Below are 54,405 nucleotides of genomic sequence, written 5' to 3'. Positions count from 1 at the left end.
GCATGGCGAGAATGGCGAGCAGCGAGACGCCGGAGACGCCCGCCAGGTAGACGCCCACGGAGGCCACGCCGAACTTTTGCGCCAGGGCGGTGGCGATGAAGGGGGCGATGGCGGCGCCCAGGATGGACGCGGCGTTGTAGGAGATGCCGGAGCCCGTGTAGCGGACGTTGGTGGGGAAGAGCTCCGGTAGCACGGCGGACATGGGGCCGAAGATGAGGCCCATGAGGAACATGCCGATGGTGAGGAAGGCCAGCACGCTGCCGGGGGTGCCGTCCTGGAGGAACAGCGCGAAGGTGGCGCTGAAGGCGATGATGGCCACGGTGACCCACAGCAGGGTGGGCCTGCGTCCGACGCGGTCCGCCAGCCAGCCGGAGAGCGGGACGCCCGCGATGAAGGCGAAGATGGAGACGAGCTGGAGCTTGAGGAAGTCCGTGTAGGCGAAGTCCAGGCCGGTGGGGCTGATCCCGTAGGACAGGATCCACGTGGTGACCAGGTAGAAGAGGGTGTAGCAGCCCACCATCACGAAGGTGCCGATGAACAGGGGGCCGACGGCGGTGAGGAACACCTCGCGCAGGGGAGAGGTCACGCGCTGATCGCGGTCGATGGCCTGCTGGAACACCGGGGTCTCCTCCAGCCGCAGGCGCACGTAGAGCCCCACCGCGACCATCACGGCCGAGGCCAGGAAGGGGATGCGCCAGCCCCACACCATGAAGGGATTGGTGAGGTCTCCGTTGGTGTAGTCGAAGGCGGTGACCAGGATCAGGAAGAGCCCGTTGGCCAGGAGGAAGCCGAAGGGTGCGCCGAGCTGCGGCCACATCGCGGCCCAGGCCCGCTTGCCCTCCTCTGCGGTTTCCGTGGCCAGCAGCGCGGCCCCGGACCATTCCCCGCCCAGCCCCAGGCCCTGGCAGAAGCGCATGAGCGCCAGCAGGGCGGGGGCGAGGATGCCCACCTGCTGGTAGGTGGGCAGCATGCCGATGAGGAAGGTGGCGATGCCCATGGTGAGCAGGGCAAAGACCAGCGTGGCCTTGCGTCCCACGACGTCTCCGAAGTGTCCGAACACGATGGAACCCAGAGGGCGGGCCAGGAACGCGAGGCCGAAGGTGGCGAACGAGGCCAGCAGGCCGATCGTGGGGTCCTCGGACTTGGGGAAGAAGAGGTGGGGGAACACGGCGACGGCGGCGGTGGCGTAGACGTAGAAGTCGTAGAACTCGATGGTGGTGCCCACGGTGGAGGCCGTGACGATGCGCGCGCGATCGCGGGAGGTCAGCGAGATGGTGGCCGGTGTGGCCGGAGCGGAGGCGGTCATGGACAAAAACCTTTCGAATGATTGGTACATCATAAGGTAGTGTCCCGCTGCATGAGATGGCAAATCCTGTAAAGTGAGATGAAAATATTGCTTTCGCTTTCTCGGCGGCTGGCGTTGGATAGAGGGCTATGAACACACTTCCGCCCTGGGGGCCCGCGTGGGCCGGGGCTGCACTGGGAACGGGTGGCTTTGCCACGCTGAGCCGCCTGCATGGCTGGGACTGGCTGGCCAACGCGCTGCTGCTCCTCGCGGCGGCGCTGATCGTGCGGATCGCGGCGGGCTGGTGGCGCCACCGCGTGCCGCCGCTGGAGCGCGCGGCCGCCCCGGCCTGGGCGCTGCTGGGTATGGCGATCACCACGGTGGGCAGCGCGCAGACGGCCGCGACCCATCAGTGGTGGCTGCACGGGCTCCTCGTGGTCCTGGGCGCGGCGATCTGTCTGGGGGCCAACGCGGCCTATTGGCCCGTTTTGCGCGGCGAGCCCACCTTCCTCTCGCTGTTTCCCGTGATGTGCCCGGTGGTGCCCGCCGTGGGGCTCGCGCAGTGGGCCGAGGCCGGGATGCCGGGGGCGTCCGGGGCCAGGGTGCTGGGGTGGCTTCTGTGCGCGCTCGCGGTATGCGGGGCGGTTCCCGCCTTCGTTCTTGTATATCGGCGGATGCTGCCGTGGGGCCCGCCCGCGCCGCTAGCGGCCACCTGCTGGATCCCCCTGGGCATCGTGGGGCAGTCCGTGGTGGCGGTGGTGACGCTGGGCGGTCCGCGCGCCTACGGCTGGGCGGTGCTCGCCCTGGGCCTGCCGCTGGCCCTGTGGGCGGCGTGGCGGCACTGGGGCAGCCTGCCGGGCTGGGCGCCGTACAACCCGACGTGGTGGGCCTCGACCTTCCCGGTGGCCACCTGCGGCGCCGGGGCGTACGCGCTGAGCGGCGGCCAGGGTTGGTGGGCCGCGCTCAGCCTGGGGCTGTTGTTCCTCCTGGCGGCCCATTGGTGCGTGGCGGCGGCGAGGGCGGCCTCGTGGCGTTTTAAATCACTGTGACTATTTTATCTCTCCCCGGAGGCACACGGTGGTGGAGCCGCCGATCCATGTCTCGCCGCCCTCGTGACGGACGGTGATCTCGCCTTGACGGTGCAGCCGCGCCCCCTGGGAGACGGAGTACGCGCGGGGCGCGCGGCCCGTGGCGATCATCCACTGCGCCGTGGAGGCGTTGAGGCTGCCGCAGACCGGGTCCTCCGCGATCCCGGCGCCGGGGGCGAAGGCCCGAATCTCGAAGGCGTGGCGGTGGCCCTCCGGGTGCGGGCCGATCGCGCCGATCTTGGCCTCGGGGATGAGGCTCAGGTCCGGCTCGAGGTTAAGGACCGTCCGGGCGCTATCGAGCAGCACCACGGCCCAGCCGGGGCCGTTGTCCACCCACTGGTGGTCCACGATCCGCTGGGGCGGCACCCGGAAGGCCTCCGCGATGCGATCCAGGTACTCCGGGTCGAGCGGTCTGCCGCGGAGGGTGGGCGGCGCGGCGAAGAAGAGCAGATCCTCCGTGCGGCGCACCGGGACGAGCCCGCCGGAGCACTCCTGGACGAGGGTGGTTTTATCCGTGCCGTGCAGCTCCGCCCAGGCGCGGGCCGAGCCCAGCGTGGGGTGCCCGGCGAAGGGAAGCTCCCGGGTGGGTGTGAAGATGCGCAGGCGGTAATCGGCCCTCGGCGTGGTGGGCGGCAGCACGAAGGTGGTCTCGGAGAGGTTGGTCCAGCGCGCGATGGCCTGCATGTCGGAGTCGCGGAGCCCCTCGGCGTCGAGGATCACGGCCACGGGGTTGCCGCCGTAGGGGTGGCGGGAGAAGACGTCTACTTGCATGAAGGGGCGCATGGGGGCATGATACAGGATTCTAAAATGACATAATGTACATTATCGGACATTGTGCTGGGGCGGAGGTTTTATGCGGTTTATGCGGTGGATGCGCGTTTATGCGTGATTTACACCGGTGGCATGGAAACCCAGCCGGTGCCGCGCAATCCCTTTCATCCCACCTTTCTCCGGCGGTGATCGCCGGGCGCGAGAACGAGCGGCGCCAGTTCGAGCTGACTCTCGCGGAGGGGCCCGGCAATCCGTGGCGCACCGCGCTGATCTCGGGAAGCCGTGGGCCCGCGAATGCTCTTAGACCTCGTCGAGGTGACCATCCCGCGCGTGTACGACGCCCTGGATGACGCGCCCACGCCGCGCCGCCGCACGCTCACCGGGGTCTCGCTGAGCCATCTTGGTTCCGTCAGCATGGCGGCGGAACGTGCCCGGCCGTTGCCGGGGCGCAACCTCCTGAGCGAGCTGCAGGACCTGGCCGAGGTCACCGCGCCGCGCGCCTGAGGGCTCGGGACGGCGTGACGGTCAGGGACGTCGCGGCGGCGATGGGTTCCACCACCACGAGCGCCTCCCGCCTGCGCCACGAGCTGATTTATCGGGAGCTGATCGTGGCGCATTCGCGGGGAAAGGTGCAATTTGCCGTGCCGTATATGGCGGAGTATTTGAACGCGCTCATCAGGTAGTTTTCCCAGGTGAGGGCGGCGCGGGCCCGCTTTAAGGTATGGGGGTGCGCGCATGAGGGGTTGCTCCCCTGCGGGCATAATCGGGTACGGTGGTTGCTGTTGGACTTCAACGCACCCGAAAGGATGAAGAAATTATGAAGAAGACTCTTCGCGTTCTCCCCCTCCTGGCCGTGGCTCCCCTGGCCCTGGCCGCCTGCTCCTCCGACGAGGGCGATAGCACCGAGACGACCGTTGAGACCACCGTGGCCACCACCGCCCCGGCTTCCTCCGCCGCCGAGTCCATTTCCTCCGAGGCCGTCGAGGCCTCCGAGGAGGTTTCCGAGAAGGCCGACGAGGCCGTGGACACCATCAACGACAAGAAGGACGAGGTGTCCAACGACCTTGGCGAGGCCAAGGACGAGGCCGGCGACAAGCTTTCCGACGCGAAGGACGACGCCGCCAATAAGCTCTCCGACGCCAAGGAAGACGCCGCCGACAGCCTGTCCGACGCCGCGGGCAACGTCTCCGACAAGCTGGACGAGCACGCTCACTAATCGCGCTGGCGGTACGCCGCCACCAGTTGCCAAGCAGTAATCCCGCCCAGCGCCACGGCGATGAGGCCCACGAGCCACATCTGCTGGAAGAACACCCACAGGGTGAAGGCGACGATGACGATGAGGCGCAGCCACAGCGCCGGGATCATCCGGGCGGGATTCATGCGTTCTTCTCCAGGGCCAGGCGGACGTTGATCTGCCCGTGCTCGTCGATGGAGGCCGCCACGAAATCGGGGGTCTCTACCGCGTAGTCCGCGCGGTCTATCTCGATGTCGGTGGACACCACCACCGAGTCGCCGCTGCGCAGCACCTTCATCACGGGCTCCACGTCCCGCGTGTGCCCGTGGAGGGTGAGCCTGCCGGGTACGCGCACCTCCCCCATCGTGCCGTCGTCCGGCAGGCCGGTGAGGTCCACGGGCCCGGAGATCTCGAAGTCCGCGGTCGGGTGGGTCTCCGTCTCGAGAATCTTGGTGCGCACGTTGATGTCGCGCCGTTCGTTATCCGAGGCCACGGTGGTCATGTCCACCGTGATCAGGCCGCCGACGAGGGAGTTATCCTCGATGCTTAGCGACCCCTCCACGTGCGTGGTAGACCCGGAGGTGACGCGCTTGTCCCCCGGGAGGATCTCGTGGAAGGTGTACCCGGCCGAGGTGGTGTTCCCTGTCGCCCTGCCGGTGACCTCCCAGTGGCCGTTCATGTCCGTGGTGGCGTGCGTGGCCCCCTTGGCGTCGATCCCCTCGGTTTTCACCCCGGGGCCGTTCATGGCCCCCAGCACCGTGGGCAGGATGGATAGCACCGCGATGAGGATGATCGCGGTGACAAAGGCTGCGATAACGATCTTGCGATTACGCGGCATGGCTTACCTCAACTTCTCTATCGAACGCGCTAGTTCCACCAGCTCGGTGCACAGCTCCTGAAGCTCCTCTCCCCCCGCGCCCTCGCGCGCGGCGGTGGCGATGTCCTCTGCGGAGCAGCGTAGCTCGAAGAGGGAATCCTGAAGGCGCTCCGCGCGCTCCTGCGTCATGATCACGGCGTCCTGGGGAATCCTGGTGCCGGTGATGTTATGGCGCTGCTCGTACGCGCGCTGCTTGCAGGACGGGCAGCAGTATTTCTTGGGGCGCCCCCGCGTGGAGGGTTCCATCTCCTTGCCGCACCACGCGCAGCGCTGTTGCTTCTTATACGTCACATGACTCATCCTAGCCCCCGTGGGCGGGGTGGGAACAAACCGAGCGCATAGTCCGTTATACTCGCGTAGTTGATACTAATCGCGGGATGTAAAGGATGATGCTGCAATGGCAGATCGGGTGCTCCGAGGCAGTCGCATGGGTGCGGTCAGCTACGAGACGGACCGGGACCATGACCTGGCCCCGCGCCAGATGGTGAAGTACCGCACGGACTCCGGGGAGATCTACGAGGTCCCCTTCGCGGACGACGCCGAGATCCCCGGCGAGTGGATGTGCAAGAACGGTCAGCTCGGCATCCTCGTGGAGGGCGAGGGCGTGGACGCCAAGCCGGTGAAGCCCCCGCGCACCCACTGGGACATGCTCCGGGAGCGCCGCAGCATCGAGGAGCTGGACGAGCTGCTGGAGGAGCGCATCGAGGCGCTGCGCAAGCGGCGCCGCAACGCGGCCAAGCTGCTCAAGCAGCAGAAGGAAGAGGAGGCCAAGGCCGCCGGTAAGTAACCACCCCGGCGCGGCGTGGGCCCTTGCGCACCGCGCCTTAGGCATGAAGGAAGCCCGGAGGCCGCGCGGCCTCCGGGCTTTTTTCGGCACGGCTAGATCCGGTGCTTGCGGCGGAACTTACCCACCTCGTGGCCCACGAGCTTGCGCACCTCGGAGTAGACGTTGCCGATCTGCTCGCTCCGGTGCGCCGCCCCCCACCTTGTTACCTGCACCAGGCTGTCCTTGACAAAGCTGCCGTCCAGCTTGGACTCCCCGATCTCGCGCTCGGTGAAGGTGATGGGGACCTCGCGCACGTCGTGGCCCGCCTCCACGGCGCGCCAGGCGAGGTCCACCTGGAAGATGTAGCCCGCCTGGGCCAGCTCGTCGAGGTTCAGCTCCTCGAGGATCTCCCTGCGGTAGGCGCGGTAGCCCGCCGTCATGTCCGAGAGCCCGGCGCCCAGCGCCAGGGAGATGTAGAGGTTGCCGACCTTGGAGAGCAGCCAGCGCTTCATCGGCCAGTTAACCACGCGGCCGCCGGTGACGTAGCGGGAGCCGATCACGAGGTCGGCCCCGGCGTCGATCTCCTGGAGCAGCAGGCGGAGCTGCTCGGGGGCGTGGGAGCCGTCCGCGTCCATCTCGCACAGCACGGTGTACCCGGCCTCCAGGCCCCACTGAAAACCCGCCACGTAGGCGCCGCACAGGCCGCCCTTGCCCGCGCGGTGCAGGACGTGCACCTGATCGTCCTGCACCGTCAGGGCGTCGGCCCGCTCCCCCGTGCCGTCCGGGCTGTTATCGTCCACGATGAGAACGTCCACCTCCGGGGCGGCGGTGCGCACGCGACCGACGATGAGCGGGAGGTTCTCCAGCTCGTTATAGGTGGGGATGATCACGAGCGTTGCATCGCTAGGACGGGCCACTGAGTTACTCCTTACGGGATGCGGATGAGCGCCGGCGCCACAAGGCCACGAGCGTACCTAATGCCCCAATGATAGCGATGCCCGCTTGGACCCAGAAACCGAATCGCACGGCCGGGGTGAGGGAATCGCGCAGGGGAAGGGTGTCCGTGAGCGTGGCGGCCTCGAAGATGCCTGTGGAGGATCGTACCTCGCCGTCGGGCGCCACGAGGGCGGAAACGCCGGAGGTGGCCGCCACGATCACCGCCCGGTCCGTCTCGATGGCGCGCATCCTGCTCATGGCGAGCTGCTGGTAGGTCATGTCCGTGAAGCCGAACGTGGCGTTGTTCGTGGGCGTGGTCAGGATGCGGGCCCCGCCCCGCACGGCGGAGCGGTAGGCGTCGTCAAAAAGCACCTCGTAGCAGGTGGCCACCCCCACCGGAAGCCCCGCGGCGTGGACCACGCCCGTGCCGTGCCCGGGGCGGAAGTCCCCGGCCTGGTCCACGTAGGGGGAGACGTGCCGCAGCAGAGAGCGCAGCGGCATGGTCTCCCCGAAGGGCTGCAGGAAGCGCTTGTGGTGGTACTCCCCCGGCCCCGTGGCGGGGTCAAAGACCATCATGGTGTTGTGGGGGCCCTCCTCGTCGGAGGTCAGGGTGCCCACCAGGATGGGGGCCCGGGTGGCGTCCAGCGCCCGGCCCAGCAGGGCGTGCGCGCGGGCGTCCGTGAGCGGGTTGACGTCCGCGGAGTTCTCCGGCCACACCACCAGGTCCACCGGTGAGTCCAGCTTTTCCGTCTCCCGCACGTGGCGCTCCAGCACCGCGCGGCGCTGGGCGTTGAAGTCCAACCCCATGCGCGGCACGTTGCCCTGGACGGCGGCCACCCGCACCTCCCCGGTGTCCCGCGTGGGCCAGGGAACGAGGCTGAGGGCGAGCACCGCGAGCGCGCCCAGCACCGCGCCGCGCGAGCGCAGCCGAAACAGCGCGCAGCCCACCAGCGCGGCCGCGAAGCTCACGGCGGCGGGCCCGCCCAGGTAGGCCAGGTGCGCCAGGGGGCCGTCGATCTGCCCCCAGGCCAGCCGCCCCCAGGGAAAGCCCCCGAAGGGCCACGAGGAATACAGGTACTCCACCGCGCACCACCAGGCGGGAAAGAGCACCACGCTCCCCCGGCGCAGCGCGGCCCCGCCCGCCCCGAGCAGCAGCCCGAACAAAGCCAGTACGGCGCACAGCGCCAGGTAGGGGGCGGAGCCCACGAACTCCCCCACCCACGGCAGCAGCAACAGGTACAGCGAGAGGGCCTGCACGAGGCCCAGGAGTGCGCCCTCGCGTAGGGAGCGGGCCCGGCGCAGCGCGTGATACAGCAGGCCGAGGCCGACGATCCCCGCGGGCCACCAGCCCAGGGGCTCGTAGGAGGCAAAGACCAGGAGCCCGGAGAACGCCGCCGCGGCGAGGCGCCACGGCATCTTACTTGAAGTCCTCCGGCTTGATGTTCCTGCTCCACTGCTGGACCTCGTCCTCGTCGATCACCTCGGCAAAGGACCCGTAGCTCGTGCGCTGGCGGTAGGCGCTGGCGCGCTGGAAGCCGCGCATGCCTGCCTCCTCGATCCTGGTGCGCAACTTGCGGGCCAGGCTCCGGCGGACCAGCGCGCGCGTGGGCGGCAGGATCAGCAGCAGGCCCGCGATCGCGGTGGCGAAGCCGGGCAGGGCCACCAGCACCGCCCCGGCGGCGATGAGGCCGTAGTTGCCCATCGCCTCCCCGGGGCGAATGCGGCCCCCCGCAGCGGAGCGGGCGATGGCGCGCATCTCGAACGTGGCCAGGAAGAGCCCGCCGAAGAACACCAGGATCAGGGCGAGCAGGGCCCAGCCCACGCCCAGCAGGTGGGCCACAGCCCAGAAGGTCAGGGCCTCCACGAGGATATAGGGTAAAGCGAGAAAAAGTGGCACCCCACCAACCTACCTATATCGCGCCCAACACGTCCGCCACGGTGCCCGCCACCACGGCCGAGCCGCGCGCGGGGCGCGCGATCAGCGCCACGGGGATGCCCAGGGCCTCGGCGGCGGTCACCGTGGTGCCCAGGTCCGGGCGCCCGGTGTCGGTGAGCACGATCCCGTCGATCTGGTGATCCCGCATGAGCTTCTTCTCCCCCGCCAGGTCCCCCACCCCGGGGGCGATGACGCGGTGCCGGGCCGGGGCCTCGGCGCGCCGGGGGCGCTGGGCCTGGCGCAGCACGTAGAGGTTATCGGAGTCCGCCGCCAGCGGGGCAAGATCCACTCCCTCGGCGTCCACCAGGATGTGATGGCAGTTCCGCTGCGCCCAGGCGGCGGCCTCGGCCACGCTGGTGGCCTCCAGGGCGGGGCTCAGCGGCCAGCGCCGGGGCGAGTACGCCACGAGGGGAACCCCGGTGGCGTGTGCGGCCTCCTCGATGTCCGCGTGCGAGGGGTCGAAGGGGTGCGTGGCGTCCACCATCGCCTCGATGCGCTCGCGCACCACGAGGGCCGCCAGCTCCGCCGGGGAGGCGGGAAGGGCCGTGGTGACCTCCCAGCCCGCCGCGGTGAGCGCGGGGCCCACCTCTCCCCCTCCGATGACTAAAACGCGCATGCGCATGGAAACCTCCTTTACCGGGGCATCCTACGCCATACCGGGCGCGGCACCAGACGCATGGCATAGGCCAGCAGCCGGAGGCGGCCGGGAATCCACAGGGTGCGGCTGCCTCTGCCGCCTCTGCCACCTCTGCCGCGCAGCACCTCGGCGGCCACCGCCTCGGCCACCTGGTGCGGGAGCACGGACATCGGGGCGGGCCTCATCCCCTCGGTCATGCGCCCGATGACAAAGCCGGGACGCGCGGTGATCAGGCGCAGCGGGGTGCCGTGAAGGCGGTCGGCCAGTCCCTGGCAGAAGGCGTCCAGCCCCGCCTTGGTGGAGCCGTAGACGTAGTTGGCGCGGCGGGCGCGCCACCCGGCGATGGAGGAAAAGGCCACGATGACCCCGCCGGGCATCGCCTCCGAGAGCGCGGTCAGGGCCACCACCTGCGCGGTGTAGTCCACCGTGGCGATCTGGGCCGCGTGGTCGGGGTTGCGCTGCGCCTCCTGTTGATCGCCGAGGATGCCGAAGCACACCAGCGCTATCTCCGGGATCCGGGAATCCAGCAGGCGGCGCAGGCAGGAGCCGCCGAGGTCCGTGGCCTCGAAGGGATGGGCCTCCACGCTCAGCGCCCCGGCGTCCAGCAGGCGGGCGCGCAGCGGCTCGAGCGCCTCGGGGCGGCGGGCCGCCAGGACCACGTCCCGGCCCCGGCACAGCCGCAGCGCCAGCTCCCCGCCGATCTCGCTGGTGGCGCCCAGCACGAGCAGCGGCCCCATCAGCGCAACTGCCTCGGCTGGTTGTTCAGGCGCTCGCACCCCTCGGCGGTGACCACCACGATGTCCTCGATGCGGCCGCCGTGGCGGTCCTCGAAGTAGATGCCCGGTTCCACGGAAAAGGCCATACCCTCCTCCAGCACGAGGTCGTTGCCCTCCATGATGAAGGGCTCCTCGTGCAGGGACAGGCCGATGCCGTGGCCGGTGCGGTGGAAGAACTCCGGGCCGTAGCCCGCCTCGGAGATGATCTCCCGCGCGGCGGCGTCGATCTGCGCGGAGGTGGCCCCGGGGCGCACGGCCGCGCAGGCGGCCTCCTGAGCCAGCCGCAATACCCGGTACCACTCGGGTTCCCCGGCGGGGCCGCCCACCACGTAGGTGCGCGTGCAGTCCGAGTGGTACCCCACCCCGTACGTGCCGCCGATGTCCACCACCACGATCTCCCCCGCGCGCAGCCGCCGCTCGGAAAAGGAGTGATGGGGGTTGGCCCCGTGGGGCCCGGAGCCCACGATGATGAAGTCCACCTCCCGGTGCTCGCGCAGGATCAGCGCGCGCAGGTCCGCGGCGACCTCGGCCTCGGTGCGGCCCGCAGCGAGCAGGCCGGGCACCTGCTCGTGCACCGCGTCGATGGCCCGCGCCGCCGCGCGGAGCTGGGCGACCTCGTGGGCGTCCTTGAGCATGAACAGCTCGCGCAGCCGGGTGGTGGCCAGCGTGGTGGCGCGCGGGGCGCAGCGGGACTGCAACGCCAGGACGTGGGCGGTAGTCAGGGACGCCCCCAGCCCCACGGGCCCCTCGCCGGGCAGCTCCACGAGCAGGTACGGGTCCGCTCCGTCCGCCCAGGGGCGGATCTCCACGCCCAGCTCGCCCAGGAAATCCGGGTCGAAGTCCGCGACGTCGGACCGGGGAACCACCAGCGCGGGCGCGCCCTCGGCGGGAACGACCAGGCCGGTGAAGCGCTCGTGGGTCTCGGTCCACGAGCCCAGGAGGTAGGCCATCTCGGGGCCCGTGCCGATCACGAGCCCGCCGAGCCCCTTGCTCTGACACAGGGCGGCGGCGCGGGAGAGCCGCGCCGCGTACACGGAGGCAGGAAAGCGATGCATGGGGCCATCCTACAGCCCCACCGCCACCACCCCCCGGCGGATGGACTGGATGGCCCGGCGCGCCTGCGCCCGGGTGTGGTCCCGGTAGGCGGTGGCCGCCACCTGCTCCAGGAGGTCCACGACCTGCCTGCACCAGCGCACGAAGTCCCCCGGGGTCAGCTCCGCCCCGCACTGCGCGGCGGCGGCCAGGCAGTAGGCCAGGGGTGCCCCGGCCGTCCACTGATGCATGGCCAGGGCGAAGGCCCCCTCCGGCGCCGGGGAGACGGGGAGGCGGTGGCGCTGCTCGTCGTGGGCCAGCTCGGACCAGAGGCGCTCGGTGGCGCCCATCGCCGCGCCCATCGCCTCGGTGGCGGCCGTGGGCTCGCCCTGGGTGGCCTTGCGGTTGTCAAAGACGCACAGGGAGGCCACGCCCGCCAGCTCCGCGGGGTCCAGATCGTCCCAGATCCCGCGGCGCAGGCACTGCGCCACGAGCAGGTCCGCGGCGCAGTGGATGCGGGCCAGGCGCTGCCCTTCCTCGGTGAGAGCGTAGCCCGCGTAGTCGGTTTCGGGAGCGGCCGGTGTGGTGGAGCCCGTGGCCGCGGCGTCCGTGGAGATGTAGCCCTGCTCCGCGAGCAGGTCGAGGATGCGGCGGAACGTGTGGGCCAGGGTGTCGCTCGCGGAGACCTGGTGGCGGCGCTCCTGGTCCCGGAGGCGCAGGATCTTCTCCGCGTGCCTGCTCAGGTGCTCCCGGTCGGCAGGAGGCCAGTGGTGCACGCGGTGGGCGCGGACCTCCTCGCGCAGCCGGGCGACCTCCTTGGAGGGGCGCACGCGGGCCGTGGTCTTGAGCTTGGCCGGTCCCCGGAAGCGGTGGAGGCCGCGCGCGATGCCCCGCGCGTTGCGGCGGTGGTTGCCCGGCACGCGCATGTGGCCCAGGCGCACGGGGGCGTTGCCCAGGGAGCGGCCCTCGATGCGCCCCGTCCAGCCGTTGGCGGCCACGACGAGGGGGCGGGGGTCGTCCGAGCGCCGGGCGGGCTCGACCACCACGGCGATCAGCGGGCGCTTCTTCCCCGGCAGCGCCAGCACCTCGCCGCGCGTGGCGGAGGCGAGCAGGCGCGCGATCTCGGCGTCGCGCTGCTGCCGGGCGCGGGCCCGGTGCTGCTTCTCCTCCGAGGAGAGGCGCTGGCGCAGCCCGACGTAGTCGAGCAGGTCCTCGCGGTCACCGGGCGGGTTGAGGGCCCGGAAGGCGCGCTCCAGCTCGTGCTCCTGCTCGCGCAGCCGCGCCTGGACGCGGTCGAGCGCGAGGGCCTGGTCCACCACGGAGGCGTCGGCCTGGAACTGGGCGAAGGACATCTCCAGCAGGTCGATGGCGCGCCGGTAGCCGTTGCGGCCCAGGAGGTTAACCGACATGTTGTACCCGGGCTGGAAGGTGGAGACCAGCGGATAGGTGCGGGTGGAGGCCAGCCCGGCCACGGCCTCGGGGTCGATCCCCGGGGTCCACTGCACCACGGCGTGGCCCACCACGTCGATGCCCCGCCGCCCGGCGCGCCCGGTGAGCTGGGTGTATTGCCCGGGGGTGAGGTCCACGTGGGCCTCACCGTTGAACTTGACCAGGCGTTCGAGCAGCACGGTGCGGGCGGGCATGTTGATCCCGAGGGCGAGGGTCTCGGTGGCAAAAACCGCGCGCACGAGGCCCCGGGCGAAGAGGTCCTCCACGACGTGCCGGAAGGCGGGGAGCATCCCGGCGTGGTGGGCGGCGAAGCCGCGCGCGAGGGCGGCGCGCCACTGCGCAAAGCGCAGCACCTCCAGGTCCTCGGCGGGGATGTCCGCCACGGCCTGGGTGACGATCTCGCGGATGCGCGCGGCCTCCTCCTCGGTGGTGAGGCTGATGCGGGAGCGCAGGCACTGGAAGAGCGCGGCGTCGCAGCCCGCGCGGGAGAAGATGAAGAAGATGGCCGGGAGCATGTCGCGCCGCCGCAGCGCCTGGATGGCGTCGGGCCTTGAGGCCGGGCGGTGCCGGTCGCGGGCGGCCTCGCGCAGCAGCGCCGGGGAGACCTTCTGGCCCTCGGGGTCGAACAGCGGGCGCAGGGTGCTTCCCACCAGCATCCACTGGTGCAGCGGCACGGGCCGGTGCTCCGCGACGATCACCCGGGTGTCCCCGCGCACGGCGGAGAGCCATTGGCCGAACTCCTCGGAGTTGGAGACGGTGGCGGAGAGCCCGATGATCCGTACGGACTCGTCCAGGCCCAGGATGATCTCTTCCCAGACCGCGCCCCGGGAGGCGTCGGCCAGGAAGTGAATCTCGTCCATGACCACGTGGCTGAGGGCGGAGAGGGCCTCGGAGTCCGCGTAGACCATGTTGCGCAGCACCTCGGTGGTCATCACCACGATGGGGGCGTCGGGGCGGATGGTTTGGTCGCCGGTGAGCAGGCCGATGTTCTCCGCGCCGTAGCGGTCCGCGAGGTCGTGATACTTCTGGTTGCTCAGCGCCTTGATCGGGGTGGTGTAGAAGCACGTGGTGCCGCGGGCAAGGGCCAGGGAGACGGCGAACTCCCCCACGATGGTCTTGCCCGCGCCGGTGGGGGCGCACACCAGCACGCCGGAGTCGGCCTCCACCGCGCGGCAGGCCTCCTCCTGGAAGTTGTCGAGGGGAAAGGAAAACTGCGCGGCGAAGTCGTGGAGGTGCGTCATTTAGAGAATATCGTCATAGTCGGCGGTGCGGAGGGAGGCGGCCGGGGTGACCGGGGCGGGGGCGGCGATGGCGGTGGCGGACTCATCCTCGGCGTCGAGCCAGTCGGGGCGCTCGCGCTGGCGGCGCTTATCGCGCAGGCGGCAGAACTGCAGGGCCAGCTCCACCAGGGCGCTCAGCGAGGCGGTGAGCACCACCATGGACAGCGGGTCCTGGCCGGGGGTCATGAAGGCCGCGAAGACGGCCAGGCCCACGATGATGTAGCGGCGCTTGTCCTTGACATGGTCGTAGGAGAGGATGCCCGCGATGTTGAGCGCGGCGATGAGCAGCGGCACCTCGAAGCTCACGCCGAAGATGAGCAGGAGGCTGAGCATGAAGCTGAAGTACAACTGGCCGTTGAGCGCGACGTCTTGGACCTCCGCGCCCAGGGTGAGCAGGAACTCCAGGCCGTAGGCCAGCACGACGTACGCCAGGACCGCGCCGGAGGCAAACAGCAGCACGGCGATGGAGACGAAGGAGGCGGTCCAGCGGCGCTCGTTCTTGAGCAGGCCGGGGGTGATAAAGCCCCAGAGCTGCGCCAGCCACACCGGGGAGGCGAGCACCGACCCCACCAGGGCGCTCACCTTGAGCCTGAGCATGAACATCTCGAAGGGCGCGGTGGCCAGCAGGCGGCACTCCCCCGAGGCCCCCAGATCCACGCGCATGCTCGGGTCCACCGAGCAGTAGGGCACGAGGAGGATCTCGCCCAGGGAGGGGATGCCGAGGAAGGAGCGCTGATACCAGATAAAGCCCGCGATGGTCCCCACGACCAGGGCGATCAGCGAGACGATGACGCGCCGCCGAAGCTCCTGGATGTGCTCGACGATGGACATCGTGCCATCGGGATTCTTCTTACTCACGGCTTAGAGGGTATCGCGGTAATCCGTGGTGTTGTGGGTGAGGTTCTGCTGCGCCTGCGGCTGCTGCTGGGGAATCTGCTTGGGCTCCTCGTCGTCCTTGTGCATCTCCTTGACCTCGGACTTGAAGATGCGCATGGAGCGGCCCAGGGAGCGGGCGGCGTCGGGCAGCCGACGGGCGCCGAAGAGCAGCACGAGCAGCACCGCGATGATGAGAAGTTCGGGTACACCGAGATTAGGCATGACGGGGCCTTTCTATCGAACGTGGGTAACGCTGCCATCATAGGCCGCCAGGGCTTGAGAGGCCCGGGCAGACACCTGTGAGCTTACCCGGGCGGGGCTGGTAATTCGCAGGCGGTCGGCATTGCCCAGCGCAAAGCGCGTGAGCCATTCCTCGGAGCCGTAGGGCATGGTGCCGGGTATCCACCCGCCCTCGGGCTTACCCAGCGTCATGGGGTAGTAATCCGCCAGCCAGGCGGCGTCGCGGCGCACCCTCAGGGCGGCCTGGTGGGTCAGGCCGAAGGAATCCGGGACGTCGGCCGGGGCCTGAGCCGGGGCGTTAAGCACCTCGGCGGCGCGCATGCGATCCAGGCGGAAGGTGCGGTGCCCGTCCTCCCAGGCGCTGAGGTACTGGTGGCCGGAGTCGGTAAACACCCGCAGGGGCGAGACCTCGCGCAGGCGCTCGGTGTCGCTGCTGGCGGAGGCGTAGAAGAAGCGCAGCCGCCTGCCTGTGGCCAGGGCCTCGCGCACCCGCTCCCCCACCTCGGGGCTTCGCTGCTGCGGGGCGGAGTCGAAGATGGCGCTGGGGCCGGTGATCGCGCGGAGCTTGGCCGCCGCCGAGCGCACCGAGGCGGTATCGAGCAGGCCGGGCTGGTTCTCCAGGGACTCCAGCATCATGAGCAGCACGGAGGCCTCCGCCGCGCTGAGCCGCAGGGGGCGATCCAGGCCCTGGTTGTTGGTGATCCGCACGGAGGTGTAGCTGTGCACCATGTCCACCAGTCCGTCCGGCATCAGCCCCGGCAGCCCGCAGCAGAACAGGCGGTTGAGGTCCGCCATGATCTCCTGCGGGCTGCGCCCCAGGTCGCGGGCGGCCTCGAACACGGACCGGCCGGGGTGCCGCTCGAAGTACGGAATGAGGTTGAGCACCCGGGCCACCTCCTCCACCCGGCCAAGATTCTTCACAGCGCCCCCTTCAGCAGTGCAATAACGTCCGCGCGCAGCTCGTCGTCCTCCAGCAACACCGCGTCCGGCCCGCAGGCGGCCACGGCGCGCACCAGCCAGTCCCGATCCACCGCCGTGAGCCGCACCACGTCCCCCTCGACGTCCCCGGCCTCGCGCAGCTCCACGGCCCTGCCGGGGCGCAGCCGCACCTTGGCATCCACCAGGCGGCGGTGCCGCTCCAACGCCTCCACCACGATGGCCTGGAGGTCCCGGCCCTGCGCCTCGTGCTCGCGCGGCCCGGCGTCGGTGAACTCCGAGGTGCGCAGCAGCCGGAAGGAGCGCGGCTGGCCGCGCTGAAGGTCGTAGCCCACCAGGTAGAGGCGGTCGCGGTGGTTGACGATCCCCCAGGGGTCCATCGCGCGCCGGGAGCCCTCCCGGTAGGAAAACTCCAGCCGCCGCCCCCGGGTGATCGCGGAGACGAGCGTGGCCAGGGTGCGGGCGGAGAGCCGGTCCCAGTCCCCGCTGAGACCCAGGGGGCTGGCGGCCAGGTCCCGCTCGGCGCCGCCGGCCGCGATCTTGGTCCAGCCGGAGCGAGCGAAGGCCCCGAGCTGGCCGCTGCGGCCCATCTCGCCCGCCACCCCGAGCACGGCGGCCTCCTCGGGGGTGAACTCCACGGGCTCCAGCTCGTAGGCGTCGCTGCGGATGCGGTAGCCGGGGGTGCCGTCGCGGTCGCTGACCTCGATGGGCACCCCCGCCTGGGCCAGGGTGCGCACGTCGCGCTGGAACCGCTTGCGCGCGGTGTCCTCGCTGACCCCGGAGTACCCGGTCACCCGCTCGCGCAGCCACCGGCCGGTGAGGTAGGGGCGCCCGGTGCGAGCGGCGTCGAGCAGGGCGAAGGTGAGGTTGACCAGCCGCTCGACGTCCCTATCCATGGTGCTCCTCCATGTAGCCGATGAGGGCGTCCAGGCGCTCGTCCACGGCGGCAAAGGGATCGCCCAGCTCGATGAACTGCGGCTCCGGGCGGTTGACCTTCAGGCGCAGCCAGTCCGCCGTGACGGGCGCGCCCAGCTCGCGGGCCCGGGTGAGGAACCGCCCGCGCAGCCGGGCCCGGGTGGTGGCCGGGGGCTCCTGGACCGCCGCGCGCACCTCCTCCTCGGTGCTCCAGCGGCGGATCAGGCCCTTGGCCTCCATGACGCGGGCCAGGCCGCGCCCCGGGCGGATGTCGTGGTACGCCAGGTTGACCTGGGCCAGGCGCGGGTGATCCCAGCCGCAGCCCAGGCGCTCGCGGTAGCGCTCCAGGAGGGAGAGCTTGATGGCCCAGTCGATCTCCCGGTCGATGCCGGAGCGGTCCCCGGTGCGCAGGGCGTGCAGCGTGCGCCCCCACAGGTCCACGACCTCGCGCAGCCGAGGGTCCTCGGGGCGCTGGGCGAGCCACCCGGAGGCGGCCTCGCACAGCGCGGACTGCAGCTCCAGGGCGGTGATGGTGGTGCCGTCGCTCAAATCCAGGACGGCGCGGGGGTCCTTGTTCACGGCCCGGATCGCGGCGATGGGATCGGCCAGCTCCCAGTCCGGCAGCGGGTAGCCCTCCTCGAGCATCTCCAGGACCAGCAGCGCGGAGCCCACCTTGAGCGCCAGGGTGGGCTCCGCCATGACGGAGTCCCCCACGATCACGTGCAGGCGGCGGTAGCGCGAGGAGTCCGCGTGCGGCTCGTCCCGGGTGTTGATGATGGGGCGCGAGCGGGTGGTGGCCGAGGAGACACCCTCCCACACCTGGTCTGCGCGCTGGGAGAAGCGGAAGCCGCCGTCGAGGTGCCCGGCCCCGCAGACGATCTGGCGGGTGACCATGAAGGCGAGCAACTGGCGGCCCAGGGTCTTGAGCACGGTGGTCCTGCCGATGAGGTAGTTCTCGTGGCAGCCGTAGGAGTTGCCCACGGAATCGACGTTGTTCTTCAGCAGGTACAGGGGCGTGCCCAGGGCCTGCTCCGCCGCGCGCGCCAGCTCGTCTAGCACGGCGTCCCCGGCGCGCTCGTGCGCGATGAGCTGGGCGAGGCCGTCGCACTCCGCCGTGGCGATCTCCGGGTGCGCGCCCACGTCCAGGTACAGGCGCGAGGCATTGGGCAGGAACACGTTGGAGCTGGAGTATTCCTCCACCACCGGGCGAAACAGCGCGCGGGCCAGCTCCTCGGGGCCGGCCCCGCGCCGCCCGGTGCTCAGCCCGTACTCCGTCTCGATGCCAAAGATCCGGCGGAGCATGGCTGCTACTGTCCGCCCTTCTGAACGTAGGAGTTGACGAACTCCTCCGCGTTGTCCTCCAGCAGGCCGTCGATCTCGTCGAGGAGGTCGTCGGTGCCGTGGGTGTTCAGGTGCACCTGGCCCACCTCCAGGGGCTCCTCGCCCTCCTCGTGGGGGCGGCGCTGCGCGTGAATACGATCGGACACGAGACTGTTCTCCTTTACCTTCAGGTGGGGCCGTTTAGCCCTGGGATTCGTAGCGGTCGAGGCGGTAGCCGCGCTCCCCCAGCGCGAGCAGGGCCTCGGCGGCGCTGCCCGCGGTGCGCAGGATCTCCCCCGCCTCCTCCTCGGTGAGCGAGCCCACCTCTGGCATGGACAGGCGGGTGGAGCCCACGAGGAGGGACTGCCAGCTCGCGGCGGTGACCTCCTCGGGAAAGCGCGCGGAGATGCTGCCCCGGAACCACGCCCTGCTGGTGGCCGGGGCCGTGGTGGCGGCGCGCGCGATCTCCTCCTGCCCGACGAGCGTGCGCATCCGCCCCCGGCGCACCAGCGCCGCGTACAGGCTGCGCTGCGGATCGACGTCGCTGTATTGCAGGTCGATCAGCCGCAGCCGGGGGTCGCTGGCCGCAACACCGCGCTCCTGGTAGGAGCGGATCAGGGCGTACTTTGCCACCCAGTCCAGCAGGTGCGCGGCGCGCAGCGGGTCCTCGCCCAGCAGGGCCGCGGCCTCGTCCCAGGCGCGCAGCACCCGCCGGTCCGCCTCGGTGCGCGGGCGCACCCGGGCGCGGTAGTGCCCGAGGATCTCTAGGGCGGTGAGCTCGCGGCCGTCGCGCAGGGCCAGCCGCTCGGTGAGGGTGAGGTCCCGCGAGACCCGCGTGAGGTCGCCCACGGGGTCGGCCAGGCGCAGGTCGCTGAAGTCCACGCCCTCCTCGATGGCGTCCATGACCAGCGAGGTCATGCCCAGCTTGAGCAGCGTGGAGGTGTGCGAGCGGTTGGCGTCCCCGACGATGACGTGCAGGCGCCCGTAGCGCTCGGCGTCCGCGTGCGGCTCGTCGCGGGTGTTGATGATCCCGCGATTCAGGGTGGTCTCCAGGGACACCTCCTGGCGGAAGTAGTCGGCGCGCTGGGAGATCTGAAAGCGGTGCTCCTGGCCCTCCTCGCCCACGCCCATGCGCCCGGCGCCGATGAGCACCTGGCGGGTGACGAAGAACGCCATGAGCCCCTGGGTCAGGGCCTCGAAGTCCGTGGCGCGGGAGTACTGGTAGTTCTCGTGCGCGCCGTAGGAGGCCCCCTTGCCGTCCACGTTGTTCTTGTAGATCTTCAGCGGCGGGCAGGGCTCGTGGCCCTTGAGCACGGAGAGGCCCTGATCGGTGAGCCGCTGCACGTCCCCGATGGCCGTGTGGGCGATGACGTCCCCGGCGGCGTCGTAGAGCATGGCCTGCCAGGCGTCGGCGCACTCCGGCGAGGAGTACTCCGGGTGGGCGTGATCCACGTACCAGCGCGCCCCGTTGTGGAGCATCACGTTGGCCACGCCCACGGCGTCCGGGTCCACCACCGGCACGGTGTGGTAACGGCGCAGGTCGAAGCCGCGGGTGTCCCGCAGCGGGGATTCGTCGTGGTAGTCCCAGCGGAAGCGGGCCCCGGTGTGCACCGCCGCGTGGGCCACCACCGCGTGGGTGGAGGTGACGATGGGGCTCAGCCCGGGCTCGCTGGGCGTGGCGATCCCGTACTCCGTTTCAGTTCCCAGGAATCGCGTCATGGCTCTCACCATAGCGAAGCGCCCGCGCCTCAACCACGCGCGCGTCCTTGCGGCCCACGATGCGCGACCACTCCTCCGGGTTGGAGGTATTGGGCAGGTCCTCGCTCTCGCGCTGCTCGGCGGCCACCGCGGCGCGCATGTGCGCGGTGGAAATGCCCGCGTGCGACGCCCCCGCCAGGTGCTCCTTGATGGCCATCTTCTTGGCCCGGTCCACCACGTTGGCGATCATGGCCCCGGAGGCGAAGTCCCCGTAGTGCAGCACCGCCGTGGAGCCGTCGCTTAAGGTCAGCTCCACGTAGGGGCGGGGGGCGAACATCTCCTCCACGGCGGCCTCGATGAGCGCCTCGGGGGCGTGGGCCACCGGGATGTCCCCGCCGAGGTAGCGCCGGAAGATGTCGCGGGCGGCGGCGGGCCCGGGGCGCTCGATGCGGATCTTCACGTCCAGGCGGCCCGGGCGCAGGATCGCCGGGTCGATCAGCTCCTCCCTATTGGTGGCTCCGATGACGATCACGTTGCGCAGGCCCTCCACCCCGTCGAGCTCCGTGAGCAGCTGCGGCACGATGGTGGTCTCCACGTCCGAGCTGCGCCCCGAGCCCCGGGTGCGAAACAGCGACTCCATCTCGTCGAAGAACACGATGACCGGCCGCCCCTCGGAGGCCAGCTCGCGGGCGCGCTCGAACACGGTGCGGATGTGGCGCTCCGTCTCGCCCACGTACTTGTTGAGCAGCTCCGGGCCCTTGACGTTAAAGAAGTACGCCGCCGACCCCCCGCGCCGGGACAGGGAGTGCGCCACCGCCTTGGCGATGAGCGTCTTGCCGCAGCCGGGCGGCCCGTAGAGCAGCACGCCCTTGGGCGGGCGCAGGTCGTAGGCGGCGTACAGCTCCGGGTGGGCGAAGGGCAGCTCCACGGCGTCGTGGATCTGCTCGATCTGGGCATCCAGGCCGCCGATGTCCGCGTAGGTGACGTCCGGGACCTCCTCCAGGGAGAGCTGCGCCACCTCGGAGCGGGGGATGACCTCGAAGCCGTAGGCGGACTTCGGATCGCACAGCAGGGCGTCTCCTACCTTGGGCGGGTGCTCCAGCAGCGGCCCGGCGAGCCGGATCACCCGCTGGTCCCCGGCGGAATCCTCCACCACCGCCCGGTGGCGGCCCAGGAGCTGCTGCACGGTGGCCAGCTCGCCGGTGCTGCGAAAGCCCGTGGCCTCGAGCAACTGGTGGCCCTGCCCCAGGCGCACCTGCGCGCCGGGCATGAGGTCGGCCAGGCACACCATCGGGGACATGGGCACGCGCAGCCGCCGCCCCTGGCTGACGATCTCCGCCGAGGAGCCGTCGCTCGAGCGCTCCAGGAAGGTGCCGTAGGTGGACGGCGGGGCCGCCATGTCCTCGATCTGTTGGTAGAGGTTGGAGAGCTTGTCCCGGGAGGACTTGAGCATCTCCGCGAGCTTGGTGTTGCGCTCCCCCAGGTACCTGTTGGTGCGCTTGAGCTCCTCGACCTCGGTGGCGAGCTTGATCGTGCGGGCATCGGGACGGGGAGTGCTCATGTGTCTAGCCTAGCCTAAGACTATCGCCGGGCCTTGCGCTGCGGGCGCGGCGGGGTGACCCCGTCCGCCAGGCGCCGCGCGCTCACCAAAAACGCCGTGTGCGCGTTCATCCGGTGCTCCGGGCGGGTAGCCAGGCCCTCCACCCGCCAGTCGCGCACCAGGGACTCCCAGGCCCGAGGCTCGGCAAAGCACTTCAGGCCGCGGATGGTCTCCATCGTGTTCATCAGCTGCGGCACGGTAGCCACGTAGGTCATGAGCACCCCGCCGGGGATCAACAGGTCGCGCGCGGTGTCCATGAAGTGCCAGGGCTCCACCATGTCCAGGATGATGCGGTCCACCGGCCCGCCCAGGTCCTCGGCGGTGACCTCCCCGAAGTCTCCCAGCCGGGGGTGCCAGTTGGCCGGGCGCGCGCCAAAGTACTCGTCCACGTTGTTCTCCGCGTACTCCAGGTGATCCTTGCGGATCTCGTAGGAGAACACCTCGCCGCCCTCGCCCACGGCCCGCAGCAGCGCCATCGACAGCGCCCCGGAGCCCGCCCCGGCCTCGAGCACGCGCGCGCCGGGGAAGATGTCCCCCTCCACCAGGATCTGCGCGGCGTCCTTGGGGTAGATCACCGCCGCCCCGCGCGGCATGGACAGCACGTGATCCACCAGCAGGTGGCGGAACAGCAGGAACTCGCTGCCCTGCACGGAGCGCACCACGCTGCCCTCGTCCAACCCGATGATGTCGTCGTGGAAGATCTGCCCCTTGTGGGTGTGGAACACCCCGCCCTCGGCGAGCACGATGGTGAAGTGGCGCCGCTTGGCGTCCGTGAGCTGGACGCGATCGCCGGGCTGGAAGGGGCCGGAATAGGCCATGGGGGCGGTTCCTCCTCCGAAGTAGGGTGGCTTAGCTATCGATCAAGTATGCCTCAAGGGCCTCCTGGAACCACACCACGTCCCGGGCCGCGCAGACCTCGCGGGCGGAGTGCATGGACAGTAGGGGCACGCCCACGTCCACCGTCTCGATGCCCAGGCGCGTGGCCGCGATCGGGCCGATCGTGGAGCCGCAGGGCACCGCGTTGTTGCCGGCGAATACCTGGGAGGGCACCCCCGCCGCCTGGCAGCACCGCCGCCACATGGCCGTGGTGGCGGCGGTGGAGGCGTAGCGCTGATTGGCGTTGATCTTGGTCACCGGCCCGTGCCCCAGCAGCGGGTGGTGCTCGGAATCGTGCTTCTCCGGGTAGTTGGGGTGCACCGCGTGGGCGGCGTCGGCGGAGACCATGGTGGAGCGCGCGTACATGGGGCGCGCCGCAACCCCGAGGGAGCCCGCGATGCGGTCCAGCACCTCCCCGAGCAGCGGCCCGGCCGCCCCGCGCGTGCTGGCGCTGCCCACCTCCTCGTGGTCGAAGGCCGCCAGCACCCACACCTGGTCCCCCTCCTCCCCGGAGGCCACCGCCGCCTGGAGCGCGCGCAACCCGGCGTAGACCGAGGTGAGGTTGTCCAGCCTGCCCGCCGCCAGCAGGTCCCCGCTGACGCGGCCCGGCTGGGCGTCGGCAAGCACCAGCCAGTGGCCAAAGACGTCCTCGGGCGCCACCCCGGCGGCCTGCGCCACCGCCTCCATCGCCGTGGCCTCCTCCGAGGTGAGGATCGGCTGGACGTGGGTCTGCCGGTTGATCTCCGCGTCCCGGTCCAGGTGGATGGCCAGGCGGGGGATCCGCAGCACCGGCTCCGTGCGCACCAGGCGGCGCGAGCCGTCCGCCAGCACCACCTCCCCCGCCAGGCACAGCTCCCGGTCGAACCACGAGGACAGCAGCGGCCCGCCGTAGACCTCCACGCCCGCCTGCGGCCAGCCCGCGCCCCGGCGCTCCGGCTGCGGCTTGAGCACGAACCCCGGGGAATCGGTGTGCGCCCCGATGATCCGGAAGCCGGGGTTCCCAGCCTCCTCCGGGATCCACCAGGCGATCACCGCCCCGCCCCGGCGCAGCACGTAGCCCCCGGGGCCGAGGTCCCACGGCTGCGCGGCGTCCAGGGCGCTAAAGCCCAGGCGGCGCTCCACCTCGGCGGCCGCGTGCGGCGCGCTCGGGGAGGCGGCGAGGAAGTCCAGAAAGTCACGGCTGTCATTCATGCCCTCTAGTCAACCACGGTTAGGCCACGGTTAGGCTAGGAAGCCATGAGCTCTCCGGCGTTGTCCCCCTCCCGCGCGAACGACTACCAGCAGTGCCCGCTGCTCTACCGCTTCCGGGCCATCGACAAGCTCCCCGAGCCCTCCACCGAGGCGCAGGTCAAGGGCACCCTCGTCCACGCGGTGCTCGAGGAGATGCACTCCTGGCCCCGGCAGGACCGCGACTACCCCGCGGCGGTCAAGCGGCTCACCCCGCACTGGGAGCGCATGTGCGCCGAGGACCCCCAGCTCAGCGAGCTCGTCCCGGACAGCTACCCCTTCCTGGTGGAGTGCCGCGCCCTGCTCAAGGGGTACTTCATGATGGAAAACCCGCAGGGCTTCGACGCCCACGCCTGCGAGCAGTACGTGGGCACCACCCTGCCCAACGGGGTGCCCGTGCGCGGGTTCATCGACCGCATCGACGTCGCCCCCACCGGGCAGGTGCGGGTGGTGGACTACAAGACCGGCAAGAAGCCGCTGCCGCGCTACTCCCAGAGCGCGCAGTTCCAGATGCGCTTCTACGCCCTGCTGTACTGGCGGCTGCACGGTCGCATCCCCGACCAGCTCCGCCTGATGTACCTCAAGGTGCACGACGACATGCTGCTGGCCCCCACCAAGGAGGAGCTGGAGTACTTCGAGCGCGACCTCGCCCGCCTGTGGGAGGCCATCGTGCGCGACGGTAAGGCGGGCACCTTCGAGCCCAAGACCTCCAAGCTGTGCGGGTGGTGCTCCTTTCAGGAGCACTGCCCCGCCTTCGGCGGCACCCCGCCGGAATACCCCGGCTGGCCGGACTAGAACAGCCCCGTGATGGAGCCGTCCGGGGAGACGTCAATGGCGTTGGCCGTCGGCTTCTTGGGCAGGCCCGGCATGGTCATCACGTCCCCGGTCAGGGCCACCACGAAGCCCGCCCCCGTGCGGGCCACCAGCTCGCGCACGTGCAGCGTGTGGCCCTCCGGGGCACCCAGGGCGGAGGGGTCGTCGCTGAAGGAATACTGCGTCTTGGACAGGCACACGGGCAGCCGATCCCAGCCGTGGCGGCGCAGCCGCGCCAGGTCCTTCTTGGCCCTGGGCGAGAACTCCACGTCGCGCGCCCCGTAGATCTCCCGGGCGATGGTGCCGATGGACTCCTCCACCCCGTCCTCCGGGTCGTAGAGCGGGTGCGAGCCCGTGGACAGGTTCTCCATCACGGCCCGGGCCAGCTCGCCCGCGCCCTCCCCGCCCTTGGCCCACACCTCGACCTCGCTCAGGCGCACGCCGAAGTCCCGCGCCCACCCGGCCATCACCGCCCGCTCCTCCGCCGAATCCGAGCTGAACAGGTTCAGCGCCACCACCGGCTCCACCCCGAACTTGCGCACGTTGCGCACGTGCCGCTCCAGGTTCACCAGGCCCCGGCGCAGCGCCTCGGTGTCCTCGGCGTTGTAGTCCTCGGCCTTTCCGTTGAACTTCAGCGACCGGATGGTGGCCACGATCACCGTGCCCGCCACGTCCAGGCCGTAGCGGGCCTTGATGTCAAAGAACTTCTCCGCGCCCAGATCCGAGCCGAAGCCCGCCTCCGTGACCACCACGTCGCCGCACTGCAGCGCGGTGCGGGTGGCCAGCAGCGTGTTGCAGCCGTGGGCGATGTTGGCAAAGGGCCCGCCGTGCACGAAGGCGGGGGTGCCGCCCAGGGTCTGCACCAGGTTGGGCCGCAGCGCGTCCTTGAGCAGCACCGTCAGCGCCCCCTGCGCCTGCACGTCGGCGGCGGTCACCGGCTCGCCCGCCCGGGTGTAGCCCACGGTGATGCGGCCCAGGCGCTCCTTGAGGTCCTCCAGGTCCGAGGCCAGGCCCAGCACCGCCATGATCTCGCTGGCGGCGGTGATGGTAAAGCCCGTCTCCGCGGGCACGCCGTGGGCCCGCCCGCCCAGGCCCGTGATGACCCCGCGCAGGGAGCGATCGTTGACGTCCACGCAGCGCTGCCAGGTGACCTGGCGCGGGTCGATGTCCAGGGCGTTGCCCTGGTGGATGTGGTTATCGATCAGCGCGGCCAGCGTGTTGGTGGCCGCAGCGATGGCGTGAAAGTCCCCCGTGAAGTGCAGGTTGATCTCGTCCATCGGTACCACCTGGGAATAGCCGCCGCCCGCGGCCCCGCCCTTGATCCCCATGACCGGCCCCTGGGAGGGCTCGCGCAGCGCGGCGATGGCGTTGTGCCCGGCGGCGCGCAGGGCGTCCGCAAGCCCGATGAGCACGGTGGACTTGCCCTCCCCCGCCGGGGTGGGAGACATCCCGGTGACCAGGATCAGCCTGCCGGGATCGCGGGGAGCCAGGGCCGTGGGATCGACCTTGGCCTTGGTGGTGCCGTAGGCGGTCAGCGCGGCATCGGGGATGCCCGCGCGCCGGGCGATGTCGGTGATGGGTTCGAGGCGGTGCGCCTGGGCGATGTCAACGTCGGTGAGCATGACCCCAGCCTAGCGGGATCACAGGAGCACAGAGCCGAAAAGATAGCCCAGCCCGACCGAGATCACGGTGTAGACCACCCCCGGGATGAGGAAGGGGTGGTTGAACACGGCCTTGCCGATGCGCGTGGAGCCGGTATCGTCCATCTCCACCGCCGCCAGCAGCGTGGGGTAGGTGGGCAGCACGAACAGCGCCGAGACCGCCGGGAAGGCCGCCACGGCGGTCAGCGGGCTGATCCCCATCGCCAGCGCCGCGGGCATGAGCGCCTGCGTGGTGGCGGCCTGGGAGTACAGCAGGGCGGCGGCGAAGAACAGCACCACCGCCAGCAGCCACGGGCTGCCCTGCAGCACGGAGCCCGCGAGGGACTCGATGCCCTCCATGTTGTTCTTGATGATGGTGGTGCCCAGCCAGGCCACGCCCAGCACGCAGATGCAGGCGGACATGCCCGAGCGGAACACCTGCGTGTTGAGGATGTCCGCCGCCGGGATCCTGGTGACCATGACGATGACCGTGGCCGCGCTGAGCATGAGCGCCATGATGGCCTCGTTGCGCGGCAGCGTGGGATCGGAGATCAGCCCCACCTGCGCGGACGTGAGCGTGGCGTAGAGCACCACGAGCACGATCGCCGCGAGGAAGATCCCCACGGAGGCCTTGGCCGAGCGGGTGGGGGTGTAGGCGGCGATCTTGGGCTCCGCCACCAGGCCCTGCTCCATGCGCTCCCGGTACACCGGGTCCTCCTCCAGGTCCCTGCCCAGCCGGTTGCACAGCCAGGCGGTGGGGAAAATGGCCAGGAACGTGGCGGGGATGACCACCGCCAGCAGCGCGAGGTAGGAGACCCCCAGCGGCTCCAGGATGGAGGCGAGAAAGACCACCGCGGCGGAGATGGGCGAGGCCACGATGCCCATCTGGGCGGCAACCACCGCCACCGACAGCGGCCGCGAGGGGCGTACCCGGCCCTCCTTGGCCACCTCCACGATCACGGGAAGGGTGGAAAAGGAGGTGTGGCCGGTGCCCGCAAAGACCGTCATGAGGTAGGTGACCACCGGTGCCCACAGGGTGATCTGGCGGGGGTTGCGGCGCAGGAACCGCTCCGCCCAATACACCAGCAGGTCCATTCCCCCGGCGCGCTGCATGGCGGCGATGGCGGCGATCACCGCCATGATGATGCCGATGACGTCGAAGGGAATGTCCTCCCTGCTCACCGGCGCGCCGGTAAGCCCGAGGAGGAGCACGCCCAGGCCACCGGCGAAGCCGATGGCGATGGAACCGAGCCGCGCGCCCAGCACGATCGCCGCGAGGACGATGATTATGTGCAGAATAAGCATCGGAGAAAACCCCTTTTGATATGCGGTTTTATAGCACCGTAATTATCCTGCGCGCGGGGCCGGGCGAGCAACTTTCTGTGATATTAATCGTCCAAATAAATGGTTCCCCGGAACTCCGGGTGCATGAGGTTCTCCTTGGACAGCACGCGGTCCAGGGTCTCCTTGTCCATCAGGCCCTTATCCAGCACGAGGTCGCGCACCTTGGCCCCGGTGACGGCAGCCTCCTTGGCGATGAGATCGCCGTTGTGGTGGCCGATGAAGGGGTTGAGGTAGGTGACGATGCCGATGGAGTTCTCCACGTAGGCGCGGCAGACCTCCGCGTTGGCGGTGATGCCCGTGACGCACTTGGTGCGCAGGGTATCGGCCGCGTTGCGCAGGATGCGCAGGGACTCGAAGAGGGCCTCCCCGATCACCGGCTCCATCACGTTGAGCTGGAGCTGCCCGGCCTCGGCGGCCATCGCCACGGTGAGGTCGTTGCCAAAGACCTTGAAGCACACCTGGTTGACCACCTCCGGGATCACCGGGTTGACCTTGCCCGGCATGATGGAGGAGCCCGCCTGGCGCGGGGGCAGGTTGATCTCGTGCAGCCCGGCCGTGGGGCCGGAGGAGAGCAGGCGCAGGTCGTTGCAGATCTTGGAGAGCTTCATCGCGGCCCGCTTGATGGCGGAGTGCGCGAGCACGTAGGCGCCGGTATCGGAGGTGGCCTCGATGAGGTCCTTGGCGGACTTGATCTCCAGGCCGGTGGTCTCGCTCAGGGCGGCCACCACCTGGTGCCGGTAGCCGGCGGGGGTGTTGACCCCGGTGCCGATGGCGGTGGCGCCGAGGTTGACCTCGAGCAGGCGCTCCGCGGCGGCGCGCATGATGGCCTGCTCCTCGCTGAGGTTGGAGGCAAACGCCCGGAACTCGTCGCCCAGGGTCATGGGCACGGCGTCCTGGAGCTGCGTGCGCCCCATCTTGAGGATGTCCTCGAACTCGGCGCCCTTGGCCTGGAAGGCGGACTGGAGGGCGTCGTAGGCCTCGATGAGGCTCATCAGCTCGTTGTACACGCCCAGGCGGAAGCCGGTGGGGTAGGCGTCGTTGGTGGACTGGGACATGTTCACGTCGTCGTTGGGGTTGATGACGTCGTAGGAGCCCTTGGGCTCGCCCAGGTGCTCCAGAGCGAGGTTGGCGATGACCTCGTTGGTGTTCATGTTGAGGCTGGTCCCCGCGCCGCCCTGGAAGAGGTCGATGGGGAACTGATCCATGCACCGGCCCTTCTCAAGGATCTCGTCGCAGGCCCAGATGATCGCCTCGGCCTTCTTGCGCGGCAGGGTATGCAGACGGCGGTTTGCCATCGCGGTGGCCTTTTTCACCTGCACCATTCCACGGATGAAGGCGGGCACCTGGTTGATGGTGTTGCGAGAGATCTGGAAGTTCTCCACGGCGCGCAGGGTGTGAATGCCGTAGTAGGCGGAGGAAGGAACCTCCATGGTTCCCAGCAGGTCTTCCTCCGTCCGAGTACCCGGGGTGGGGGTGCTCGCTTCCTGATTCTTAGCCTTGGCAGTCTTCTTCGACGTGGCCATGTGGAAACGGCGTCCTTTCTCGATGGGTGAATTGACGCCTCCATAGTAGCGAGGATGTGGTTTTTGCCTAGATCCTCGCTATGCGCAGGTCCGTGGCCAGGATCGCCTCGGCCCCCATCTCCGCCAGGGCGTCCATCACGGAGTTGGCCTCCGACCGGGGGATCATGGCGCGCACCGCCACCCAGTCCTTCCTGGTCAGCGGGGAGACCGTGGGTCCGGAGAGTCCGGGCGTGATCGCGCTGGCCTCGTTAAGCCGCTCGCGCGCGACATTATAATCGAGCATCACGTAGTGGTGAGCGTGCACGATTCCCTCGAATCTGCGTAACATCACACGCTGTTCGGGGGTAATATCGGGGGTACGTCCGACCACCACGGCCTCCGATCGGCAGATCGGCTCCCCGAAGGGCTCGAGCCCCTGCTGGCGCAGCGTGGCCCCGGTGGAGACCACGTCCGCGATCACGTCCGCCACCCCGAGCTTGATGGAGATCTCCACGGCGCCGTCCAGGCGGATCACCGTGGCCTCAATCCCCCGCTCCCGGAGGTACGAGCGCACCAGGTTGGGGTACGCGGTGGCCACGCGCTTGCCCCCCAGGGCGTCCACCGTCCAGGTCTGCCCCGCCGGGGCGGCGAAGCGGAAAGTGGAGGAGCCGAAGCCCAGCGCCAGCACCTCCGTCACCTCGGCCTGGGAATCGGCGGCGAGGTCGCGCCCGGTGATCCCCAGATCCAGCTCCCCGGAGGCCACGTAGATGGCGATGTCCTTGGGGCGGAGGAAGAAGAACTCCACGTTGTTGGCGCGGTCGATGACGTTGAGCGCCTTGGAATCGCGGCGGGTGGCGTACCCGGCCTCCTTCAGGATGGTGGACGCCACCTCCGCCAGCGCTCCCTTGTTGGGCACGGCAATGCGCATCATGTTGTTCTCCTAGGAGTATTAGAGGTAGCGGTAGACGTCGTCGGGCTTCAGGCCCCGGGAGACCATGATGACCTGGGCCCAGTACACGAGCTGGGATATTTCCTCCGCCAGCTCCTCGGGGGACTGGTACTCGGCGGCCATCCAGACCTCGGCGGCCTCCTCCACCACCTTCTTTCCTATGCCGTGCACGCCCGAGGCCAGCGCGGCGGCGGTGGCGGACTCGGCGGGATCGGCCTGCGCCCGTTCCTGCAGTTCCTGATAGAGGGAGTCAAAGTTCTTCACCCGCACGATTATCTCATGGCCGGGCGCTGAGGGTGAACCATCTCTCAACATCGTCCGCCCCGACCCCCTCGAAGGAGCGGGATCCGGCCGCCGCCCGCATGGACAGCGCCCCCTCGACGAGGTCCGCCTCCTCCTCCGGCAGGCCCACCACGCGGCACCCGGCGGCCAGCGCCGCGGTCATGCCCGCGCGGGAGTCCTCAAAGACCAGGCATTCCCCGGGTACCGCGCCTACCCGCCGGGCGGCCTCCAGGTACATGTCCGGGGCGGGCTTGAACCGCGCGACCTCGTCGCCCGCCACGGAGTCGCAGAAGAAGCCCTCCCCCACGGCGGCGATGGCCCTATCGGCCAGGCTGCGCTCGGTGTTCGTGGTCACCAGCATGGGGATGCCCCGAGCGCGCAGGGCCTCCAGCAGGGGGCGCACGCCCGGGCGCGGGGCCAGCGACTCGGAAAAGAGCGCCCCCACGCGGGCAAACATGGCGTCGTGCAGCTCCCGGGCCCGCCGGGGATCGACGCGCACCCCGGCGTGCTCCGCGCACACCCGGAGGGTGTGGCCGAAGGAGCCGCCCACCGTGGCGGCGCGCAGCTCGGGCGTGAGGCGGCGGCCGAGCCGCTCGCTGAGCTCGTAGGTGGCGATCCCCCAGAGCGGCTCGGAGTCCACCAGGGTGCCGTCCATGTCCCAGAAGACGGCCCGGGGGCTACTCCATGACGGGGAGGTCATGCAGCCCCACCTCCCCCACCCCGGCGGCCCGAGCCATGCCGCGGAACAGGTCGTTGAGCTCCGCGTACTCCTCCGGCTCGAGCACCGCGCCGTGGTGCTTGTCGTTGAAGGCGTACAGCTCCTCGATGGTGGCGCGCAGGAACACCGGGAAGGCCTCGGGGGCCTCCCCCTCCACGCGGTCGAGCAGCGTGGCGAGGATGCCGCGCAGCTCGGTCAGGGCCGCGGGGTCGAAGGGCTGGTCCCACAGCTCCTTCTCCCCCTCCTGGAGGTAGGCCCCGGAGACGAAGGTGGTGAGGTCCTCGATGAACTGCTCGATGGCGGGCTGAAACTCGGCGCGCAGGCCGACGGAGGGGTTGGTCATGGATTCCATTGTGGAGGAACTCCCCTACAAACGCACGCCGAGCAGGGACTCCACCGCCACCGCCACCGCGCTGCCCTGCCCCTCCTCGGTGCAGGTCTGCGCCCAGTGGTCCAGGGCGGCCAGGGCGCCGGGGGTGTCGAGGTCGTCGGCCAGGCGCTCCCGCACCCGGGCCACCACCTCCTCCGCGTGGTCGATCCCGCCGCCCCGGCGCGCCGCTGCGCGCCAGTACGCCAGGCGCTGCTCGGCCTCTGCGAGCACCTCCCGGGACCAGTCGCGGTCGCTGCGGTAGTGCCCGGAGAACACCCCCAGCCGGATGGCGGCGGGCTCGTGGCCCGCGCGCACGAGGTCGGAGACGAACACGAGGTTGCCCAGGGACTTGGACATCTTCACGCCGTCGAGGGCCACCATGCCGGCGTGCACGTAGTGCCCGGCCATGCGCTCGCAGCCCAGCCCGGCCTCCGCGTGCGCGGCGGAGAACTCGTGGTGGGGGAAGATGAGGTCCGATCCGCCGCCCTGGATGGCAAAGCGCGGCCCCAGGCGGCGGGTGGCGATGGCGGAGCACTCGATGTGCCAGCCGGGGCGGCCCGGCCCGAAGGGCGAGTCCCAGGCGGGCTCGCCGGGGCGCTGCGCCCGCCAGATCAGGGCGTCGAGGCTGTGCACCTTGCCGGGGCGCTCCGGGTCGCCGCCGCGCTCGGCAAAGAACTTCTCCATCTGTGCCCAGGAGTAGCCGGACTCGTAGCCGAACTGCTCGGTGGCGTCCACCGAGGCGTAGACGTCCGGGTACTCGGCGTCGTCCACGGTGTAGGCCGCCCCGCTATCGAGCAGCCTGGAGACGAGGTCGATGACCTCCTCCACCGATTCCATCGCGCCCACGTAGTCCCGGGGCGGGATCACCTCGAGGGCCTCCATGTCGCCCCGGAACTTCTCGATCTGGGAGGTGCCCAGCTCCCGCCAGTCCACCCCGTCGCGCTCGGCGCGCTCGAAGAGCGGGTCGTCCACGTCGGTGATGTTCTGCACGTAGTGCACCGCGTGCCCGTTGTCCAGGAGCACGCGGTGGGCCAGGTCGAAGGCCAGGTAGGTGGCGGCGTGCCCCAGGTGGGTGGAGTCGTACGGCGTGATGCCGCACACGTACATCCCCACGGGGCCGTCGTCGGGGATGGCGACCTCGCGGACCTCCTGGTCGGCGGTGTCGTACAGGCGCAGCGGCACGGGCTGGCCGGGGGCCGTGGGGATCTGGGGAGAGGGCCAAGAACGCATGGCATACACCCTAACCCCTTTTGCCCCGCCGGAGGCGGCGGGCCTACAGCAGGCCCGCCGCCAGCAGGATCATCACCAGGATGCCCAGCGGGATGCGGTAGGCGGCAAACCAGGAGAAGGAGTGGTGGGCCACGAACTTGAGCAGCCAGGCGATGCAGGCGTAGCCCAGGACGAAGCAGATGAGGGTGCCCACCAGGAGCTGCCCGCCGGAGGCCGCCTGCCCCACGGTGGGGTCAAAGACGTCCTTGAGGGAGAACAGCCCGGAGGCCGTCACGGCGGGGATGGCCAGCAGGAAGGAAAAGCGCGTGGCCACCTCCCGCTTCAGCCCCAAAAAGAGGCCGCCGGAGATGGTGCCGCCGGAGCGGGAGACCCCGGGGATGAGCGCCAGGCACTGGCACAGGCCCATCACCACGGCGTCCTTCATAGTCAGCTCCTCGTAGGAGCGCTCCTTGCGGCCCCACCTCTCCGCCAGGATGAACACGAAGGAAAAGAGGATGAGCACCGTGGCGGTGATCCACAGGTTACGCAGCGTGTCCCGGATCGCGTCCTGGAACAGCACCCCGGCCACGCCGATGGGCACGGAGCCCGCGATGACCATCCACCCCATGCGGTACTCGAAGCCCCGGGCCGTGCGGTCCACCAGGCCCCGGCACCAGGAGCGCACGATGTTCCAGATGTCGCGGGCAAAGTACACCACCACCGCCAGCTCGGTGCCCAGCTGCACCACGGCGGTGAAGGAGGCCCCGGCGTCCGCCCCCCAGAACAGCTCGGAGACGATGCGCAGGTGGCCGGACGAGCTCACCGGGAGAAACTCGGTGAGGCCCTGGACGATGGAGAGCACGATGACCTGAAGCCAGGACATCTGCTGGGGATCTGCGGCGGCAAGCAAGGTCACGTCGTTCACCCGCACGACCCTACTACTAGGCTGGGGCCGGTGGATCTAAGAACACTGGGACAATCCGGATTGCGGGTCTCCGCGATAGGACTCAGCACCGCTCAGTGGGGGCAGCGCGTGGCGCTCGACGCCACCCCGGGCATCCTCAAGGCCTTCCTCGACGCCGGGGGCAACCTCGTGGACGTGGCCTCCCCGGGGGCGCTGCGGGAGATACGGGCAAGCGTGAGCCTGCGCGAGGTGGTCCTCTCCGCGGCCTCCGGGGTCAACCCCGCCCTCCCGGCCGGGCGCAGGGTCAACTGCTCCCGCCGCGCCCTGCTCAACGACCTCGACGCGCTCCTGGCGGAGCTGGGCGTGGAGCACCTCGACCTGTGGAGCGTGGCCTACTGGGACCCGCACACCCCCGTGGACGAGGTCTGCGGTGCGCTCGACCATGCGGTGACCACCGGGCGCGTGCGCTACGCCGGGGTGCGGGACTACTCCGGGTGGCAGCTCGCGGCCACGCACGCCCGGCGCGGCGTGGTGGCGGCCCAGGTCCCCTACTCGCTGCTGGTGCGGGAGGCGGAGCTGGAGGTGATGCCCGCCGCCGAGTACCTGGGCGTGGGCATCATCGCGGCCGACCCCTTGGCGCACGGGGTGCTCACCGGGCAGATGGCCCCGGACGACCCGCACGCCCCCCGGCTCGGCGGGCAGCGCGCCGGGAAGATCTCGGAGGCCTTGCGCACCGCCGCCGAGGGTTTGGGGATCTCCGCCGCCACGGCGGCGGTGGCCTGGGTGCGCCAGCGGCAGGCGGTGGCCTCCACGCTGGTGGAGGCGCGGGATCGGGAGGATATTCGGCGCTGCATGCAGGCGCGGCTGCCGGGGCCCATCCAGAAGGCGCTTGACGATATATCGCGCTGAGGTCGCTGCTAGAGTTTTGTCTTGTGAAGACGGCGAAGAAGGCACAGCACACTGCTTCCCTGGCGTCCGCCGCGCTCGCGCTGGCGTGCGCGGCGGCGCTGGCGGGCTGCCAGTCCCAGGGTCCCTCGGACCTGTCGGAGGAGATGGGCGACGCCACCGCGGCGGCCTCGGCGCCCAGCGTCGATCCCGCCGGGGAGGTCGTGCCGCTGCCGCCGGAGCTGGCCGAGGTCACGGCCCTCGAGCGCGTGGGGGACGTGCTGGCGGTGCGCTCCGGGGGCACCCTGGCCTTTGGCACGGTGGAGGACTTCCGCCGAGGCGCGATCGCCACGGCGGAGGCGTCCCCGGAGTGCGGGGAGCTGACGGCGGCGGGGTCCTCCTTCCTCCTGGCCTGCGATCGGGAGGTGCGGGTGTACCCGGCAGCCTCCCCGCGCGAGGCGCAGACGCGCCCGGTAGACGGCAGGGCCACCGCCGCCACCCTGCTCAGCGGCGGCGAGCTGGTCACCGTCAACGACGAGGACGCCGAGGTGGTGCTGCACCCCGCCGAGGGTGACCCCGTGCGCATCGGGGTGGCCTCCCCGAGCACCCAGGTGCTCTCCCTGCCCCTGGAGGGGCGGCCCGACGCCGTGGTGCGGACCTGGGCGCAGGACACCACGATCCAGGACGTCGATTGGACGAACGAGCGCGAGGGCGGGCGCCTGCGCGTGGGGCTGGGCGTGGGGCGCGTCGCCGCCGGGCCGGACGGGCTGGTGCTGGCCTCCGACACCACCGGGGATCAGCTCGCGGTGTACACCGCCGACGAGGTGGTGCGGCTGCACCAGACGGTGCCGGTCCCGGACTCGCCCTGGGCGGTGGCCTGGGACGAGGACCACCGGCTGGCCTGGGTGGCCTCCACGGCGCGCAACGCGCTCACCGGCTGGGACATATCCCAGGGCGTTCCGCAGCGCCGCCACGAGCTGGCCACCGTGGCCAACGCCACCTCCATGGTGGCCCTCGACGACGGCACCCTGGTGCTGGCCTCCGCCAGCGGCGAGGGGCTGCAAGTGATCCCCGACCCGACCTCTTCCACGTAAAGGATTCCGCATGGGCATACGCAATACCGCTTACCGTCTGGTTCTCAAGGGGCTTTTTGCCATGGATCCGGAGCGGGTTCACGGCATGGTCGGAGACGTGCTGGGCATGCTGCAGTTCGTGGGGCCGCTCAACCGCCTCATAGGCAGGGTGCTGCCGGTGCGCGACCCGATCCTCGAGCAGGAGGTCTTTGGCGTGACCTTCCCCCGCCCGCTGGGCCTGGCGGCGGGCTTTGACAAGTCCGCCAACTCCCCCGACCTGTGGACCCCCATCGGCTTCGGCTACGCGGAGATCGGCACGGTCACGGCCTCCCCGCAGCCGGGCAACCCCGCCCCCCGGCTCTTCCGGCTCAAGGCCGATCGCGGCATCCTCAACCGCATGGGCTTTAACAACCCGGGTGCCGCGCAGGTGGCCACCAACCTGTACCGCCGCCGCTACGAGGACATCGTGGGCGTCAACATCGGCAAGACCAAGGTGGTTCCCCTGGAACACGCGGTGGAGGACTACCGGCGCTCCGCCAACCTCCTGGAGCACCTGGCCAGCTACCTCGTGGTCAACGTCTCCTCCCCCAACACGCCGGGCCTGCGGGACCTGCAGGCGGTGGAGTCCCTGCGACCCATCTTGGAGGCGGTGCAGTCCACCACGGACGCCCCGGTGCTGGTGAAGATCGCCCCGGACCTTTCCAATGAGGACATCGACGCCGTGGCGGACCTGGCCCTGGAGCTGGGACTGGACGGCATCGTGGCCACCAACACCACGATCTCCCGCGCGGGCCTGGCCACCCCCAACGTGGAGGAGATGGGCCCCGGCGGGGTGTCCGGCCCCCCGGTGGCGGACCGCTCCCTGGAGGTCCTGGCCCGCCTGCGCGGCCGCGTGGGCGACCAGCTCGTGCTCATCTCCGTGGGCGGCATAGAAACGCCCCAGCAGGCCTGGGAGCGGATCGCCACGGGGGCCACCCTCCTGCAGGGCTACACGGGGCTCATCTACGGCGGGCCCGAGTGGATCAGGAGGATCCACCGGGGTCTGGCCGACCAGCTCAGGGCGCAGGGCTTTAACAATATCTCCGAGGCCGTGGGCTGCGGGCGCCCCTGGGTGGACCGCTAGTTCTCGTACCAGCCCCAGAGCACGGCGCGGCCCAGGGAGTGGAAGTACAGGTTAAAGCCCAGCACCGTGGGGCTGGCGTCGGGGGCGACGTCCAGCTCCTCCACGTCCACGGCGTGCACGGCGAAGAGGTAGCGATGCGGGCCGTGCCCCTCCGGGGGCTGCGGCCCGTAGTAGGCCCGCTGGCCGCTATCGCCCACGAGGGTGACGCCCTCGGGCGTGGCCCCGGACTCCAACCCGGTGGCGGTGGCCGGGATGTTGAACACCGCCCAGTGCCAGAAGCCGGCGGCCGTGGGGGCGTCCGGATCAAAGCAGGTGATAGCCAGGGACTTGGTGCCCTCGGGGAGGTCGGACCAGGTTAGCTGCGGGGAGACCGACCGCGGGGCGGCCAGGGCCTCGGGGAGACGCTCGCCGTCGCGGAAGTCCTCGGAGGAGAGGGGAAACTCCGGCAGGTCCCTCAGCGGGGCGTAGGGGTCGGGGCCGGGGAAGCGGGAATCGTGGGCGTAGGAATAGCTCATGGCTCCACTACTACACGAAGTTGCACCGATGTTATTTCCCTTTCCGGGAAAACGCCCTGTGAACTGCGGATTTGTCGGCAAAGTGGCGGTGGGTTAAGGTAAACGTCGTTCGCATGAACCACCTGCCCGGGTGGCGGAATGGCAGACGCGCTAGCTTGAGGTGCTAGTGTCCTATTAACGGACGTGGGGGTTCAAGTCCCCCTCCGGGCACACCGAGGAAGGACCCGCCACGAGGCGGGTCCTTTTCTTTCGTTTAGGATGTCCCTATGATTATTCGGCCCTATCAGCCCCGCGACAAAGAGCGCGCCGTGGAGATCCTGCTGGCGGCCTTCCGGGAGGACCCCGCCTTCGCCCGCATCGCCGCGCTTGCCCCCGGCGCGGACGCGGAGGCCGTGCTGCGCGACCTCTTCGACCTCCAGGTGGGCCGGGAGTACGCCCCGTTGGGCGCGATCGACGTCGCGGAGGACGAGGGCCGGATCTACGGCGTGGCGCTGTGGAACCCGCCGGGAGCCCGGCTCGGGCTGCGGCAGCGGGCGCAGGTGGCGCTCGGCTACGCGCGCATCTTCGGCCCCGGGGCGCTCACCCTGTACCGCCACGAGCGGGAGCTGGACGCCTACCATCCGGCGTTCCCCCACTGGTACCTGTACGCCCTCGCGGTCTCCCCCGACGCCCAGGGCCGGGGCGTGGGCACCCGCCTGCTGCGCTCGGGCATGGATCGCGCGGGCCGCCAGGCCATCTACCTGGAGGCCTCCACCCCGCGCTCGGCGCGGCTCTACGAGTCGCTGGGCTTTGCCGCCCTGGGCGAGCTGCCCCGCCACGGCGCGGGCCCCAGCGAGCTGGCCATGTGGCGCTCGGCGGCGCGCTGACGGGCCGCCCGTGCGGGACTTCCTGCTGCTCCTGGTGCGCGACGCCCGCGCCACCGTCTCCGGATGGTCCCGGGCGCGCCGTGCGGCGGCCTGCGCGGCGGCCCTGCTGTTCGTCCTCCTCACGTGGCGGCTCGAGGCCCCGGACCTGGCCACGCTGCGGCACTGGGCGGAGCACACCGCCGCCTGGTTCCCGCTGCTGTTCTGGGCGCTCTATGTGGGGATCACCCAGTTCCCCGTCCCCCGCACCCTGCTCACCCTATCCGCCGGGCTGCTCTTTGGCCCCTGGTGGGGCGCGGCGGTGGCCCTGAGCGCCACCACGGCCTCGGCGGTGCTCTCGCTGGCGATCGTACGCGGGGCGCTCGGGGAATGGATGGCCCCGCGCCTGCGCCACCCCGGCGTGGCCCGGATCTCCGCCCGGCTAGAGCAGCGCGGCTGGCTGGCGGTGGGCTCGCTACGGCTCATCGCGGGCATCCCCTTTAGCCTGCTCAACTACGCCGCCGCGCTCTCCCCCGTGCGGGTGCTCCCCTTCGCGGCGGCCACGGCCGCGGGCTCGGCCCCGGGAACCATCGCCGTGGTCGCTCTGGGGGACTCCCTCGCCTCCGGCCTCGACGCCCGGATGCTCGCCGCCATGCTCCTGCTCGCCGCGCTGGGCGTGGCGGGGCTGGCGCTGGATCGACGCCTCCCGGTCAAGCCCTTGCCCTAGACGGCTAAGGCGCTAGACTGAAGGAATGTTTGCCCTCCACGCCCGGTATCGCGGGCGCGCCACGCGGCGCGCCGACCTCGTGGCCCGCTCCGCGCGGGCGCTGAGCACCGTCGAGGGGGTGGGCGACTTCGAGCACCTGGGAGTGGAGGACATCCGCGCACGGGTGGACACGCCGGAGGCGCTGTGCAACGTGGTCATGGCGCTGCTCTCCGACGGGGACTGGGCCATCGGCGTCGGCATCGGGGACCGCGCCCTGGGGGAGGCCACGGGCAGCCTCAGCCGGGCGGCCCGGCCCGGCACGGTCAGCGTGGGAAAGCACCCGGAGGCCGGGGACTTAGCCGCCGTCTTTGCCCTGGTGGGGCAGGTGCTGGCCAAGCGCACGGTGGAGGGGCGCGAGGCCACGGCCCTGGTGCGCGGCGGCCTCACCCAGAACGAGGCGGCCGCGGAGCTGGGCATCTCCAAGCAGGCGATCTCCCAGCGCCTGCAGGCCGCCGGGTGGCAAGCGGAGAACGCCGGGTGGCAGCTTGCGGTCAACCTCCTGCGGCAGGCGGCCGCAGCAGAGGGCGGGGATTAGGAGGGCTAGGCCTCCTCCGCCTCGGCGGTCTTGTTTTCTTCCTGCTTCACCAGCTCCGCGAGCGAGGGATCCACGGGCTTGTTGGCTACCGCGTTGGCGGCGGCCACGGCGGCGGCGATCTCGGGGTCGGACTCCGTGGAGAACCAGCTCTCGGTGTTGTCCGGCTCCGCCATCTCCTTGGTCTCCGCGTCCACGGCCTGCGGCTCGTAGCGGAACACGCCCTCCTCGTCCTTCTTGGCCATGGCGCGGGCGAACTGCTCCAGGGAGTCCCCGAACTGGGAGGGCACCATCCACATCGTGGAGGCCTGGCCCTCGGCCATCTTGGGCAGCTTCTCCAGGTACTGGTAGGCCAGCACCTCGGGGGTGAGCTTGGCGGACTTGATGGCGGCGTTCACCTTCTGGATGGCGCGCGCCTCGCCCTGGGCCTCCAGGTAGCGGGCGGCGCGGCGGCCCTCGGCGCGCAGGATCTCCGCCTGGCGGTCGGCCTCCGCCGCCAGGATGGCGGCGTGCTTCTCGCCCTCCGCGGCCAGGATGCGCGCCTGCTTCTCGCCCTCGGCGGTCTTGATGTCGGACTCCCGCTGGCCCTCGGCGCTGAGGATGGTGGCGCGCTTCTCCCGATCCGCCTTCATCTGCATCTCCATGGACTGCTGGATGGAGGGCGGCGGGTCGATGGCCTTGAGCTCCACGCGGCTGATCCGCAGGCCCCACTTGGTGGTGGCGGCGTCCAGCTCGCCGCGCAGGCGGCGGTTAATCACCTCGCGGGAGGTCAGCGTCTCCTCCAGCGTCATGCCGCCCACGACGTCGCGCAGCGTGGCCACGGAGATCTGCTCCACGCCCACGATGTAGTTGTCCACCCCGTAGATGGCGCGGGCGGGGTCGTTGATCTGAAAGGTCACCACCGTGTCGATGGCCACCGTCAGGTTGTCCTGGGTGATGACCGCCTGGGGCGGGAAGGACACCACGCGCTCGCGGGTGTCCACCCGGGCGCGCACCCGGTCGAGGAAGGGTACGAGGAACGTGAGTCCTCCCTCCACGGTCCGGGTGTAGCGGCCCAGCCGCTCGATCACGGCGGCCTGCCCCTGGGGGATGAGGGCGATGGCCTTGATGACGAAGAGGGCCACGAAGGCGATGAGAACGATGAGGACGAGGAACCCTGGTTCCATTTAGTCTTCCTTCCAGACGATGGCGGTGGGACCGTCGATGCGCACCACGGTGACGTGCTCGCCCGCGCGGTACGAGGCGTGGGGATCGGCCGCGGCGGCGGACCAGATGCTGCCGTCCAGCCGAACCTGCCCGGTCTTCGCGGTCACGGGCTCGATGACCTCGGCCCCGTGTCCCACCAGGGCGGCGGGCGAGGTATCGAGCGCCAGGGGAACCTGCATCCTGCGGCGCAGGAAGGGCTTGACGAAGAAGAGCAGGGCGAGGGAGACCAGGGAAAAGACGAGCACCTGAGCCCACAGGGGCGCCCCGAGCAGGGCGGTGCCGCTGGCGGCGAGCGCGCCGCCGCCGAGCATGAGAAGGGTGAACTCCCCCACCGCCAGCTCCAGGCCCGCCAGGACAAGGGCCGCGATGAACCAAGCGATGATTTCCACGGGCCCCAGCCTACAGAAAAGGGCGCCGCTAGGTGAGGTCAGATTTACTTAACTCGGGATTGGTGACGAAGTCCACGAGGCGCTCCACCGCCCCGATGAGCGTGGAATCGACGTCCCGGAACGACCCCACGGCCCCGTACACCCGGCTCCACCCCTCCTTGGGGTCGGACCATCCCACCCGCCTGCACACGCCGGTCTTCCAGTCCTCCCCGTAGGGCACCGTGGGCCAGGCCCGCAGCCCCAGGCGCTGCGGCTTGACCGCCTCCCAGATGTCGATGTACGGGTGCCCGGTGACCAGCACGTGGGGGCCCACCTGCCTGGTCAGGCGCGTCTCCTTGGAGCCCTCCACCAGGTGATCGGCCAGGACCCCCACCCTCCGGCCCGGCCCGGGCCGGAACTCCTCGAGGCGCTCGGGCAGGTGGTCCAGCCCCTCGAGGTACTCCACCACCACCCCCTCCACGCGGAGGTCGTGGCCCCAGATCTTCTCCACGATCGCGGCGTCGTGCACGCCCTCCACCCAGATCCGCGAGGGGGCCGCGACCTTCGCCTCGAGGTTGCGCACGCGCCGCGAACCGGAGTTGGAGCGTTCGGGGGCGCGGGGTGGCACGTAGCGGGTGAGGCTGACCCGCTCGCCCTCGTAGAGAAAGGCCCCGGGGCGCATGTGGAACAGTCGCTGGGTGCCGCGCCGATCCTCCAGGCGCACGAAGTCGCCGTCGTAGGTCCGCTCCGTGCCCACGATGGCGCCCACGAAGTCCTGGGCGGGCACCTCCACCACCTCGCCGGGGCGGGCGGGCACCTCCGGGTAGGAGGGGCGCTGGCGCCGGGCGTGGCCGGACAGTATATCTCCGCCGTAGGGGTCCTTGATAGCCATGATGCCCTACACTACTGGGATCATGCCTATCCGCCCCAACGTGTACTCCCCGCTCCAGCACACCGCCCTGTGGCTGGCCGCCTGGCTCTACGGCAGGGCGTCCACGGACGCCCTGATCGACGCCCTCGTGGACCTGCGCCAGCCGCGCTCCGTGGACGTCCTGCAGCGCCTGCGGGCCACGGCCCGCCTGCGCGGCCCGGAGCCCGCCGTGCGCCTGGTGCTCGCGGGCCCGGCCCAGCCCAGCGGGCTGCCGCACCCGGCCGACGAGCACGGCGCCCTGGTGATCCCGGTGGGCGGGGCCTATCAGGTGCTCATCGGGGTGCAGGGCGAGGACCGATGGCGCTGCCACGAGATCGACGCTCCCCCGGCGGCGCTGCACCTCTCCCCCGGCGAGGCGGACCTCCGCCTGGCGGACGCCACCCGCAGGGCCGCCGCCCTGATCGAGGCCGCGGGACGCAGGGAGTCCGCCCTGCCGGACCCCAGGCTGACGGTGGGCACGCTCAGCGACTTCTACGAGACCCCCGGCCTGCCGGAGATCGCCCCCAGGGCGGCGAAGCTGATCGCCCGGGCGGACCGGGTGGCCGCCATCATCGAGACCCTCCTGGATCGGGTGGGCGACCACAGCCTCGACCCCGAGCTGATCGGCCTGTGGCGCTACATCCGGGAGGCCCGGATGGCGGCGGTGGATTACGCGGTGCGGGAGATGGGCCGCTTGGCCGGCTGACAGCACCCCGGGTGGCAGGGCTCGCCGTTGACGGTGCAGCCGTTGACCGTGACCCCGCCGAGGCCCTCCGGGGCGCGGCCGCGGCTCAGCTCCTCGACCAGGTCCACCACCATGGAGGTAAAAAGCTCCGTGGGGCCCGCGGTGCGGGTGCGCTCCATGCGCATGCCGCGCTCGTCCACGGCCTGGCGCAGCTCGGTGTCGAGGTCCCACACCACCTCCATGTGATCGGAGATGAAGCCGATGGGGCACACTACGATGTTGTTGATCCCGCGCTCCTCGTGGAGCTGGCAGGTGTGGTCCACCACGTCCGGCTCCAGCCAGGGGATCGCCGGGCTGCCGGACCGGGACTGCCACACCAGGTCGTAGTCCTCGATCCCGGCGGCCCGCGCCACCAGGCGCGAGGCCTCGGCCACCTGGCGCTCGTACAGGCCCGAGTCCTCGGGGCCGCCCGCGGCCTCGTTGGCGCTTAAGGGCACCGAGTGCGCGGTGAAGATGGTGCGCGCGGCATCCTCCGGGGCGAAGCGCGCGTGCGCCTCCCGTAGGGCCTCGGCCATGGCGGCGACGAACTTGGGGTGATCGTAGAACTGCCGCAGCTTGGTAAAGGTCACGGCGGGCAGGCCGCGCTCCTGAAGGTGCTTGCGGATGCGCTGGATGTCCTCGTGGTACTGGCGGCAGCCGGAGTACCCGCCCCACGCCGAGGTGCTCAGCACCAGCGCGTTGCGCACCCCGTCCGCCGCCATCTGCTCGGCGGTGGCCTCCCCGAAGGGGTGCCAGTTCCTGTTTCCGAAGTAAACGGGCAGGTCCAGCCCGCGCCGCCGCAGCTCCCCCTCCACGTTGGCGATGATCTCCTTGTTGAGGCGGTTGAGCGGGCTGATCCCGTCGAAGTGGAAGTAGTGCTCCCCCACCACCTTGAGGCGCTCGCGCGGGATGCCGCGTCCCCTGGTGACGTTTTCGAGGAACGGAACGACCTCCTCCGGTCCCTCCGGGCCGCCGAAGGAAAGAACGAGAAGGGCATCGTAGGGCTGCTCAGGGCTCATGCCGTCCAGCCTACGACGCGAAAGAGAAGGGGGCCAAAATCTACACCATGCGCACGGCGTAGGGGCTCATCCCGGCCCACCGCACCGGGGAGACCTGGACGTAGGACCCGGACTGCGGGGCCTCGAGCATCTGGCCGTCGCCCAGGTAGATCGCCACGTGGGTGTTGCCGGAGGGGCCGTAGAAGATGAGGTCGCCGCGCTGGATCTCGCTGGGATCGATGCGGGTGCCGCGCTGGTACTGGTAGCCGGTGTAGTGCGGCAGGGAGATTCCCGCCCCGGCGAAGGCGTAGAGCACCAGGCCGGAGCAGTCGAAGCCCACCTTGTTGTAGTCGCCGTAGGAGTCGGCCACGCCGCCGTCGCGGATGCCCTGGCTCGGGCCGCTGGCGGTGCCGCCGCCCCAGGCGTAGGGCTGGCCCACCTGCGACATCGCGCGGGCGATCACCGTCTCGATGATCTCCGAGCGCGAGCCCTGCGCCGCGCCGCTGGCGGAGCTGGACAGCTCCGAGGTGCCCAGGACCTCCTCCACGGGCTCCTCCGTCACCGCCTCCTCGGCGGGGGTGCTTTCCTCCGCGTCGGCCTCGCTCGTGGCCTCGGGGGTGGTCTCCTCCGCGTAGCCCGCGTCGCCCTCGATCTCGGCCTCCACCTCGGGGGTGGCCTCCCAGGAGGGTTCCTCGGCCGTGGCCGTGGGGGTGGTGGGGGCCTCGCTGCTCGGCTCCTGCGTGGGCGTCTCCGGCGCTTCCTCGGTGCTGGGCGCCGCCGGGGCGGTCTGCTCCGCGGCGTCGGCCTCGCCCGCCCCCGCCGTGGCCTCGGGGTTCTGGATCTCCGCGACCTCGGCGGGCTGGGCGTCCTCCTCGCTGGGATAGGGGTTGTTCAGCTCCGCGTGCACCGGCTGGCGGCTTTCCACCGCGGCCGCGGCCGCCGCGGCGGCCCGCTGCTGCGCGCCGTGCTCGGCGGCGATCTTCTCCGCCTTCTTGCGGGCCTCCTCCGCCTGGCGTGCCTGCTCCTGGGCCCGCCGCTCCTTCTCCTCGGCCTGGTACTTTTCGAACTCCTCGCGCTGCTGCAGCAGGCTGCTCGCGTTGCCCTTGGCGGCGTCGAGCCGCGCCTGGGCCCACCGCTGCTCCTGCAGGAGGCGATCGTGCTCCTGGGAGCTCTCGGCGAGGGCCCGGGAGTTCTCCTCGATGGCGGCCTGCGCGGACTGCTGGGCGGCCGTGGCCTCGCTCTCGCGCTGCTCGGCCACGTTGCGCGCCTGCCGCAGCTCGGATTCCTTGTTGGCCGTCACGGTGCGGGCGCGGTCGAGCGACTCGATGGCGGCGCGCTGCTTCTCCGCGTTGGTGCGCAGGTAGGTGCTGCGGTCCAGGGAATCCTCGGAGGTGGTCTCCCCGGAGACGGCCCCCAGGGGGCTGGACGCGCCGCGCCGGTAGGCGGTGCGCGAGATCTCGTTGAGGGTTTTCTGCGCCTTTTCCAGCTCCTGCTGGCTGCGGCCGAGCTCCGTCCTGGCGGTGGCCGCGGCCTGACGCGCGCGCTCCGCGGTCCCCTGGGCGTCGTGCAGGTCCACGAGGGACTTGTTCACGGCCTCGCGTAACTGGCCCATCGAGAGTTCCAGCTCGGAGAGGCGTTCCTGGGCGGAGGTGACCTGCCCGGCCAGCTCGGACACGGAGGCCGCCCCGGTCTCGAGCGCGGCCTGGGCGCGGGCGAGGTCGTCATCGCTGGGGTTGGTGGGCGCCGCGGCCACGGGGAGCGCGGTGCACAGCGAGCAGGCGCATACCACGGTGGCGATGCTGGCCCTGGCCATGCGCGTGAAGGACGTCGTGCTCGACGCGGTTGTTCCCACAAAGTCTCCCTTCGGGCCGGTGGTCAAGGAATCAACCTTTACCGGCTGCCGTGAAGCGTTTCGACACGGAGGCGACGCGCGGGCCGGGACATCCGAGGGGAGGAGTATTCGCGGCAGGCTTCCCCACGTGCCCGAATACCGCCTCACCGCTCAAGAATCAGGACTTGAAATCAGCCCCGTCCGACCCGCGAGTCAATAGTCAAACCATAGGCCACCCCCACCCCTCAAGTCTCTTCCGCTTCAACTTTCACAGGCCGAGGACTAGGTGTGCGGGGCTGGCCGTGCGCGCGCAGCCAGCGCGGATGCCGGGGTCGGGGATTTTTAGTGATTTGCAACACTATTTGGGCGAACTTGCGTGTCGCTGCCCGTGGTCAAGTTTTATCTCTTGACGGCGAGCCTGCCCGCGAGCGAGGCGAGGGTGCACAGCAGCACCACGCTCAGCCCCACCGGCGTCCAGGGGATCGGGGTGGCGTCGAGGTGCTCGGGGAACTCCCGGACGGCGGTCACGTAGTCCCGGGTGCCGAGGAAGGCGTCCTGGGCGCGCTCGAGGTCGTTGCGCGGGTAGCGGGAGCTGACCGCCGCCCCGGACTGCGGGGCGCGCACGAGCACGGTCTCGATGCCGGTGGCCTCGTGCAGCTCCTGGGCCACGTCGCGCAGATCGGCCGCGTGGGCGGGCATGAAGTGCAGGATGGCCACGCCGAAGGTGCCCTCGCCCGCGCGCTCGGCGTCGTCCACGGCCCGGGCCATCGCGTCGCGCCACTCGGGGCTGACGTGCCCCGTGGTGGCCACTCCCCGCTCCCCGAGCTGCTCCTCGAGGGCTGCGAGGTCGACGTCGGTCGGAACCATGCTGCCTCCTTAAAGCGCCGCCGGGCCCGTGCGGGCGCCGAATCGCCCCTCATTCTAGCGGGGGTGGCGCGGGGCGCGGCGTTCATCAACAGAACGGCCGTACTGTTATGATGCTGTGAAACGAGGACCGGCCGGGGCCGGATAGTAGACTCGTGGACGAGCCTCGTGACAACGCCGGACTCCGGCTCCGGCGACGAGCCTTATTCTCAACCCGTTAGGAAGTGGAGCTCACTGTGATGGAAAGCAAGAATTCCTTTGACGCCAAGCGGAAGCTCAAGGTTGGCGAGAAAGAATACGACTACTTTGCCCTCGATGCCGTAGCGGGCATGGAGAAGCTGCCCTATTCCCTCAAGGTGCTCGGCGAGAACCTGCTGCGCACCGAGGACGGCAAGAACGTCACCGAGGAGCACATTCGCGCCATCGCGAACTGGGACCCCAAGGCCGAGCCCTCCACCGAGATTCAGTTCACCCCCGCCCGCGTGCTCATGCAGGACTTCACGGGCGTGCCCTGCGTGGTGGACCTGGCGACGATGCGCGAGGCCGTCACCGCCCTGGGCGGCGACCCGGACCAGGTCAACCCGCTCAACCCGGCGGAGATGGTGATCGACCACTCCGTGATCGTGGAGGCCTTCGGCGGCCCGGAGGCACTGGCCAAGAACGTGGAGATCGAGTACCAGCGCAACGAGGAGCGCTACCAGTTCCTGCGCTGGGGCTCGGAGAACTTCTCCAACTTCCGCGTGGTGCCCCCGGGAACCGGCATCGTGCACCAGGTGAACATCGAGTACCTCTCCCGCGTGGTGTTTGACAACGAGGGCGTGGCCTACCCGGATACCTGCATCGGCACGGACTCCCACACCACCATGGAAAACGGCCTGGGCATCCTGGGCTGGGGCGTGGGCGGCATCGAGGCCGAGGCGGCCATGCTGGGCCAGCCGGTGTCCATGCTGATCCCCAAGGTGGTGGGCTTCAAGCTCACCGGCGAGATCCCGGTGGGCGTGACCGCCACCGACGTGGTGCTCACCATCACGGACATGCTGCGCAAGCACGGCGTGGTGCAGAAGTTCGTGGAGTTCTACGGCAACGGCGTGAAGTCCGTGCCGCTGGCCAACCGCGCCACCATCGGCAACATGTCCCCGGAGTTCGGCTCCACCTGCGCGATCTTCCCGATCGACGAGGAGACCGTCAACTACCTGCGCTTGACCGGCCGCCCCGAGGAGCAGGTCGAGCGCGTGGAGGCCTACGCCAAGGCGCAGGGCATGTGGCTGGAGCAGGACGCCCCCGAGGCCGAGTACTCCGAGTACCTCGAGCTGGACCTGTCCACCGTGGTGCCCTCCATCGCGGGCCCCAAGCGCCCCCAGGACCGCATCCTGCTGACGGACTCCAAGCAGACCTTCCGCGAGCAGCTCGGCTCCTTCACCAATGACCCCATCTGCGAGGACGACTCCCCCGCCGGCGCCCGCATGGAGGGCGAGGGCGAGGCGGAGGACGCCCCGGAGGCCCTGGTGGCCGGATACAACTCCTCCCCGCGCGGCCACGGCGAGTCCGCCGCGCTGGGCGCCAAGGGCCGCCAGTCCAAGCCCGTGGTGGTGCAGTCCCCCAACGGCGGGCACTACACCGTGGACCACGGCATGGTGGCCATCGCCTCCATCACCTCCTGCACCAACACCTCCAACCCCTCCGTGATGGTGGGCGCGGGCCTCATCGCCCGCAAGGCGGCGGCCAAGGGCCTGAAGTCCAAGCCGTGGGTCAAGACGATCTGCGCCCCGGGCTCCCAGGTGGTGGACGGCTACTTCAAGCGCGCCGACCTGTGGAAGGACCTGGAGGCCCTGGGCTTCTACCTCTCCGGCTTCGGCTGCACCTCCTGCATCGGCAACTCCGGCCCGCTGCCGGAGGAGGTCTCCGAGGCGATCAACGAGAACGACCTCACCGCCACCGCGGTGCTCTCCGGCAACCGCAACTTCGAGGGCCGCATCTCCCCCGACGTGAAGATGAACTACCTGGCCTCCCCGATCATGGTCATCGCCTACGCCATCGCGGGCACCATGGACTTCGACTTTGAGACCCAGCCGCTGGGCCAGGACCAGGACGGCAACGACGTCTACCTCAAGGACATCTGGCCCTCCACCGAGGAGATCGAGTCCACCATCGCGGAGTGCATCACCCGCGAGATGTACGTGGAGGACTACGCGGACGTGTTCAAGGGCGACGAGCAGTGGCAGAGCCTGGACGTGCCCACCGGCAAGACCTTCGAGTGGGACGAGGACTCCACCTACATCCGCAAGGCGCCCTACTTCGACGGCATGCCCACCGAGCCCGCCCCGGTGGAGGACATCCACGGCGCCCGCGTGCTGGCCAAGCTGGGCGACTCCGTGACCACGGACCACATCTCCCCCGCCTCCGCCATCAAGCCGGGCACCCCGGCGGCGCAGTACCTGGATTCCCGTGGCGTGGAGCGCCAGGACTACAACTCCCTGGGCTCGCGCCGCGGCAACCACGAGGTGATGATGCGCGGCACCTTCGCCAACATCCGCCTGCAGAACCAGCTCGTGGACGTGCAGGGCGGCTACACCCGCGACTTCACCCAGGACGGCGGCCCGCAGTCCTTCATCTTCGACGCCTGCCAGAACTACAAGGCCGCGGGCACCCCGCTGGTGGTCATCGCGGGCAAGGAGTACGGCACCGGGTCCTCCCGCGACTGGGCGGCCAAGGGCACGAACCTGCTGGGCGTGCGCGCGGTGATCACCGAGTCCTTCGAGCGCATCCACCGCTCCAACCTCATCGGCATGGGCGTGATCCCGCTGCAGTTCCCCGAGGGCTCCTCCCACGAGTCCCTGGGCCTGGACGGCACCGAGGTCTTTGACATCACGGGCATCACCGCCCTGAACGACGAGTCCGCGGGCATCCCGGAGACGGTGCACGTCACCGCCACCAAGAACAGCGGCGAGACGGTGGAGTTCGACGCCAAGGTGCGCATCGACACCCCCGGCGAGGCGGACTACTACCGCCACGGCGGCATCCTCCAGTACGTGCTGCGCTCCATGGCCAAGGCCCAGTAGCCGAGTAGCCGCGCATCGTGCCCGTCGTTAGCCAAGCGGAGCTGGAGCGCCGCCGCCACGAGATTCTCGAGGGGGCGCGCCGATGCTTCGGCGAGTTCGGCTACGAGGGCGCGACGGTGCGCCGCCTGGAGGCGGCCACCGGCAAGTCGCGGGGGGCGATCTTTCATCACTTCGGTGATAAGGAGTCGCTCTTCCTCGCCATCGCCCGCGAGGACGCCGAGCGGCAGGCGGACGTGGTGGCCGCCGAGGGGCTGGTGGAGGTGATGCGGGACATCCTGGATCACCCGGAGCGGCACGACTGGCTGGCCACCCGGCTGGAAATCGTGAGGATGCTGCGCACGGACGCCTCCTTCCGGTCCCGCTGGCGGGAACACCAGCGGGTGCTGGATCGCGCCGTGCGCTCGCGCCTGCAGCGCAACGCGCAGCAGGATCGCATGCGCACGGACGTCCCCGTGGAGGTGCTCATCATCTACCTGGAAACGGTGATGGAGGGCCTCATCTCGCGGCTGGCCCTGGGCCAGCCGGTGGAGGGGCTGGCCCGGATGCTCGACCTCGTTGAGGACTCCGTGCGCAAGACCAAATAGACCGCTTAGTTCATATTATCCCCGGGATGATATAGACTAAGCGGTATGTCTTTATTCCTGCTGCTTTCCCTGCGCCAGAACGAGGCCGTGGCGGCCCTGGAATACCGGGACTTCCTGCGCGCCACCGGGCTTCGGCCCGAGCGGCTGGAGCAGCGGGTTCTCGGCTCCCCGGCGGCGGGCGTGGGCCCGCTGGACCGCTACGCCGGGGTGTTTGTGGGCGGCAGCTCCCTGAACATGACCGACCCCGACCCCGGCGCCTGGCAGCGCCACGTGGTGCGCGAGCTGACCGTGCTCATCGACGGCCCCGCGCCGGTGTTCTTCACCTGCTTTGGCACCGGGCTCATCGCCCGCGCCGTGGGCGGAAGCCTCGGCCACGACCACGCCGAGCGGGCGGGCCGGACCCGGGTGGAGGTCACCCCGGAGGGGCGGCGCGACCCCATCTTCGGCGGCCTGCCCGCCGTATTCCCCGCGCTGACCGGCCACACCGAGTGCGTGCTCTCGCTGCCCGCCCGGGCGGCGGTGCTGGCCTCCGGGCCCTCCTGCCCCGTCCAGGCGCTGCGGGTGGGCGGGCACACGTGGGCCACCCAGTTTCACCCGGAGATGGACCCGCCCGCCATGGCGCGGCGCATGGACTTCTACCGCCACCACGGGTACTTCGACGAGGAGGAGTACGACTCCATCGTGGAATCCCTGCACGCGGTGGACACCGGCCACGCCCACCGGGTGCTGGGGCGCTTCGTGGACTACTGCCTGCGGCGCAGCGAGCATACCCCCGATTACACTGACAAGGTATGTATGCCATCATGACCGTCACCGGCGAGGACCACACCGGGATCATCGCTGCGGTGACCTCCGCCCTCGCCCGCCACGACATCAACATCCTGGACGTTTCCCAGACCCTCATGGACAAATGGTTCACCATGATCCTGCGGGTGGAGTTTGACGAATCCCGCCACGGTATCGCCGCGATCCAGCAGCGGATGGCGGAGGTGGAAAAGGCACAGGGCCTGACCATCCGGTTGCAGTCGGAGGCGCTGTTTAGCGCCGTAAACGAGGTGTAAGGCCGTGTTTAATCCCCGTTCGGTGCTTGACACCATCGAGATGATCGAGAAGTACCGCCTGGACATCCGCACCGTCACCATGGGCATCTCCCTGCTGGAGTGCCGCCGCTCCACGATGGCGGAGACCGCCCAGGCCGTCTACGAGCGCGTGACCCGCCAGGCGGCCCGCCTGGTGGAGGTGTGCGAGGGCATCGAGGCGGAGCTGGGCATCCCCATCGTGAACAAGCGCATCAGCGTCACCCCCGTGGCCCTGCTGTGCGGCGGCCTGGAGGGCAACCCGGCGGACCTGGCCCGGGCGCTCGACCGCGCCGCCACCGAGGTGGGCGTGAACTTCATCGGCGGCTACTCCGCCCTGGTGGAAAAGGGGGCCACGGCCGCGGACGCCCGCCTCATCGCCTCGCTGCCGGAGGCGCTCAGCCAGACCGAGGTGGTCTGCTCCTCGGTCAACGTGGCCTCCTCCCGGGCCGGGATCAACATGGACGCGGTGGCCGACCTCGGCGCGGCCATCAAGGACGCCGCCCGGGCCACGGCGGACCGGGCCGCGATCGCCTGCGCAAAGCTCGTGGTGTTTGCCAACGCCGTGGGCGATAACCCCTTCATGGCCGGGGCCTTCCACGGCGTGGAGGAGCCGGACTGCGTGGTCTCCGTGGGGGTCTCCGGCCCCGGCGTGGTGGGCCGCGCGCTGGGCCCCCTGGAGGGGGCCAGCCTGGACCAGGTGGCCGAGGAGATCAAGAAGGCGGCCTTCAAGATCACCCGCACCGGTCAGCTCGTGGGCGCGATGGCCGCGCAGCGCCTGGGGGCGCCCTTTGGCATCGTGGACCTCTCCCTCGCCCCCACCGCCGAGCTGGGCGACTCCGTGGCGCACATCCTGGAGAACATGGGCCTGGGCCAGGTGGGCACCCACGGCACCACTGCGGCCCTGGCGCTGCTCAACGACGCCGTGAAGAAAGGCGGCATGATGGCCTGCTCGCGGGTGGGCGGGCTCTCCGGGTCCTTCATCCCCGTGTCCGAGGACAAGGGCATGATCGACGCGGTGCGCTCGGGGGCGATCTCCATCGACAAGCTGGAGGCCATGACGGCCATCTGCTCCGTGGGGCTGGACATGATCGCGATCCCCGGGGACACCCCGGCGGAGACGATCTCCGCGATGATCGCGGACGAGGCCGCCATCGGGGTGATGAACCATAAGACCACCGCCGTGCGGGTGATTCCGGTGCCGGGGACCCGGCCCGGCGAGGAGGTGAACTTTGGCGGCCTGCTGGGCTACGCCCCCGTCATCGAGGTGAACGAGGTGCCCTCCGAGGGCTTCGTCCGGCGCGGGGGCTTCATCCCCGCGCCGGTGCACGGCTTCCGCAACTAGTCGGGCTGCGGGAGGCTGCGGGGCACGACCTTCCCGGCGTCGTTGCGCGGCAGCGAGTCCATCCAGCAGATGAAGTCCGGGATGTTGTGCTGGGCCAGGCTGGTGCGCACCAGGTCGCGCACCGCCTCCTCGGTCAGGGCCCTGCCCGCGGCGGTGTCCTCGCGCACGATGTAGGCGTCGAGGCGGGCGATGATGTCGTTGCGCACGCCGCGCACAAAGACGTCCGCGATGCCCTCTTGCCGCAGCAGGAAGTCCTCCACCTCGCGCGGGTACACGTTCTCCCCGCCCTTGATGACCATGTCGTCGCAGCGCCCGTGGACGTGGAGGAAGCCCTCGGCGTCGAAGTGCCCGTAGTCCCCGGTGCTGAGCATGTGGTCGCGCACGTCCACCGCGTCGCGGCGGGAGAGGTAGCCGATCATGGACTCGGAGTTGGAGCTGTAGATCACGCCCCGCTCCCCCGGCCCGGCCAGGGTGCCGTCCTCCTTGTACAGCGCGATGCGCACGCCGGGGGCCACGGTGCCCGCCCGGCTGGGATCGGCCGCCAGCTCCGGGCCGCTGGCGGAGGCCACGGGCCCGTGCTCGGTGGAGCCGTAGAAGTTGCACACCACCGGGCCGAAGCGGGCGTGCAGGGCCTGGATGAGTGTGGGCGGGATGGCGTTGCCCGAGGAGGCGATGAACTCCGGGGGCCGCAGCGAGCGCTGCTTGTCCTCCGGCAGGGCCGCCAGGGCCTTCTCGAAGTCGCGGAGGAACACCGCGGCGGAGAGGATGCCGGTCACGCCGTAGCGCAGGCAATCCTCCACGGCCTGGCGGGGGTCGAACACGCGCCGCATGATGGTGGTGGACTTGGTGGCAAAGGCCAGGTTGACGTTCAGCCAGCCCCAGGCGTGGTAGGTGGAGCAGGTCATCTGGATGATCCCCTCGCGCCGCCAGGGGATCTTGGGCAGCAGGCTGGCCGCCACCGCCGGAGACTTGGGCACCCCGCGCACCACGCCCTTGGGGGTTCCCGTGGTGCCGGAGGACATGATGACGGTGGGGCTCTGCCCGGGGCGGAACTTCAGGTCCGGCGCGGGCGCCTCCGCGATGGCCTCCGCGTAGCCGATCACCCCGAGGGCGCTGGCGTCGCCGTAGGCGGCGATCACGGGGATCTCGCCCACATCCAGGGCCGGGATGAACTCCGCGTCCGCGATCAGCGCGGCGGCGCCGTAGTCCGTGATGGTGCGGGAGATCTGCTGCGCGGAGGAGCCGGGGTTGATGATCATGGGCACCGCGCCCAGGTAGGTGCAGGCGGCCAGCGTCATGGGGGTCACGCGGCTGTTGCGGGCCACGATGGCCACCTGGGCTCCGCGCCGCACGCCCCTGAGCTGGAGGGCGGAGGCCAGGCGCAGCGCCTCGTGGTGCAGCTCGGCGTAGGAGATGGAGCCGATGTCGTCGATGATCGCGGTGCGCTGCGGGCAGTAGTGGGCCGCGGTGTCGAGGAAGGTGCCCACGGAAAAGCCCCAGCGGGCGTAGCAGCGCGCCCAGTTGGCGGCGTCGCCGGGGGTGCGCATGCTGAGCATGCCGGCGCGGAGGATGTGGGGCACCGCGTGGGCGAAGGACCTCGCCTGCTCGCGGGCGGGGACGGACAGCGCGACGGGCTGTTCCATGCTGAAAAGTGCGGACATGCGGTACCTCTTAGCTGGCTGCGACGATTTCCGAGATCCTGGCCACGCCCAGGTCCGTCATGTGGATGGGGACGTTGCGGGGCTGGCCGAGGTCGATGGCGGCGCCGTACCAGCGCTCGCCGTCGGGGGCGCACATCCCGTGCCCCAGGGAGGCCGCGCGCAGGTCCACGTACTGCACCCCGGCCTGGGCGGCGGCGTCGCGGTTCATCGCCTCCGCCATGTTCTCCAGGTCCGTGGTCAGCGGCACGCCCTCGAAGGAGTGGATGTTGTTGCCGAGCTGGAGCAGGCAGGTGCCCACGTTGTCCGAGATGGAGGGGTAGCCCAGGACGCGGATGGCGGCCTGGGGCGCGGCCTGGCGGATGCGGCCTATCTGCTCGGTCAGGGCCGCCACGTAGGCGCGGTGGATCTCCTCGGGGGCCTTGCGGTCGGCCATGTTGAGGTAGGTGTCGTTGAAGCCCACCTGGATGAGCACCTCGCGGGTGGCGCCGTCGAGCGCGCCCTGCGCGATGGCGTCGTCGATCTGCGCGGAGATGCGCTTGCCGCCGGTGGACACCGAG

58 protein-coding genes and 1 tRNA gene (2 of these 59 running past the window's edge) are annotated in these 54,405 nt (G+C 70.4%); 19 read left to right on the top strand and 40 right to left on the bottom strand.

Annotated elements, in window-relative coordinates; all coding sequences use genetic code 11:
• On the bottom strand, positions 1-1,306 hold the 5' portion of the coding sequence (locus tag B140_RS0108495; protein ID WP_018118936.1) for an MFS transporter. It extends 35 nt beyond the left edge of the window; 1,306 of the gene's 1,341 nt are visible here — the first part of the coding sequence; its start codon is at positions 1,304-1,306; its stop codon lies beyond the left edge, outside the window.
• A gap of 128 nt (positions 1,307-1,434) precedes the next feature.
• Here B140_RS0108495 and B140_RS12990 point away from each other — a divergent pair, with 128 nt between their 5' ends.
• Positions 1,435-2,334 carry an SLAC1 family transporter gene (locus B140_RS12990; protein WP_018118935.1) on the top strand — a complete coding sequence of 300 codons (900 nt, stop codon included), beginning with the start codon at positions 1,435-1,437 and terminating at the stop codon, positions 2,332-2,334.
• Here B140_RS12990 and B140_RS0108485 read toward each other — a convergent pair whose 3' ends face one another.
• Positions 2,335-3,156, bottom strand: coding sequence for a PhzF family phenazine biosynthesis protein (locus tag B140_RS0108485; protein WP_018118934.1), 822 nt, complete (start codon positions 3,154-3,156; stop codon positions 2,335-2,337). It abuts the gene before it with no gap.
• Positions 3,157-3,438: 282 nt separating this feature from the next.
• Between B140_RS0108485 and B140_RS12985 the strand changes: the two genes are divergently transcribed.
• From B140_RS12985 to B140_RS0108470, 3 genes are all read left to right on the top strand, one after another.
• A complete protein-coding gene (locus B140_RS12985) occupies positions 3,439-3,648 on the top strand; it encodes a hypothetical protein (protein ID WP_018118933.1) in 210 nt (69 codons plus the stop codon).
• A gap of 14 nt (positions 3,649-3,662) precedes the next feature.
• Positions 3,663-3,827 (top strand): hypothetical protein, encoded by a 165-nt coding sequence (locus B140_RS13795; RefSeq protein ID WP_018118932.1) that lies wholly within the window; start codon positions 3,663-3,665, stop codon positions 3,825-3,827.
• A gap of 134 nt (positions 3,828-3,961) precedes the next feature.
• Positions 3,962-4,360: a hypothetical protein gene (locus B140_RS0108470; RefSeq protein ID WP_018118931.1), complete on the top strand. Its 399-nt coding sequence runs from the start codon at positions 3,962-3,964 to the stop codon at positions 4,358-4,360.
• On the opposite strand, the gene B140_RS14130 is transcribed toward B140_RS0108470, so the two are convergent.
• The 3 genes from B140_RS14130 to B140_RS0108455 are packed head-to-tail and all read right to left on the bottom strand — an operon-like array spanning position 4,357 to position 5,555.
• The gene (locus tag B140_RS14130; protein ID WP_026166172.1) at positions 4,357-4,524 is read right to left on the bottom strand and encodes a hypothetical protein; all 168 of its coding nucleotides are present in this window, start codon (positions 4,522-4,524) and stop codon (positions 4,357-4,359) included. The genes B140_RS0108470 and B140_RS14130 overlap by 4 nt on opposite strands.
• Entirely contained in the window at positions 4,521-5,216 is a 696-nt protein-coding gene (locus B140_RS0108460; protein WP_018118929.1) for a YceI family protein, read from the bottom strand. The genes B140_RS14130 and B140_RS0108460 overlap by 4 nt, the downstream gene beginning before the upstream one ends.
• A gap of 3 nt (positions 5,217-5,219) precedes the next feature.
• The gene (locus B140_RS0108455; RefSeq protein WP_026166171.1) at positions 5,220-5,555 is read right to left on the bottom strand and encodes a hypothetical protein; all 336 of its coding nucleotides are present in this window, start codon (positions 5,553-5,555) and stop codon (positions 5,220-5,222) included.
• A 97-nt stretch (positions 5,556-5,652) separates the two neighbouring features.
• Between B140_RS0108455 and B140_RS0108450 the strand changes: the two genes are divergently transcribed.
• Positions 5,653-6,042 carry an RNA polymerase-binding protein RbpA gene (locus B140_RS0108450; protein WP_026166170.1) on the top strand — a complete coding sequence of 130 codons (390 nt, stop codon included), beginning with the start codon at positions 5,653-5,655 and terminating at the stop codon, positions 6,040-6,042.
• 92 nt (positions 6,043-6,134) lie between these two features.
• Here B140_RS0108450 and B140_RS0108445 read toward each other — a convergent pair whose 3' ends face one another.
• Genes B140_RS0108445 through B140_RS0108365 form a run of 17 tightly spaced genes read right to left on the bottom strand, consistent with a single transcriptional unit; the run spans position 6,135 to position 23,719 of the window.
• On the bottom strand, positions 6,135-6,938 hold the full coding sequence (locus B140_RS0108445; RefSeq protein ID WP_026166169.1) for a polyprenol monophosphomannose synthase: 804 nt from the start codon (positions 6,936-6,938) through the stop codon (positions 6,135-6,137).
• A gap of 4 nt (positions 6,939-6,942) precedes the next feature.
• Positions 6,943-8,373 carry an apolipoprotein N-acyltransferase gene (gene lnt, locus B140_RS0108440; RefSeq protein WP_018118925.1) on the bottom strand — a complete coding sequence of 477 codons (1,431 nt, stop codon included), beginning with the start codon at positions 8,371-8,373 and terminating at the stop codon, positions 6,943-6,945.
• 1 nt (position 8,374) lies between these two features.
• Positions 8,375-8,854, bottom strand: coding sequence for an FxsA family protein (locus B140_RS0108435; RefSeq protein ID WP_026166168.1), 480 nt, complete (start codon positions 8,852-8,854; stop codon positions 8,375-8,377).
• A 13-nt stretch (positions 8,855-8,867) separates the two neighbouring features.
• Complete coding sequence (locus B140_RS0108430; RefSeq protein WP_018118923.1) at positions 8,868-9,515, bottom strand: precorrin-6A/cobalt-precorrin-6A reductase; 648 nt, start codon at positions 9,513-9,515, stop codon at positions 8,868-8,870.
• Between the two features lie 11 nt (positions 9,516-9,526).
• The gene (locus tag B140_RS0108425) at positions 9,527-10,267 is read right to left on the bottom strand and encodes an SDR family NAD(P)-dependent oxidoreductase (RefSeq protein ID WP_018118922.1); all 741 of its coding nucleotides are present in this window, start codon (positions 10,265-10,267) and stop codon (positions 9,527-9,529) included.
• Complete coding sequence (locus B140_RS0108420) at positions 10,267-11,361, bottom strand: M24 family metallopeptidase (RefSeq protein WP_018118921.1); 1,095 nt, start codon at positions 11,359-11,361, stop codon at positions 10,267-10,269. Before B140_RS0108420 ends, B140_RS0108425 begins: the two co-directional genes overlap by 1 nt.
• Positions 11,362-11,370: 9 nt before the next feature.
• Positions 11,371-14,028 carry a DEAD/DEAH box helicase gene (locus tag B140_RS0108415; protein ID WP_018118920.1) on the bottom strand — a complete coding sequence of 886 codons (2,658 nt, stop codon included), beginning with the start codon at positions 14,026-14,028 and terminating at the stop codon, positions 11,371-11,373.
• Positions 14,029-14,898, bottom strand: coding sequence for a twin-arginine translocase subunit TatC (gene tatC, locus B140_RS12300; RefSeq protein ID WP_018118919.1), 870 nt, complete (start codon positions 14,896-14,898; stop codon positions 14,029-14,031).
• A gap of 30 nt (positions 14,899-14,928) precedes the next feature.
• Positions 14,929-15,165 (bottom strand): Sec-independent protein translocase subunit TatA, encoded by a 237-nt coding sequence (gene tatA, locus B140_RS0108405; RefSeq protein WP_018118918.1) that lies wholly within the window; start codon positions 15,163-15,165, stop codon positions 14,929-14,931.
• A 12-nt stretch (positions 15,166-15,177) separates the two neighbouring features.
• Positions 15,178-16,104, bottom strand: coding sequence for a helix-turn-helix transcriptional regulator (locus tag B140_RS0108400; protein ID WP_026166167.1), 927 nt, complete (start codon positions 16,102-16,104; stop codon positions 15,178-15,180).
• A complete protein-coding gene (locus B140_RS0108395; protein ID WP_018118916.1) occupies positions 16,101-17,015 on the bottom strand; it encodes a helix-turn-helix transcriptional regulator in 915 nt (304 codons plus the stop codon). Before B140_RS0108395 ends, B140_RS0108400 begins: the two co-directional genes overlap by 4 nt.
• Entirely contained in the window at positions 17,008-18,336 is a 1,329-nt protein-coding gene (gene pafA, locus B140_RS0108390; RefSeq protein ID WP_018118915.1) for a Pup--protein ligase, read from the bottom strand. The genes B140_RS0108395 and pafA overlap by 8 nt, the downstream gene beginning before the upstream one ends.
• A gap of 5 nt (positions 18,337-18,341) precedes the next feature.
• Complete coding sequence (locus tag B140_RS0108385) at positions 18,342-18,521, bottom strand: ubiquitin-like protein Pup (RefSeq protein ID WP_018118914.1); 180 nt, start codon at positions 18,519-18,521, stop codon at positions 18,342-18,344.
• 34 nt (positions 18,522-18,555) lie between these two features.
• A complete protein-coding gene (gene dop, locus B140_RS0108380) occupies positions 18,556-20,073 on the bottom strand; it encodes a depupylase/deamidase Dop (protein WP_018118913.1) in 1,518 nt (505 codons plus the stop codon).
• Complete coding sequence (gene arc / locus B140_RS0108375; RefSeq protein WP_018118912.1) at positions 20,051-21,613, bottom strand: proteasome ATPase; 1,563 nt, start codon at positions 21,611-21,613, stop codon at positions 20,051-20,053. Before arc ends, dop begins: the two co-directional genes overlap by 23 nt.
• Positions 21,614-21,633: 20 nt before the next feature.
• Complete coding sequence (locus tag B140_RS0108370; RefSeq protein ID WP_018118911.1) at positions 21,634-22,470, bottom strand: tRNA (adenine-N1)-methyltransferase; 837 nt, start codon at positions 22,468-22,470, stop codon at positions 21,634-21,636.
• Between the two features lie 31 nt (positions 22,471-22,501).
• Positions 22,502-23,719: a M18 family aminopeptidase gene (locus B140_RS0108365; protein ID WP_018118910.1), complete on the bottom strand. Its 1,218-nt coding sequence runs from the start codon at positions 23,717-23,719 to the stop codon at positions 22,502-22,504.
• Positions 23,720-23,764: 45 nt separating this feature from the next.
• On the opposite strand from B140_RS0108365, the gene B140_RS0108360 reads away from it, so the two are divergent.
• Positions 23,765-24,550, top strand: a complete 786-nt coding sequence (locus B140_RS0108360) for a RecB family exonuclease (protein WP_026166165.1) — start codon at positions 23,765-23,767, stop codon at positions 24,548-24,550.
• Here B140_RS0108360 and B140_RS0108355 read toward each other — a convergent pair.
• The 9 genes from B140_RS0108355 to B140_RS0108315 form a co-directional block, all read right to left on the bottom strand.
• Positions 24,547-26,190 carry a formate--tetrahydrofolate ligase gene (locus B140_RS0108355; protein WP_018118908.1) on the bottom strand — a complete coding sequence of 548 codons (1,644 nt, stop codon included), beginning with the start codon at positions 26,188-26,190 and terminating at the stop codon, positions 24,547-24,549. The two genes, B140_RS0108360 and B140_RS0108355, sit on opposite strands and share 4 nt — an antisense overlap.
• Before the next feature lie 18 nt (positions 26,191-26,208).
• Positions 26,209-27,513, bottom strand: coding sequence for an anaerobic C4-dicarboxylate transporter (locus B140_RS0108350; RefSeq protein WP_018118907.1), 1,305 nt, complete (start codon positions 27,511-27,513; stop codon positions 26,209-26,211).
• A gap of 83 nt (positions 27,514-27,596) precedes the next feature.
• Positions 27,597-29,075 (bottom strand): aspartate ammonia-lyase, encoded by a 1,479-nt coding sequence (gene aspA, locus B140_RS0108345; RefSeq protein ID WP_026166164.1) that lies wholly within the window; start codon positions 29,073-29,075, stop codon positions 27,597-27,599.
• Positions 29,076-29,142: 67 nt separating this feature from the next.
• Positions 29,143-29,985 (bottom strand): ATP phosphoribosyltransferase, encoded by an 843-nt coding sequence (gene hisG / locus B140_RS0108340; protein WP_018118905.1) that lies wholly within the window; start codon positions 29,983-29,985, stop codon positions 29,143-29,145.
• An 18-nt stretch (positions 29,986-30,003) separates the two neighbouring features.
• Entirely contained in the window at positions 30,004-30,267 is a 264-nt protein-coding gene (locus B140_RS0108335; RefSeq protein ID WP_018118904.1) for a phosphoribosyl-ATP diphosphatase, read from the bottom strand.
• A 13-nt stretch (positions 30,268-30,280) separates the two neighbouring features.
• Complete coding sequence (locus B140_RS0108330; protein WP_040426311.1) at positions 30,281-30,985, bottom strand: HAD family hydrolase; 705 nt, start codon at positions 30,983-30,985, stop codon at positions 30,281-30,283.
• Entirely contained in the window at positions 30,963-31,346 is a 384-nt protein-coding gene (locus B140_RS0108325; protein WP_018118902.1) for a hypothetical protein, read from the bottom strand. Before B140_RS0108325 ends, B140_RS0108330 begins: the two co-directional genes overlap by 23 nt.
• A gap of 24 nt (positions 31,347-31,370) precedes the next feature.
• Positions 31,371-32,603, bottom strand: a complete 1,233-nt coding sequence (mshC, locus tag B140_RS0108320) for a cysteine--1-D-myo-inosityl 2-amino-2-deoxy-alpha-D-glucopyranoside ligase (RefSeq protein ID WP_018118901.1) — start codon at positions 32,601-32,603, stop codon at positions 31,371-31,373.
• 43 nt (positions 32,604-32,646) lie between these two features.
• A complete protein-coding gene (locus tag B140_RS0108315) occupies positions 32,647-33,465 on the bottom strand; it encodes an undecaprenyl-diphosphate phosphatase (RefSeq protein WP_040426348.1) in 819 nt (272 codons plus the stop codon).
• A gap of 63 nt (positions 33,466-33,528) precedes the next feature.
• Between B140_RS0108315 and B140_RS0108310 the strand changes: the two genes are divergently transcribed.
• From B140_RS0108310 to B140_RS0108300, 3 genes are read left to right on the top strand one after another with little or no spacing between them, the layout of a single operon-like run.
• Positions 33,529-34,395 carry an aldo/keto reductase gene (locus B140_RS0108310; RefSeq protein WP_026166161.1) on the top strand — a complete coding sequence of 289 codons (867 nt, stop codon included), beginning with the start codon at positions 33,529-33,531 and terminating at the stop codon, positions 34,393-34,395.
• A gap of 23 nt (positions 34,396-34,418) precedes the next feature.
• Complete coding sequence (locus tag B140_RS0108305; protein WP_018118898.1) at positions 34,419-35,465, top strand: hypothetical protein; 1,047 nt, start codon at positions 34,419-34,421, stop codon at positions 35,463-35,465.
• 10 nt (positions 35,466-35,475) lie between these two features.
• Positions 35,476-36,567: a quinone-dependent dihydroorotate dehydrogenase gene (locus B140_RS0108300; RefSeq protein WP_018118897.1), complete on the top strand. Its 1,092-nt coding sequence runs from the start codon at positions 35,476-35,478 to the stop codon at positions 36,565-36,567.
• On the opposite strand, the gene B140_RS0108295 is transcribed toward B140_RS0108300, so the two are convergent.
• On the bottom strand, positions 36,564-37,082 hold the full coding sequence (locus tag B140_RS0108295) for a YbhB/YbcL family Raf kinase inhibitor-like protein (RefSeq protein ID WP_018118896.1): 519 nt from the start codon (positions 37,080-37,082) through the stop codon (positions 36,564-36,566). The genes B140_RS0108300 and B140_RS0108295 overlap by 4 nt on opposite strands.
• Before the next feature lie 124 nt (positions 37,083-37,206).
• Here B140_RS0108295 and B140_RS0108290 point away from each other — a divergent pair.
• The 4 genes from B140_RS0108290 (at position 37,207) to B140_RS0108275 (ending at position 39,225) form a co-directional block, all read left to right on the top strand.
• Positions 37,207-37,292 (top strand) — tRNA-Leu (locus B140_RS0108290).
• 56 nt (positions 37,293-37,348) lie between these two features.
• Complete coding sequence (locus tag B140_RS0108285) at positions 37,349-37,948, top strand: GNAT family N-acetyltransferase (protein WP_018118895.1); 600 nt, start codon at positions 37,349-37,351, stop codon at positions 37,946-37,948.
• 10 nt (positions 37,949-37,958) lie between these two features.
• Complete coding sequence (locus tag B140_RS0108280) at positions 37,959-38,651, top strand: TVP38/TMEM64 family protein (RefSeq protein ID WP_018118894.1); 693 nt, start codon at positions 37,959-37,961, stop codon at positions 38,649-38,651.
• A gap of 25 nt (positions 38,652-38,676) precedes the next feature.
• Positions 38,677-39,225 (top strand): MarR family transcriptional regulator, encoded by a 549-nt coding sequence (locus B140_RS0108275; RefSeq protein ID WP_018118893.1) that lies wholly within the window; start codon positions 38,677-38,679, stop codon positions 39,223-39,225.
• 5 nt (positions 39,226-39,230) lie between these two features.
• On the opposite strand, the gene B140_RS0108270 is transcribed toward B140_RS0108275, so the two are convergent.
• The 3 genes from B140_RS0108270 to B140_RS0108260 are packed head-to-tail and all read right to left on the bottom strand — an operon-like array spanning position 39,231 to position 41,688.
• Entirely contained in the window at positions 39,231-40,388 is a 1,158-nt protein-coding gene (locus B140_RS0108270) for an SPFH domain-containing protein (RefSeq protein WP_018118892.1), read from the bottom strand.
• Positions 40,389-40,817 carry an NfeD family protein gene (locus B140_RS0108265; protein ID WP_018118891.1) on the bottom strand — a complete coding sequence of 143 codons (429 nt, stop codon included), beginning with the start codon at positions 40,815-40,817 and terminating at the stop codon, positions 40,389-40,391.
• Between the two features lie 28 nt (positions 40,818-40,845).
• Positions 40,846-41,688, bottom strand: a complete 843-nt coding sequence (locus tag B140_RS0108260; protein WP_018118890.1) for a DUF3097 domain-containing protein — start codon at positions 41,686-41,688, stop codon at positions 40,846-40,848.
• A 22-nt stretch (positions 41,689-41,710) separates the two neighbouring features.
• Here B140_RS0108260 and B140_RS0108255 point away from each other — a divergent pair, with 22 nt between their 5' ends.
• A complete protein-coding gene (locus B140_RS0108255; RefSeq protein WP_018118889.1) occupies positions 41,711-42,412 on the top strand; it encodes a hypothetical protein in 702 nt (233 codons plus the stop codon).
• Here B140_RS0108255 and B140_RS0108250 read toward each other — a convergent pair.
• The 3 genes from B140_RS0108250 to B140_RS0108240 all read right to left on the bottom strand — a co-directional run bounded on the left by B140_RS0108250 (position 42,376) and on the right by B140_RS0108240 (position 46,126).
• Complete coding sequence (locus B140_RS0108250; RefSeq protein ID WP_018118888.1) at positions 42,376-43,449, bottom strand: ferrochelatase; 1,074 nt, start codon at positions 43,447-43,449, stop codon at positions 42,376-42,378. The two genes, B140_RS0108255 and B140_RS0108250, sit on opposite strands and share 37 nt — an antisense overlap.
• Before the next feature lie 40 nt (positions 43,450-43,489).
• Positions 43,490-45,241, bottom strand: a complete 1,752-nt coding sequence (locus tag B140_RS0108245) for a DIP1281 family NlpC/P60 protein (protein WP_018118887.1) — start codon at positions 45,239-45,241, stop codon at positions 43,490-43,492.
• Positions 45,242-45,658: 417 nt separating this feature from the next.
• Complete coding sequence (locus B140_RS0108240; RefSeq protein ID WP_018118886.1) at positions 45,659-46,126, bottom strand: Rv1476 family membrane protein; 468 nt, start codon at positions 46,124-46,126, stop codon at positions 45,659-45,661.
• 236 nt (positions 46,127-46,362) lie between these two features.
• Here B140_RS0108240 and can point away from each other — a divergent pair, with 236 nt between their 5' ends.
• From can to B140_RS0108215, 5 genes are read left to right on the top strand one after another with little or no spacing between them, the layout of a single operon-like run.
• Positions 46,363-49,182 carry an aconitate hydratase gene (can, locus tag B140_RS0108235; RefSeq protein ID WP_018118885.1) on the top strand — a complete coding sequence of 940 codons (2,820 nt, stop codon included), beginning with the start codon at positions 46,363-46,365 and terminating at the stop codon, positions 49,180-49,182.
• 17 nt (positions 49,183-49,199) lie between these two features.
• Positions 49,200-49,766: a TetR/AcrR family transcriptional regulator gene (locus tag B140_RS0108230; protein ID WP_018118884.1), complete on the top strand. Its 567-nt coding sequence runs from the start codon at positions 49,200-49,202 to the stop codon at positions 49,764-49,766.
• Positions 49,767-49,811: 45 nt separating this feature from the next.
• The gene (locus tag B140_RS12295) at positions 49,812-50,573 is read left to right on the top strand and encodes a glutamine amidotransferase (protein WP_018118883.1); all 762 of its coding nucleotides are present in this window, start codon (positions 49,812-49,814) and stop codon (positions 50,571-50,573) included.
• The gene (locus B140_RS0108220; protein ID WP_026166154.1) at positions 50,558-50,827 is read left to right on the top strand and encodes an ACT domain-containing protein; all 270 of its coding nucleotides are present in this window, start codon (positions 50,558-50,560) and stop codon (positions 50,825-50,827) included. Before B140_RS12295 ends, B140_RS0108220 begins: the two co-directional genes overlap by 16 nt.
• Positions 50,828-50,831: 4 nt before the next feature.
• On the top strand, positions 50,832-52,187 hold the full coding sequence (locus B140_RS0108215; RefSeq protein WP_018118881.1) for a PFL family protein: 1,356 nt from the start codon (positions 50,832-50,834) through the stop codon (positions 52,185-52,187).
• Here the strand turns inward: B140_RS0108215 and B140_RS0108210 are convergent.
• Positions 52,184-53,830 (bottom strand): AMP-binding protein, encoded by a 1,647-nt coding sequence (locus B140_RS0108210; protein ID WP_051069284.1) that lies wholly within the window; start codon positions 53,828-53,830, stop codon positions 52,184-52,186. The two genes, B140_RS0108215 and B140_RS0108210, sit on opposite strands and share 4 nt — an antisense overlap.
• 28 nt (positions 53,831-53,858) lie before the next feature.
• Positions 53,859-54,405: the 3' portion of a GDSL-type esterase/lipase family protein gene (locus tag B140_RS0108205; protein WP_018118879.1), read on the bottom strand. The gene runs 290 nt beyond the window's last position; the window shows 547 of its 837 coding nt (coding positions 291-837); its start codon lies off the right edge, out of view — the gene reads right to left on this strand; it ends in the stop codon at positions 53,859-53,861.

The sequence above is a fragment of the Corynebacterium mastitidis DSM 44356 genome, from assembly GCF_000375365.1.
GTDB lineage: Bacteria > Actinomycetota > Actinomycetes > Mycobacteriales > Mycobacteriaceae > Corynebacterium > Corynebacterium mastitidis.
This window is presented reverse-complemented; position numbering and strand designations above follow the sequence as displayed.

What these genes read in the sequence shown, in the direction of transcription:
- B140_RS12990 (WP_018118935.1), top strand. Translation starts at nt 1,435, where the DNA reads ATGAACACACTTCCGCCCTGGGGGCCCGCGTGGGCCGGGGCTGCACTG.
- B140_RS0108485 (WP_018118934.1), bottom strand. Translation starts at nt 3,156, where the DNA reads ATGCGCCCCTTCATGCAAGTAGACGTCTTCTCCCGCCACCCCTACGGC.
- B140_RS12985 (WP_018118933.1), top strand. Translation starts at nt 3,439, where the DNA reads ATGCTCTTAGACCTCGTCGAGGTGACCATCCCGCGCGTGTACGACGCC.
- B140_RS0108470 (WP_018118931.1), top strand. Translation starts at nt 3,962, where the DNA reads ATGAAGAAGACTCTTCGCGTTCTCCCCCTCCTGGCCGTGGCTCCCCTG.
- B140_RS14130 (WP_026166172.1), bottom strand. Translation starts at nt 4,524, where the DNA reads ATGAATCCCGCCCGGATGATCCCGGCGCTGTGGCTGCGCCTCATCGTC.
- B140_RS0108460 (WP_018118929.1), bottom strand. Translation starts at nt 5,216, where the DNA reads ATGCCGCGTAATCGCAAGATCGTTATCGCAGCCTTTGTCACCGCGATC.
- B140_RS0108455 (WP_026166171.1), bottom strand. Translation starts at nt 5,555, where the DNA reads ATGAGTCATGTGACGTATAAGAAGCAACAGCGCTGCGCGTGGTGCGGC.
- B140_RS0108450 (WP_026166170.1), top strand. Translation starts at nt 5,653, where the DNA reads ATGGCAGATCGGGTGCTCCGAGGCAGTCGCATGGGTGCGGTCAGCTAC.
- lnt (WP_018118925.1), bottom strand. Translation starts at nt 8,373, where the DNA reads ATGCCGTGGCGCCTCGCCGCGGCGGCGTTCTCCGGGCTCCTGGTCTTT.
- B140_RS0108430 (WP_018118923.1), bottom strand. Translation starts at nt 9,515, where the DNA reads ATGCGCATGCGCGTTTTAGTCATCGGAGGGGGAGAGGTGGGCCCCGCG.
- B140_RS0108425 (WP_018118922.1), bottom strand. Translation starts at nt 10,267, where the DNA reads ATGGGGCCGCTGCTCGTGCTGGGCGCCACCAGCGAGATCGGCGGGGAG.
- B140_RS0108420 (WP_018118921.1), bottom strand. Translation starts at nt 11,361, where the DNA reads ATGCATCGCTTTCCTGCCTCCGTGTACGCGGCGCGGCTCTCCCGCGCC.
- B140_RS0108415 (WP_018118920.1), bottom strand. Translation starts at nt 14,028, where the DNA reads ATGACGCACCTCCACGACTTCGCCGCGCAGTTTTCCTTTCCCCTCGAC.
- tatC (WP_018118919.1), bottom strand. Translation starts at nt 14,898, where the DNA reads ATGTCCATCGTCGAGCACATCCAGGAGCTTCGGCGGCGCGTCATCGTC.
- tatA (WP_018118918.1), bottom strand. Translation starts at nt 15,165, where the DNA reads ATGCCTAATCTCGGTGTACCCGAACTTCTCATCATCGCGGTGCTGCTC.
- B140_RS0108395 (WP_018118916.1), bottom strand. Translation starts at nt 17,015, where the DNA reads ATGGATAGGGACGTCGAGCGGCTGGTCAACCTCACCTTCGCCCTGCTC.
- pafA (WP_018118915.1), bottom strand. Translation starts at nt 18,336, where the DNA reads ATGCTCCGCCGGATCTTTGGCATCGAGACGGAGTACGGGCTGAGCACC.
- dop (WP_018118913.1), bottom strand. Translation starts at nt 20,073, where the DNA reads ATGACGCGATTCCTGGGAACTGAAACGGAGTACGGGATCGCCACGCCC.
- arc (WP_018118912.1), bottom strand. Translation starts at nt 21,613, where the DNA reads ATGAGCACTCCCCGTCCCGATGCCCGCACGATCAAGCTCGCCACCGAG.
- B140_RS0108370 (WP_018118911.1), bottom strand. Translation starts at nt 22,470, where the DNA reads ATGGCCTATTCCGGCCCCTTCCAGCCCGGCGATCGCGTCCAGCTCACG.
- B140_RS0108365 (WP_018118910.1), bottom strand. Translation starts at nt 23,719, where the DNA reads ATGAATGACAGCCGTGACTTTCTGGACTTCCTCGCCGCCTCCCCGAGC.
- B140_RS0108360 (WP_026166165.1), top strand. Translation starts at nt 23,765, where the DNA reads ATGAGCTCTCCGGCGTTGTCCCCCTCCCGCGCGAACGACTACCAGCAG.
- B140_RS0108355 (WP_018118908.1), bottom strand. Translation starts at nt 26,190, where the DNA reads ATGCTCACCGACGTTGACATCGCCCAGGCGCACCGCCTCGAACCCATC.
- B140_RS0108350 (WP_018118907.1), bottom strand. Translation starts at nt 27,513, where the DNA reads ATGCTTATTCTGCACATAATCATCGTCCTCGCGGCGATCGTGCTGGGC.
- aspA (WP_026166164.1), bottom strand. Translation starts at nt 29,075, where the DNA reads ATGGCCACGTCGAAGAAGACTGCCAAGGCTAAGAATCAGGAAGCGAGC.
- hisG (WP_018118905.1), bottom strand. Translation starts at nt 29,985, where the DNA reads ATGATGCGCATTGCCGTGCCCAACAAGGGAGCGCTGGCGGAGGTGGCG.
- B140_RS0108330 (WP_040426311.1), bottom strand. Translation starts at nt 30,985, where the DNA reads ATGACCTCCCCGTCATGGAGTAGCCCCCGGGCCGTCTTCTGGGACATG.
- B140_RS0108325 (WP_018118902.1), bottom strand. Translation starts at nt 31,346, where the DNA reads ATGACCAACCCCTCCGTCGGCCTGCGCGCCGAGTTTCAGCCCGCCATC.
- mshC (WP_018118901.1), bottom strand. Translation starts at nt 32,603, where the DNA reads ATGCGTTCTTGGCCCTCTCCCCAGATCCCCACGGCCCCCGGCCAGCCC.
- B140_RS0108315 (WP_040426348.1), bottom strand. Translation starts at nt 33,465, where the DNA reads ATGTCCTGGCTTCAGGTCATCGTGCTCTCCATCGTCCAGGGCCTCACC.
- B140_RS0108300 (WP_018118897.1), top strand. Translation starts at nt 35,476, where the DNA reads ATGGGCATACGCAATACCGCTTACCGTCTGGTTCTCAAGGGGCTTTTT.
- B140_RS0108295 (WP_018118896.1), bottom strand. Translation starts at nt 37,082, where the DNA reads ATGAGCTATTCCTACGCCCACGATTCCCGCTTCCCCGGCCCCGACCCC.
- B140_RS0108285 (WP_018118895.1), top strand. Translation starts at nt 37,349, where the DNA reads ATGATTATTCGGCCCTATCAGCCCCGCGACAAAGAGCGCGCCGTGGAG.
- B140_RS0108275 (WP_018118893.1), top strand. Translation starts at nt 38,677, where the DNA reads ATGTTTGCCCTCCACGCCCGGTATCGCGGGCGCGCCACGCGGCGCGCC.
- B140_RS0108270 (WP_018118892.1), bottom strand. Translation starts at nt 40,388, where the DNA reads ATGGAACCAGGGTTCCTCGTCCTCATCGTTCTCATCGCCTTCGTGGCC.
- B140_RS0108260 (WP_018118890.1), bottom strand. Translation starts at nt 41,688, where the DNA reads ATGGCTATCAAGGACCCCTACGGCGGAGATATACTGTCCGGCCACGCC.
- B140_RS0108255 (WP_018118889.1), top strand. Translation starts at nt 41,711, where the DNA reads ATGCCTATCCGCCCCAACGTGTACTCCCCGCTCCAGCACACCGCCCTG.
- B140_RS0108250 (WP_018118888.1), bottom strand. Translation starts at nt 43,449, where the DNA reads ATGAGCCCTGAGCAGCCCTACGATGCCCTTCTCGTTCTTTCCTTCGGC.
- B140_RS0108245 (WP_018118887.1), bottom strand. Translation starts at nt 45,241, where the DNA reads ATGGCCAGGGCCAGCATCGCCACCGTGGTATGCGCCTGCTCGCTGTGC.
- B140_RS0108240 (WP_018118886.1), bottom strand. Translation starts at nt 46,126, where the DNA reads ATGGTTCCGACCGACGTCGACCTCGCAGCCCTCGAGGAGCAGCTCGGG.
- can (WP_018118885.1), top strand. Translation starts at nt 46,363, where the DNA reads ATGGAAAGCAAGAATTCCTTTGACGCCAAGCGGAAGCTCAAGGTTGGC.
- B140_RS12295 (WP_018118883.1), top strand. Translation starts at nt 49,812, where the DNA reads ATGTCTTTATTCCTGCTGCTTTCCCTGCGCCAGAACGAGGCCGTGGCG.
- B140_RS0108220 (WP_026166154.1), top strand. Translation starts at nt 50,558, where the DNA reads ATGTATGCCATCATGACCGTCACCGGCGAGGACCACACCGGGATCATC.
- B140_RS0108210 (WP_051069284.1), bottom strand. Translation starts at nt 53,830, where the DNA reads ATGGAACAGCCCGTCGCGCTGTCCGTCCCCGCCCGCGAGCAGGCGAGG.